The following is a 57,671-nucleotide window of genomic DNA, read 5'->3' as shown; positions in this document are numbered from 1 at the left end:
GTTCGCCGTGCTCGGCGACCGGTTCGGAATCCTCCAGGCCGCCGTGCTGGTCAAGGGGGGCCTGGTGGTCGCCCTCGTCGGCGGAGTGGAGTCCCCGCGCAGTGCGCTCGCGCTCGCCCTGGGCGCACGCGGCTGGCGCATGGTCTCCGGGCAGCGCCTGGTCGTCGACCGCGTGACCGGCGAGACCCTGCCCTACCAGGTCCCGCTGGAACTGCGCGGCGCCGCCCTGGAGGCCGCCCACGCCTGCGGCCTGCGCGAACAGGACCTGCGCCCCGCCACGTCGCCACTGACCGGCCCCTACTTCCAGGTCCGCCCCGAGAACCTGCTGGAGACCGTCCCGGTCGACGCCCGGCTCGGCCCGGCGACCCTCGTCCGGCTCTGCACCGCCGGTGGGCACCGGCCGAGCCTGGAGGACTGGGGCCGGGCCCCGTCGGTGTGGCCCGCCGACGCCGCGGGACTGCTCGACGGCAACCCCCTGATGCGGCTGCTGCTGCCCCCCGCCGGGGGCTGCGAAGAGGCCGCCGACCTGCTCGACGCACGCCTGTGCCCGCCGCTCCCGAAGGGAACCGCACCATGCCCCGCAGACTGGCGTACGCCGAAGGAGCGGCCTGCTGGGTCGATCACGTCGGCGTCGATCCGACGGGAGCCAAGGACTTCTACGGTCCTCTCCTCGGCTGGGAGTTCCACGGTGAGGGAGGTCGTGGCTACCACCTGATCCTGCGCGGCGGCGAGATCGTCGGCGGTCTCGGGCCGAGCCCGATGGGCCCCGGCTACGGGTCCGCGTGGACGGTCTACCTGGCCGCGAAGGACCTCGCGCACACCCAGCGCCGCGCCGAGGAGCACGGGGCCCGCTTCACCGTCAGCGCCGTACCGGTCGGCGGGAACGGCCGGTTGAGCCTGGGCGTCGATCCCTGCGGTGCGCCCTTCGGGCTCTGGGAGGGGCACCACGACGAAGGGGTGGTGCTCGTCGACGAGCCGGGCGCCCTCGTCGACGCCGTGCTGCACAGTGCGCGGCCGCATGCCCACGTGGGCTTCTACCAGGACGTGTTCGGTACGGCGGTCGCGCGTGAGGTGCCCCCGCCCGACGGTGAGGCGCACGCCACCACGCGCTGGGTGCCGTGCTTCGGCGTCGCCGACCGTGCCGCCTTCGAGACGCGGGCGCGGGCGGCGGGCGCCGCAGTCCTCGCGCCGGGGCTGCTCAGCGACCCGTGGGGCTCGGTCTTCGGCGTACGCACCACCGCCGGGGCCCGCTCTTCGAGTACGTAATCCGCAGCCTGCGTATCGGTGGCTGTTCTCTCGGCTTCCCTTTCCGTGGAAGTGTTTCGACCGGACGAAAAGCCCGGGTGAAATGCCCGGACGGGACACCCGGAAGAAGAGGGAATGCCATGGGGCCGAAGGTAGTGGTGGTGGGTGGCGGACCGGCGGGGTCCATAGCCGCGGCATTGCTCGCCCGGCAGGGGGCACGCGTCAAAGTGCTGGAGCGTGCGCATTTCCCGCGCTATCACATCGGTGAATCCGTGGCGACGTCCTGCCGGTCCATCATCGAACTCGCAGGCGCCCTGGACAAGATTTCCGGGCGCGGCTACCAGGTGAAGGAAGGGCTGCTGCTGCGCTGGGGCGCGGAGCAGGACTGGGTGGTCGACTGGCCGGAGATCTTCGGCACCGGCGCGCAGACCTCCTGGCAGGTGGACCGCGCTGACTTCGACGACGTACTGCTGAAGCACGCCGCGTCGCAGGGGGCGGACGTGGTCGAGGGCGCCCACGTGCGCGAAGTGCTCTTCGAGGACGGGCGTGCGGTCGGCGTCGAGTGGACCCGGCAGGGCACCCGCCTCACCGAGCACGCCGACTACGTCATCGACGCCTCGGGCCGGGCCGGGATGCTCTCCGCCAGGCACTTCCAGGACCGCGTACCGCACGACGTGTTCCGCAACGTCGCCGTCTGGGGCTATTACCAGGGCGGATCGCTTCTTCCCCGTACTCCGCGCGGCGGCATCAACGTCATTTCCGCGCCCGAGGGCTGGTACTGGGTCATTCCGCTGAAGGGCGACGAATTCAGCGTCGGCTTCGTCACCCACCAGGACCATTTCCTGCGCCGCAAGCAGAAATACGCGGGCGCGGACGGCATGGAACGGCTCTTCCTGGACGCGGTGCAGGAATCCGAGACGGTGCGCGACCTGGTCGCGCCCGGTGTGTACCGCCCCGGAGTCCGCGTCGAACAGGACTTCTCCTACGCGGCGAAGAGCTTCTGCGGACCGGGCTACTTCCTGACCGGCGACTCCGCCTGCTTCCTCGACCCGCTCCTGTCGACCGGCGTCCACCTCGCCATGTACAGCGGGATGCTCGCCGCCGCGTCGATCCTCGGCGTGCACGAAGGGGACGTGGCGGAGGAGGAGGCCCGCGCCTTCTTCGAGTCGCTGTACCGCAACGCGTACGGCCGGATGTTCTCGATGGTCGCCGGGTTCTACGAGCAGTACCGGGGCAAGGCCACCTACTTCTGGCTCGCCCAGCGCCTCGCACGCGGGCGCTACCCGGAGTTGGTCGCCCGCCACGACACGCAGGCCCCGGTCCGCTCGGCCCCCGACAGCGCGGCCTTCGCGGCGATCACGTCCGGCGCCGCCGACCTGGACGACGCGGCCCGGGCGGGCGGCAGCCGCCCGATCAGCGGACAGGTGCTCGCCGCGCAGGTCGCCCAGCAGACGACGGAGGGCGAGAAGTACGACAACGCCACGGGCCTGTACCTGGTCACCGAGCCCCGGCTCGGAGTGCGCCGCACTCCGCTGCCGGTCGAGAACGCGTCCGCCTGATCCCCCTGCTGAGGGCGTACGCGGCGGAGGGCGGGCCCTGTCGACAGGGGTCCGCCCTCCGGATGTCCGGGGCCGCGCCGCAGGTCCGGGGCTACGCCGTGAGTTCCGTGCCCAGCGCCGCGATCAGCTCGTGCCTGCTGCGGATCTTCAACTTGCGGTAGATGCGGCCCAGGTGGGTGTCGACCGTGCGCTTGCTGAGGAAGAGGTTTTCGGCCACTTCCAGACTGGAGTGCCCGCGCACCACCAGCTCGACCACCCTCAGCTCCGCCGGGGTGAGCAGGGTCCGCCCGGGGGCCGGGCCGCCCGCCGACGGCCTTCCGGCCTCCTGCTGACCGGTGCCGGGGCCGACGCCGCTCATGATGGTCACCGCCGCCGCGTGCTCGCCCAGTGCGGCATACGACTGCGCGGCGTGCGCCCGCCACAGCAGACAGGCCGGGTTGGTGATGCCGCGCAGCGCGAGCCGGTGCCCGCAGTCGAGGAAGAAGCCGACCGCTTCGGCGTGGTCACCGCGCGCCGCCGCCACCACGCCCTGCGCCTGAAGCACCAGCGCCCGGACGAACGGGTGGTCGCCCGCCGCCGTCGGCTCGCGGCCCAGCAGGACCGCCGCCTCCCCGGCGCGCCCGAGACCGACCAGCGCCCGGGCCGTACAGGCGACCGCCGCCGCCGTGAGCGCGGCGGAGTTCAGGTCCCGGGCGCGGCGCACGGCCGCCCCGGCGTCGGCCAGCGCGGCGGCGAACTCACCCTGCCGGTACGCCGTTTCGGACCGTACGAGGAGTGCCAGCGGGGCCAGCGCGAAGTCGTCCGACGCCCGTGCGGTGTCCACCACGCGGTGCGCCAGGGCGCTGGCCCTGCCGAGGTCGCCGGCGGTGCCGGTCCACGCCAGAGCCAGCGCGGCACCGATCAGCGCGGCCGTCGAGGTGGCCGCGCGCGGGTCCGCGTCCGGCCGGACGGCGGCCTCGGCCCGGGCCGCGAGACGGCGTGCGGCACCGAGCCGCCCGGTGGCCGCCGCCGCTGCGGCGAGCGCCCCGGCGAAGGCACCGGCCGCCGGGTCGCCCGGCCGCCGGGCCGCCGCCCGTACGGCCTGCCGCAGCCGGGGGCGGTGCCCGGCCAGCAGCACCTGAGCCGTCAGCCGCAGCAACTGGCCGGGGTCGGCGGCGGGCAGCGCCGCCAGCTCGCCGCAGGCCCGGACGAAGGGCTGGGCCCCCTCGACCGAGGCGACCAGCGCGGGCGAGGCCAGCGCCGCCAGGGCCCCGGCCCGCCGGGCGGCGTCCGGTGCGGTGGCGGCGACGGCGGCGACCTGGCGGGCCGCCCCGTCGAGGTCGCAGTGCAGTTCGACGGCCGCGAGCCGGACCGTCAGCTCATGGAACGTTTCCGCAAGATCGGTCTCTGCGTCGGCCCGCCGGTCGCCCGCCTCCCCGTCGCCCGGCTTCCTGCCCGCTTCCCCGTCCGCCCGCCCCCCGCCCGCCGCCGCGTCGACCAGCGCCAGCGCCCGCCGCAGATACCGCGCCGCGTCCCGGTGGTCCCCGGCCGAGGCCGCCTGAGCGCCCGCGCTGCGCAGGACGTCGAGCCCCCAGTCGCTGCCCGCCTTGAGCAGGTGCTCGGCGGTCTGCCGGGCCGGAGCCCCGGCCCGGCACAGCACGGCGGCCGCCCGCCCGTGCAATTCCCGCCGCGTCCGCGCCGGTACGCGGGCCAGCACGGCGGGCCGTACGGCCGGGTGCACGAACGCGTCGGCCCCCGGCTCGGCCCGCACCAGCCCCGCCCGTACGAGAGCGTCCCTGGCCTGGAGCACATGCGCCTCGCCCCGGTCGGACAGCGCGCCGCACAGGGCCGCGTCCGTGCCCGGCCCGAGCACCGCCAGCTGGGTCAGCAGCTCACCGGCCGCCGGATCGTCCTCGTCGAGCCAGGTCAGCGTCGTCGCCGCCAGGGCCTGCGCGGCGATCGACAGCACCTGCTCCGGGTCGGGCGCCTGCGGCTGTACGTGCGCCCGCCGGAGCCGGGACACCAACTCCTGGAGCACCAGCGGATTCCCGTACGACACGGCATGGCACAGCGCGGCCAGATCCCGGTCCGCCGGAGCGTCGAAGGCCAGGTCGACCACGTCCGCCGTACAGGTCGCGCAGAGCGGTTCGGGCCACAGCCTGCGCAGATACGGCAACGAACCCAGTTCCTCCACGATCCCGGGCGCGGCGGCGGGCAGCGAGGCCACCACCAGGACCGGAAGGTCGTCGAGACGGCGGGCGATGTACGCGAACCAGCGCAGCGAGGCCGCGTCGGCGTGCACGAGGTCGTCCACGAGGAGCGCCAGCGGCCGGTCGGCGGCCAGCGAACGGGTGGTGTGCAGCAGGTCCTGGAGCGCCTCCTGGGTGGGCAGGTCCGCCGCCCCGGGGGAGGGGACCGGCCGCCGGGCCCCGCCCCGGCCGTCCGCGGACCGGTCGCCCCGGCGCACGGCACCGCCCAGCACCGGATCGAAGAGCTGGCGGACCATGCCGTACTCGAAACCCCGCTCGCTGGGGTGGCACCGGGCGCGCAGCACCAGGGCGTCGCCGGGCAGCATGCCGGGCACGGCCCGCAGCAGGGTCGACCTGCCGGTGCCGCGGGCGCCGTGGACCAGGGCGACGGTGGGACGGCCTGCGGCGAGTTCGGTCATGGATTCACGCAACTGCGCGGTATCGCGTTCACGGTGGTGCAGTTCCCCGTTCGGTTCATGCATTGCGCCAATGTTGCAGCCGTGTGGGGGGAGATCAAGGCCGAAAATGATCCTGGTGGATTTTATGGGGCCCATCCTGGGCAGGGGTCAGCGGTGGAGCCGCTGCGAATGAAATGGGAATTCCATATTCCGCTTCATGTCGGTCCGTTCCGCCCCGGGGTCCGGTCCCGTCCGGTCCGCCCCGATCCTCCTCCGATACGTACGTGACCAGCGCGCGAGCCTACGTATCGGCCGCCGCCCGTACGTATCCGGTGAAGCATTTACCCCCCGACTTCCCCATGTTTGAGTTGCCGCCGAGATACCGCTGAGGTGCCGCTGACAACGCGGTACCGGCGAACCGCGGGCCGTAGAACTGGGGGAGTCGATGGAAAAGCCGCGTCTCAAGGCGCATTTCCACGTCGAGGTGACGGAAGGGGAGCGCGTCTTTCTTTATGCGGAGGGCCAGGATTTCCTGGTACCCGGAAAGGCGGCCGCGGCCGTCGTGCCGTATCTCGACGGCCGCCGTACGGTCCTGGAGATCGTCCAGGAACTCGCGGGCACGCTCCCCATTCCCTCGGTCTTCGCCGCGATCACCCGCTTCGGGGCCGCCGGTCACCTCGCGGACGGCCGCCCGGACCTCCCCGAGGAGACCCTCGCCTACTGGGACGCCCTCGGCATCGACCCGGCGCGCACCCTGGGCACCGCGCCCGTCACCGTCAGCGCGGCCGAGGGCGTCGACCCGGGACCGGTGCTCGACGCGCTGCGCGGGCTCGGCCTGACCGCCCGTACCGGAGACATCGACACCGTCCCGGACGAGGGGCTGTCCGTCGTCCTCGTCGACGACTATCTCGACCCGGTACTGGAGCAGCGCAACGCCGCCCAACTCGCGGCGGGTAAGAACTGGTTGCTGGCCCGGCTCAGCGGACTCGCCCCGTGGATCGGCCCTTTCCTCACCCCGGACCACACAGGATGCTGGTCCTGTCTGGCTCAACGCCTCACCGGGAACCGGCAGTTGGAGCGCTACCTCGCCGGGAAGCGCGGCGAGACCGTGCCCCGCCACCCGGCCCGCTCGCGCCTCTCGTCGGGCGTGCTGGCCGCCGCCGGAATCCTCGCCACCGAAGCCGCGATGATCGCCGCCACCGGCGAACCCGCCACGCTCTGCGGCCAGATGGTCACCCTGGAACTGCCCACCCTGCGCACCGAGACCCATGCGGTCGTGCGCCAGCCGCAGTGCCCTGCCTGCGGCGACCCGAGGCTGGTCAGCGAGCGCAGCCCGAAGATCGTGCTGTCGACGCAGGAGGCGCGGCACACCGGCGACGGCGGCTACCGGGTCGACCGCCCCGAGGACACCCTCGCCCGCCTCGACAAGCACATCAGCCCGCACTTCGGCGCCATCACCCGGCTCGTCTCGCACACCCCCGAGTCCAACACCCTGACCTACAGCTACTCGGCCGGGCACAACTTCGCCATGGTCAACGACAGCATGGACCTGCTGCGCCGCAACCTGCGCGGCCAGAGCGGCGGCAAGGGCCGCAGCGAGATCCAGGCCAAGGTCAGCGCCGTCTGCGAGGCCATCGAGCGCTACTCGGGCGTGTGGCGCGGCGACGAGGCCGTACGCCGGGCCGCGTACGCGGAACTGGACCCCGCCGTCGCCGTCCACCCGCGCAGCCTGCTGCACTTCTCCGAGGCCCAGCTCGCGGGCCGCGAGACCTGGAACCAGGACCCCGCCAACCGGCTGCACAAGGTGCCCGACCCCTTCGACGAGAGCGCCCCCGTCGACTGGGCGCGCGGCTGGTCCCTCACCCACGACGAGGAACGGCTCGTCCCGGCCGCGTACGCCTGGTACGGCCACCCCGACCTCGACGAGCACTTCTTCTGCATCTCCGACTCCAACGGCAGCGCGGCGGGCAACACCCTCGAAGAGGCGATCCTCCAGGGCCTGTGCGAGCTGACCGAGCGCGACGCCGTCGCCCTGTGGTGGTACAACCGGCTGCGCCGCCCGGCCTTCGACATGGACTCCCTCGACGACCCGTACGTCGATCAACTCCGGTCGTACTACGACGCGATGGACCGCGACCTCTGGATGATCGACATCAGCTTCGACCTGGGCATGCCGGTGTACGTCGCCGCTTCCCGGCGGCGGCACGACGTCGAGGACATCATGGTCGGCTTCGGGGCGCACCCCGACCCCCGGATCGCCGCCTTCCGGGCGCTCACCGAGCTGAACCAGTTCCTCCCGATGATCGAGGCGCGCGACGAGAACGGCGACACCGCCTACCTGGTCGACGACCTGGAGACCCTGACCTGGCTCAAGAACGCCACGGTGGACCAGGAGCCGTGGCTGCTGCCGGACCCGGAGCAGCCCGCGACCGAGGTCGGCCCGCAGGCTGGATTCGACCTCTCGGCGCGCATCCGCGACCAGGTGGACCGCATCCGGGAGGCGGGGTCCGAGGTGATCGTCCTCGACCAGACCCGGCCCGACCTGGAGCTGAACGTCGTCAAGGTCATCGCCCCCGGTCTGCGGCACTTCTGGCGGCGGCTGGGCGACGGGCGGCTGTACGAGGCTCCCGTACGGCTCGGGCTGCTCGAACAGGCCACCCCGGAAGCAGACTTGAACAGCTGGAACGTCTTCTTCTGATCGTCCGCGTACGTCCTCCGTACGTCGTCCGATCGTCCGCACGTCGTCCGATCGTCCGCGGATGTCGTCGCGTCGCACGGGCGGGTCACGGCACTGCCGTGACCCGCCTCCTCTCAGGGCGGGGAAGCCATGACCACCACAGCGCCAGCACCCACCACGTACACCGGCACCTACCGACTGATCCCCGGCACCACCCTCGACGGCCAGGTCCTCACCACCCGCCTCGGCGAACTGCGCCTCAAGGGGCTGACTCCCGGAGCCCTGGCCGCCCTGAGCGCCCTCGCCGACGGCGACCTCACCGAGGCGCGGACCAGCGCCCTCGTCGTCGCCCGGGACGGTGAAACGGGCCTGCTGCGCTGGCAGATGCTGCGCGCGAGGCTCGACTCGACGGGCCTGTTCGAGCACGCGGTGTACGGGGGCGTCCGCTACGGGGACGCCCTCCACGAGGATGCCCGCCACGGCGGTTCCGTCGAGGCTCCGTACGGCCCCCTCCTCGCCCGCCTCACCCTCGTCGGCCGGGGCGGTACGGCCCTCAAGCCCGCCCCCGCAGGGCCCGCCCGTCTCACCCGCCACGCGCTGATCCGCCCCGCCGAGGGCGGCCTCGTCCTCCAGGCCCCCGGCAGCCCCCTCTCCGTACAACTCACCGACGAGGCAGCGCCGTTCCTCGCCCGGCTCGGCACCTGGACCGACGGTGTTCCCGTCCCCGTGCTGCGCCTGCTGGCCACCGCCGGGGCCCTCGCGCCGGGCGGCCCCGACGACGACCCGGAGTCCGGGTCGCGCGGCAGCGTCCAGTGGGACCCCGTCGACCTCGCCTTCCACACCCGTACGCGCGTCCCGGCGTCGGCCCCCGGCTACGGCGGCACCTACCGGCACGCCGACTGCTTCGAGCCGCTGCCCGTCGCCGTGGAGCCGGGGGACAGACGGCGGGTGCCGCTCCCGGAGCCCGACCTCGAAGCGGTCTCCGCGAAGGACCCCTCCCTCACCCAGGTGCTGGAGGAGCGCTCCTCGATCCGCGAGCACGACGCCGACGCCCCGCTCACCCTCGCCCAGCTCGCCGAACTCCTCTACCGGACCGTACGCATCCGCTCCACCATCACCGGCAGCGACGGCCAGGAACTCGCCGACCGGCCGGTCCCCGCCGGGGGCTCGCTGCACGAGCTGGACGTCTACCCGCTCGTCTCGCACGTCGAAGGACTCGAACCCGGCCTCTACCGCTACGCGTCCGACCGCCACGAACTCGAACTCGTCACGCCCGCCGGCCCGTTGACCGCACCCCTGGTCAAGGAGGCAGGGGACGCCGCCATGATGGCCGCAGCCCCCCAGGTCGTGCTGCTCGTCGCGGCCCGCTTCGGCCGGGTGCTGTGGAAGTACGAGACGGTCGCCTATCCCCTGATCCTCAAGCACGTCGGCGTGCTGTACCAGACGTTCTATCTCGTGGGCACCGCGATGGGGCTGGCCGTATGCGGGCTGGGCGGCGGGGACACGTCCGCGTTCGCCGCCGCCACCGGACTCGACCCGCTCCTCGAAGGGACCGTCGGCGAACTCGTGCTGGGCAGCCGCCCGCAGAGCCTCGCCCACGACCAGAGCCCCGCCCACGACCAGAGCCCCACCGACGACCAGAGCCCCGCCGAAGAAGGGCACGCCGAGCACACCCCGGCCGCCGCAGGCGACTGACACCGTACGACTTGTGGGGGGAGAGACCACCGTGCAGTTCCGCTACCAGGCTTTGCAGCGCAAGCGGGAACCCGACGAGCTGGACGCACCGGTCCTGCTCGCCGCGCCCCGAGGCTGGATCGCCGTCTTCGTCGTCATGATCGTGATGGCAGGGGCCTGCGTCTGGGCCGCGTTCGCCCGCCTCGACGTCACCGTCGACGCCCCGGGCGTCCTCAGCCACCCCGCCGGAACCAGCCAAGTGCAGAGCCCCTACACGGGGATGGCCCGCGAACTGCTCGTGCGCCCCGCCCAGGAAGTGAGCGCGGGCCAGCCCGTCGCCCGCCTGACGGACGACGCGGGAAGGGTGCGCACCGTCACCAGCCCGTTCGCCGGAAAGGTCATCAGCGCCACCATGACCAGCGGCCAGCTCGTCCGGGTCGGCGCCACCCTCGCCACCGTCGAACGCACCGACCTGCCGGGCGACCGCCTCGTCGCCCTGGTCTTCGTCCCCGCCGACCAGGCCGCCCGGCTGGCCCCCGGCCGTCCCGTCTCACTGTCCGTGTCGACCGCGCCCCCGGCCGCGTACGGCCTGCTGCGCGGGAAGGTCGCCCGGATCGACCCGTACCCGCTCACTAAGGAGGCCCTCGCCTCGCTGGTCGGCGGCGACCTCGCGGCCGACGGCTACCACAGGGGCCAGGCCCCGAGGCTGGTCACCGTGGACCTGATCCGCGACCGGGAATCGGCGTCCGGCTACACCTGGTCGACCACCCACACCCCGCCCGTCGCGCTCGCTTCACAGACGTCGGTCACGGCCTCGATCGAGCTGCGCACCCAGTCGCCGTTCGACCTGGTCCTGGGCCGCTGAGCCGAGGAGGCCCCGATGACCGACACGAAGATCCCCCCGAAGCCGTCCCCCGTCCCGCAGCCGGAGGCCGTACGCCGCCCCCGCCGCGCCGCGTCCCGGGCCCGGAGGCGGGCCAGGCGCAGGGCCCACCGCGTGCCGACCGTCCTCCAGATGGAGTCCGTCGAGTGCGGCGCGGCCAGCCTCGCCATGGTGCTGGCCCACTACGGACGCCACGTACCCCTGGAGGAGCTGCGCGCCCTGTGCGGCGTCTCCCGGGACGGCGCCAAGGCCAGCTCGCTGATCGCCGCCGCCCGCTCCTTCGGCATGGTCGCCCGAGGCTTCCAGGCCGAGGTGGACCTGCTGCGCGCCCAGACGGGACCCGTGATCATCTTCTGGGCCTTCCAGCACTTCATGGTGGTCGAGGGCATCTCCACCCGCTTCGGCCGGACCCTGGTCGCCGTCAACGACCCGGCGGGCGGGCCGCGCCTGATGGAGTGGGCGGAGTTCGACTCGGGCTTCACCGGGATCATGCTCACCTTCGAGCCGGGCCCCGACTTCCGCCCCGGCGGACGCCGCACCTCCACCGCCGCCGCCCTGCTCGGCCGCCGTCTGCCGTCGGGCCGGGCGCTCCCGCTGGTCCTCCTGGCGAGCCTGCTCCTCGTCGTCCCCGGCATCATCGGGGCCGCCTACCAGCGCGTCTTCATCGACCGGATCATCGGAGCCGGCTCCACGGGCGGGGTGCTGCCCCTGCTCGGGGCCATGTCGGGCACCGCCCTGATGATCTTCGTCCTGACCTCCGTCCAGCAGCACTACCTGCTCCGGATGGAGATCCGTGCGGGCCTGATCGGCTCGGCCCGCTTCTTCCGGCATCTGCTGCGCCTGCCCATCGAGTTCTTCCTCCAGCGCAGGCCCGCCGAGGTCGCCAAGCGGGTCGCGGGCAACGACACCGTCGCGATGATCCTCTCCCGCGACCTCGCCGCCACCGTGATCAACCTGATCCTGGTCGTCTTCTACGGCGGCCTGATGCTCCGCTACGACGCCCTGCTCGGCGCGATCGGCCTGTCGTCCGTAGCCCTCAACGTGGTCGTCCTCCAACTGGTCGCCCGCTCCCGCAAGGACGCCGTCGGCGCGTTGCGCACGGACCGGGGCAACCTGGTCGGCACCACCTTCGCGACCCTCTCCACCATCGAGTCGGTCAAGGCGACCGGAGCCGAACCCGACGCCTTCACCCGCTGGGCGGGCTTCCTCGCCAAGGTCACCTCCGCGCAGCAACGCCTGGGCCAGGCCACGGCCGTCCTCATCGTCGTCCCGCCGCTGCTCGCCGTCGTCAACATCGGCGTGCTCCTCCTCGTCGGCGGTCTGCGCGTGGTCGACGGCGCGCTGAGCGTCGGCCTCCTCCTCACGTTCCAGACCCTGCTGGCGGCCCTCAGCCGCCCGGTCACCCAGCTCACCAACCTGGGCAGCCGCCTCCAGGACCTGGACGCCGACCTCAAGCGCATCCACGACGTCGAGAAGTACCCCCAGGCCCGCATCTTCGACCCTCCCGTCGCGGACTCACCCGCCGCACTCGTCAAGGGTTCGCCCGCCGCGCCCGCCAGGAACGCGCCCCCGGGCCCCGGCGACACCCCCGCCAACCGCCTCGACGGCGAACTCACCCTCCACGACGTCACCTTCGGCTACGGCCCCCTCGCCCCACCCGTCGTCACCGGCCTCAGCCTCACCGTCGCCCCCGGCTCCCGCACGGCGATCGTCGGCGGCTCCGGCAGCGGAAAGTCCACCGTCGGCCGCCTCCTGACCGGCCTGTACGAGCCCCGTTCCGGCCGGATCCTGCTCGGCGGCCGCCCCCGCGAGGAGATCGGCCGCACCGTCCTCGCCGCCTCCATGGCGTACGTCGACCAGGACATCGCCCTCTTCGCCGGTACGGTCCGCGACAACCTGACCCTCTGGGACGACACGGTCCCCGACGAGGTCGTCCTCGACGCGCTGCACGACGCCGCGGTCTTCGACGAGGTCATGGCCCGCCCCGGCGGCCTCAACGCCACCGTCTGGGAACACGGCGGCAACTTCAGCGGCGGCCAGCGCCAACGCCTCGAACTGGCCCGCGCCCTGGCCGCCCGCCCCACCCTCCTGGTCCTCGACGAAGCGACCAGCGCCCTGGACCCCGCCACCGAACGGACCGTCATGGACAACCTGCGCCGCCGGGGCTGCGCCTGCCTGATCATCGCCCACCGCCTGTCCACGGTCCGCGACGCCGACGAGATCGTCGTACTCGACCGGGGCAGGGTCGCCGAACGCGGCACCCACGACGAACTCGTCGCAGCGGGCGGCAACTACGCGTCGCTCTTCGAGTCGAGCACGGCGGGGGAGCGTGACGCCCTGTGAACACCCCCGCCCCGACCCCAGCACCAGCCCCCGTCCCAGCCTCAGCACCAGCCCCCGCCCCGACCCCAGCACCAGCCCCCCTCCCTGCCCCCACCCGCACCTTCTGCCTCGACGCCCCCGACCAGCTCCTCTACGTCGAGTCGGGGGCCGCCGACCTCTTCGCCGTCGACCGGGGCACCGACACCGACCGCGCCGGACGCCGCCACTTCCTGTGCCGCGCCGAGGCCGGGGCCCTGCTGCTCTGCGGGACCTCCGACACCCGGCGGCACACCGTCGTCGCCCGGCCCGTGCTCGACTCCCGGCTCACCCCACTGCCCCTGTCCGTACTGGACGACATCCGGGCGGGCCGCGCCACCCTCCCGCAGCCCCCCGGCACCCGCCCCGTCGAACTGGACCACGCCCGCCTCCTCGACGGGCTCACCGACGGCCTCACCGCCCTCGCCGGGGCCCTCCCCGGCTCGCTGCCGCCCCGCCAGTTCACCTCCCTCGGCCCGTCCGGGACCACCGAGCTCGCCGAGCGCGCCGTGACCCGGTCCGTCGACGGTCTGCGCTTCGTCCGCGTGGTGTCGGGGCAGCTCGACCTCGGCGACCCGGCCACCGAGAACGGCACCCCCGACAACCCGGGCACCGAGACCGACGCACTGCCCCTAGAGCCTGCGGGCCCCGGAGCCGTGGTCTGCCTCACCGAACGCGACTGGCTGCGCGCCCGCACCCCCGCCCGCCTCACCACCGCCTCCCTCCTCGACGTCTACCGCCAGGGCCGCCTCGTCGCCGTGCTCACCGAGCACGCCGCGCGGCTGCGCGCCACCGTCGACCACCGCATCGCCGTCCTGCGCACCCGCGAAAGCACCGAACTCGCGGTGCGCGCGGCCAAGGACGACGCCGTCCTGTCCAGCACCGTCCGCAGCTTCGACGCCGTCCTGCACGACACCGAGGCCCGCGTCCGGCTCGCCGACGTCGCCGCCGACCCGCCCCTCCTCGCCGCCGTCCGCCTGGTCGCGTCCCGACAGGGCTTCTCCGTACGGCCTCCCGTACGCGGCAGCGGACAGCGCAGGTCCGACGGCGACGACCTGCGCGCCATCGCCCTCGCCTCAGGGGTGCGCACCCGTACCGTCCGCGTCGACGGCCGCTGGTGGGCCACCGACCTCGGCCCCATGGTCGGCTACCGCACGGCGGGCCGCCCCGTCGCGCTCCTGCCGCTGGGCCACGGCTACGTCATGGTCGACGACGGCCGCATCACCCCCGTCACCGACGGCACCGCCCCCCTCCTGCGCAACCAGGCCGTCGTCCTCTACCGCCCCCTCCCTGAAACCGTCCGGGACGTCCCGAGCCTGCTGCGCTTCGGCCTCTCACCGTCTCTCGGGCACGGCCGTGACCTGGCCAGATTCGCCGTGACCGCCGTCCTGGTCGCCCTGATCGGGCTGGTCATCCCGGTGATGACCGGCAAGGTCCTGGGGACCTTCGTCACCGCCGCCGCCCGCGACCTCATCGTGCAGGGCGCGCTGGTCGTCATGGCCTCGGGCCTGGTGACCGCCGCCCTCTCCGTCGTCCAGAACCTCGCCGTACTCCGGATGGAGAGCCGGGCGGGCGCCGCCATGCAGGCCGGACTCTGGAACCGCCTCCTCTCCCTCCCCGCCGCCTTCTTCACCCGCTACTCCACCGGTGAACTCGGCACCACCGTCCTGGGTGTCACCGCCGCCCAGGAACTCCTCTCCGGCATGCTCACCACCGCCGTACTCGCCCTGACGACCGGCCTCGCCAACCTCACGCTGGTCTTCTTCTACGACGTACGCCTGGCCCTGCTCGCCGTCGCCCTCACCGGCTTCGGCGTCCTCGTCGCCGCCGTCACCGGACGCCTCCAACTGCGCTGGGCCCGTCGCGAGTACCGGCACGAACAGGCCATGTCCGCCATGGTCTTCCAGCTGCTCACCGCCATGCCCAAGCTGCGCGTCGCCGCCGCCGAGGAGCGGGCCTTCGCCGAGTGGACCCGGCTCGCCGCCCACGGCCACACCCTCTCCGCCCGGGTCCGCCGCATCCAGAACGCGGTCACCACCTTCAACGCGGGCTTCCCGCTGGTGTGTTCGGCGATCGTGTTCGCCGTGACGGCGGGACTGCTGCACGGGCAGATCCCGCTCGCGTCCTTCCTGCCGTTCTACGCCGCCTTCAACCTGCTGCTGTCGGCGGGACTCCAGTTCACCGCCGCCGCGGTCACGGCCGTGGGCACCGTACCGATGCTGGAGAAACTCGCGCCGATCCTGGAAGCGACCCCCGAGAACGACGGCAGCAAGGCCGACCCCGGCGACCTCTCCGGCCGCGTAGCGGTCTCCCACCTCTCCTTCCGGTACGGGCAGGACGGCCCGCTCGTCCTCGACGACGTCAGCCTCAGCGCCCGGCCGGGCGAGTTCATCGCCGTCGTCGGCGCGTCGGGCAGCGGCAAGTCCACCTTGCTGCGCCTGCTGCTCGGCTTCGAGACCCCGCTCTCCGGGAGTGTGCTGTACGACGGCCAGGACCTCGCCGAGCTGGACATCTCGGCGGTGCGCCGCCAGTGCGGGGTCGTCCTCCAGAACGGCGCGCTCCAGCCGGGCGGCATCCAGGCCAACATCGTCGGCTCCGCCGGACACACCCTCGACGACGCCTGGACGGCCGCGGAGATGGCGGGCCTCGCCGACGACATCCGGGCCATGCCGATGGGCATGGACACCGTCCTGTCCGAGGGCACCAACACCCTCTCCGGCGGCCAGCGCCAACGCCTCATGATCGCCAGGGCGTTGGTGGCCCGCCCCCGCCTCGTCTTCTTCGACGAGGCGACCAGCGCCCTCGACAACCCCACCCAGAGCCTCGTCGCCGAGAGCACCCGGCAGCTCAACGCCACCCGGCTCGTCATCGCCCACCGCCTGTCCACCGTCATCGATGCGGACCGCATCGTGGTCATGGAGGGCGGCCGGATCGTCCAGCAGGGCACCTACGAACAACTCCTCGCGGAGACGGACGGCCCCTTCGCCCGCCTGGCCAACCCCCAACTGGCATGACACCGGCCCCCGGTGTCCGCCCGCCGGGCGAGACGCGTGCACAGCGCAAGGAGATCGCAAAGTGTCCCGTGCCGGGCGGGCCCCGGTGTCACGATCACCCACGTTCCACCACCCCCACACGCCGCACCCGCCACACGCACGGCGTACCGACAAGTGAGCAGAGGACAACGCCATGAGCCAGCGACCGCAGACCGCAGCCACCAACCCGAACGTCATCCTTCCCGTCCTCTACGCGGTGATCCTGATCGTGGTCGGAGCGCTGGCCAGTGGCACGGTCACGGCGATCGTCGCCGTGGTGGGCGCCGTCCTCCTCGGCCTCTACTTCGCGTTCGGACGCAGAGGCCGCACCGGCAACTGACGGGAGGGCGGGGCCCGTTGCGGGCCCCGCCGCCCCTGTGTCGCTCCCGGCCTCAGCGGGCCGGCACGGCAATCCCGTCCACCGGCCCGCTCCTTCCCGCCGTACGGTTCACCAGCCCGAGCAGCGGCCCGGTCGCGGCCGTGGTCACCAACGCCATCACCACCAGCGCGAGCATCAGGGGAGCGGACAGGATGCCCGCCCGGTGACCGGCCTGGAGCACGATCAGCTCGGTCAGCCCCCGGGTGTTCATCAGTGCCCCCACGCGCAGCGCGTCCGCCGTCCCGAGACCGGCGGACCGCGCCCCCCAGTACCCCCCGGTCAGCTTGCCCGCCAGCCCCAGGACGAGGGTCGCGGCGATCAGCGTCCACGAGGTGGCGGCGAACGCCCCGGTCAGTACGGTCACCCCGGTCACCACGAAGAACACCGGTGTCAGCGCGAGCCCGGCCCGCGACACCCGCGCCACCGCCCCCTCCCAGGGCTCCGCCCCCTGCCCGCCCCGGGGGACACCCAGCCCGACCAGGGCCGCCCCGACCACCGCCGTCATGCCCAGCCGCTCCGTCTCCAGGGCCGTCGCCAGGGCCACCGAGGCGATCAACGGGGCGGCGAGCCCGGGCCGTTCGCCGAAGAACCGCCGTACGGCGGCCGCCCGCAGCACCGCCCGCAGGGCCAGCGCGACCACCCCGGCGAACAGCAGCGCCTGCGCCGCACCCACGGGCCCGCCCGCCTGCCCCGTACCCAGCCCGACGGCGACGGTGAGCAGCACCCACCCGACCCCGTCGATGACCAGCGCGGCCCCCAGCGCGAGGTTCCCGGCGGCCGTGTCCGTCATCCCCCGGTCGACGAGTATCCGGGACAGCACGGGCACCGCCGTGATCGACATGGCCACGGCCACCATCACGACGAACGCCGGAAGGGGAGCCGTCCCCCGCGCCGCCCCGTCCCCGCTGACCTCGATCACCGCGACCAGCAACAGCCCCGCCACCAGGGGCAGTACGAGCGCCCACCCGGCCAGCGCGGACAGCGCCCGCCGCGACGGCCGAGGCCCGCCAGGCCCGTCCTGACCGTCCGGCCCGTCCTGACCGTTCGACCGGAGCTTGTGCGTCAGCCCCACCAGGAAGAGCACGAGACCGGCCTGTCCGACCACCTTGAGGTTCTCCAGCACCGCCCCCGGCAGCATCACCCCGAACAGCTCCCGCCCGAACAGCGCCAGCACCAGGGGCCCCACCAGCAACCCCACCGTCACCTCCCCGATGACCGAGGGCAGCCGAAGCCACCGGGCCGCGCTCCGCCCGGCGACCGCCAGCAGGGTCACCGCCAGGAGCGCGGCCCCGGTGTGGGCGAGCTGTGCCGGGAGCAGTCCGTGAAGTTCCATGGGCAGGAAGGCTAGGGGCGGCGACGCGCCGGTCCGGTACGTCAACGCGGCTCACCGCTACGTAAATCGGGGTTACGCATCCACCCCTCACGCCTGGGCGAGCAGCCCGTCGATCACGGCCTCCAGGCCACGGTGGTGGTCGTCCGCCGCGGTCACTTCGTTCCACCGGCCCCCGAAGGCGGCGAGCCTCGGGAACTCCTCCGCGTCCAAGGACGCCATGGTGAGCTCCAGCCGCGTGGGCCTGTCCCGCTCCCGGGGCCGCTCCCGGTGGAGCAGGGTCAGTTCCCCGACGGTGTACGTCCAGATGACGCGGTAGGCGTACGCCGCGTCCTCCGGAGTGAGGCCGCACCCGATCAGTGCGTCGACCACGCCCTCCACCATCCACATCGCGGAGACGCTCGCGAAGGCGTCGGAGGACAGCACCTCCACGATCCAGGGGCGGTCCGCCAGGATGTCGTGGAACGTCCGCGCACAGACGGCCAGCTTCTCGCGGGGCTCATCGGGCAGCTCGGGTCGCGGAATGTCCTGGGCGTACGCGTCCAGGAGCAGCATCAGCAGATCGTCCTTGTCCTGTACGTGGTGGTACAGGGACATCGGCGTGCTGTTGAGCTCCCGCGCCAGGCGGCGCATGGACAGTGCCCCGGCCCCCTCCGTGTCGAGGATGCGCCCGGCGGTGGCGAGGATCGCGTCGAGGGAAAGCCGGGGCGGGCGGCCGACCTTGCCCGAACGGCCGGTGTCCGGACGCCCTGCCTTGCCGGAATCGGGTGTGGGCTGCACGGGTTTCGCTTCCTCATTCTTCTCCGGGGGCGTCCCCAGCGTACGCGCGGACGAGCGTGCCCCACCGTCGTGCCCCGTGCGTACCCCGTCCGCGTCCCGTGCCCAAGTCCCTGGAGGTTTAGTTTTCTTACGCGTACAGTAATTGCATCGACGTGCCCCTGCGAAGACGAACGGAAAGGAGAGCCCGATGGCCGTCACCGACTCTGCCGCAGCTCCCTCAGCGACGCGGCCCCCGCGCCCGACACCCGGGACGAAGCCGACCACGACTTCGCTCCTGCGCCCGTACGCAGGGAACTTCGCCGCCCTCGTGGCCTTCCAGGTGACCGGCGCCCTCGCGGGTCTCGCCCCGCTGCTTGCGGTCGTCGAGCTGGCGCGCACGATGCTGGCGCCGGGGCCGCCCGACTCCGGCCACGTCTGGAACCTCGTACTCCTGGGCGTCACGGGCCTGTTAGTACGGCTGCTCTGCACGTCGGCCTCCTCCGCGATCGGCCATGTCCTGGACGGGCGCGTGCAGTTGACGTTCCGCAGGCGGCTCGCCGAGCAGTTGGGCCGCGTCCCGATCGGCTGGTTCTCCCGGCGCAGGACCGGCGAACTCGCCAAGGTGGTGGGGGAGGACGTCTCGGCCGTGCACCCCTTCGTCGCCCACGCCCCCGGCGAACTGGTCTCCGCCTTCGTGGTCCCCCTCGCCTCGCTCGGCTACCTCCTCACCGTCGACTGGCGGCTCACCCTGATCACCCTGATTCCGGTGGTGCTCGCCGTCGCGTTCGTGCCGCTGATGATGACTCCGGCCCGACAGCGCGAGCAGGCCGACTTCGACGCGGGCACGGGGCGGATCGCGCACTCCGTCGTCGAGTTCGTCGAGGGCATCGCGGTGGTCAAGGCATTCGGCGGGTCAGGGCGCGCGCACGCCGCGTTCCGTACGGCCGCCGACGTCTTCGTCACCACCTTCACCCGGTGGGTGCGCGGTGTGGCCCGCCCCGCCGCGGCCATGCAGTTCGCCCTGTCGCCGCCCTTCGTGATGCTGACCGTCCTGACCGGCGGGGCCGTCCTGATCACGGGCGGCCGACTGGCCCCGGCCGACCTCGTGCCCTTCCTTCTCCTGGGCCTCGGACTGACGGCCCCGCTCGCCGCTCTCGGCCACGGCTTCGACGACCTCCAGACCGCCCGCCGCGCGGTCGGCCGCATCCGTGACGTCCTGGGGGTCGAACCGCTGTCCCAGCCACCACACCCGCGGACCCCCCAGGGCCACCGGGTGGAACTGCACGACGTCCACTTCGCCTACGAGGCCGACGCGCCCACCGGCCCCGACGCATCCGGCACCCCCGGCGGACCCGACGAGGCCGACGCGCCCACCGGCCCCGACGCATCCGGCACCCCCGGCGGACCCGACGAGGCCGACGCGCCCACCGGCCCCGACGCGCCCACCGGACCCCACGCGTCCGGCGCCCCCGGCGCGGACTCCCGCGAAGTCCCCCGCGAGGTCCTGCGCGGCATCGACCTCGTGCTCGAACCCGGCACGGTCACCGCCGTCGTGGGCCCCTCGGGCAGTGGCAAGTCCACCCTCGTCCAGCTCCTCCCGCGCTTCTTCGACCCCACCCGCGGCTCGGTGCGCCTCGGCGGCGTCGACCTGCGCGACATCGCCGCCCGCGACCTGTACCGCACGGTCTCCTTCGTCTTCCAGGACGTACGGCTGCTGCGTGCGTCCCTCGCCGACAACATCGCCCTCGCCGTCCCGCACGCCGACCGAGACGCCGTCGTCCGGGCCGCCGAGCTGGCGCACATCCACGACCGCATCCTCCAACTGCCGCGCGGTTACGACTCGGTGATCGGCGAGGACGCCGGGCTCTCCGGCGGCGAGGCCCAACGCGTCGCCCTCGCCCGCGCCCTCCTCGCCGACGCGCCCGTCCTGGTGCTCGACGAGGCCACCGCGTTCGCCGACCCCCAGACCGAACAAGCCGTGCGGCACGCCCTGGCGAGCCGGGGCGGCGACCGTACGGTCCTGGTCATCGCCCACCGCCTGGAGACGATCGCCGACGCCGACACGGTCGTCCTGCTGGACCACGGCCGCATCGTCGCATCCGGCCCACCGACCCAACTCCTCACCACCCCGGGCCCCTTCACCTCCTTCTGGAAATCCCACCTCCCACCGACCCCCGGCGGAGCCGACCCCCTCGCCCCCGCCCATCCCACCGACATCCCACCCACCGACACCCCACCCACCGACACCCCCCACCCCACCACCTCCCGCCCCACCCCCGACGGAGCCGAACCCCGCCCCACCCCCACCGGAGCCCCGCAAGGAGACGACCCCCGATGATCCGCACCCTCCTCAGCGTCCTGGGCCCCCGATACGCCCCACCCGTCCGCCGCACCATCGCCCTGATGACCGCCACCGCCATCGCCGAGGGCCTCTCCTACGCCCTCCTCGTCCCCGTCCTCCGCGAACTCTTCGGCAGCACCCCCACCGACGCCTGGCCCTGGCTGACCGCCTTCGGCGCGGCCGTCGCCGTCTACGCCGTACTGCGCTACGTCAGCGACCTGTCCGGCTTCCAGGTCGGCGCCACCCTGCTCAGCGGCATGTACCACCGCCTCGGCGACCACCTGGCCCGGCTGCCCCTGGGCTGGTACGCCTCCGGCCGCGTCGGCGAGGTGTCCGTGCTCGCGGGCCGGGGCGTCCTCCAGGCGATGTCCGTGATCGCCCACCTGCTCCAGCCGTTCGTCTCCGCGAGCGTCACCCCGCTGACCATCGTCGCCGTGATGCTCGCCTTCGACTGGCAGCTGGGCCTCGCCGCCCTCGCCGCCGTCCCCGTCGTCGCCGCGATCCAGCTCCGGACCTCACGCGCCTCCACCACCACCGACGAGGAACGCGAACGCCGCGACGCAGAAGCCACCGACCGGGTCGTCGAGTACCTCAAGGCCCAGCCCGTCCTGCGCGCGGGCGGTCGCACGGCCGAACGCTTCGCCCTGCTCGACGACGCACTCCAGGAGATGCAGCGCGCCACCCGCCGCTCCACCCTGGCCGCCCTGCCCGGCGTCGTCGGCCTCGGCCTGACCGTGCAGGCGGCCTTCACCGGCCTCCTCGCGCTGGGCGCCCACCTCGCACTCGGCGGCAGCATCGGCGTCGCCGAGACCCTGGCGATCCTGATCCTCGCCGCCCGCTGCGCCGACCCCCTCCTCTCCCTCACCGACATCGGCGGCCAACTCCGCGTCGCCCGAACCGTGTTGACCAAGCTCGACGCCGTCCTGCGCACCGAGCCGCTCCCCGTGCCCACCGACCCGGTCCGCCCTGACGGCCACGACCTGGAATTCGACTCCGTCACCTTCCGGCACGCCAACGCCAACGCCAACGCAGACGCCAACGCAGACGCCAACAACCGTGCCCACGAGCACGCCGACGACCGCTCACCCGTCCTCGACCACGTCTCCCTGACCGTCCCCGCAGGCCAGCGCCTCGCCGTCGTCGGCCCCTCCGGCGCGGGCAAGTCCACCCTGCTCCAACTCCTCGCCCGGTTCTACGACGTCGACGCGGGAGCGGTCCGCGTGGGCGGCGTCGACGTGCGCGCCGTCGACCCGGAGGTCCTGATGGCACGGTTCGCCATCGTGTTCCAGGACGTCTACCTCTTCGACGGCACCATCGAGGACAACGTCCGCCTCGGCCGCCCCACCGCGACCGACGCCGACGTACGCGAAGCGGCGGCAGCGGCCCGCCTCGACGAGGTGGTCGAACGACTCCCCGGCGGCTGGGCCGCTCACGTCGGCGAGGGCGGCGCCCGCCTGTCCGGCGGCGAACGCCAACGCGTCTCGATCGCCCGCGCCCTCCTCAAGGACGCGCCCGTCGTCCTCCTCGACGAGGTGACCTCCGCGCTGGACCCGGTCAACGAGACGGCCGTGCAGGAGGGCATCGAACGCCTGATGGCGGGTCGGACCGTGGTGATGGTCGCGCACCGGATGCACACCGTCCGCCGCGCGGACCGCGTCGTCTTCCTGGAGAACGGCGGCATCACCGAACAGGGCAGCCACGAGGACCTGCTCCTGCGCGGCGGCCGTTACGCCGACTTCTGGAGCGTGTCCCTGGCACCTGTGGGGGAGTGAACTGCCCGGGTTCCGGGAAGCGCCGCCCCGGAACCCGGCCCGTCCCGACTCGACGACGGCGACCGTACGACCCTACGACCGTACGACCGTACGACCGCCAGAACCTCAGCCTCGCGGCCGTACGACCGTGAAGACTGCCCCCTCCGGATCGGCGACCACGGCCGCCCGCCCGCTCACGGTCTCCCTCGGCTGCTGGACCACGTGCCCGCCCAGGTCCGTCACCAGCGCCGCCGCCGCGTCCGCGTCCTCGACCGCGAAGTACGTCATCCAGTGCGCGCCCCGGTCCCGGGGCAGCGCGTGCCCCACCCCGTGCAGCGACGCCACCGGCTTCTTCTCCAGGAGCAGCGTCGTGAAGTCGAAGTCGGCCGAGACGACCGGCTCCGCGTCGTACCCGAACACGGCCTGGTAGAACTTCACGATGCTGGAGGTCTCCCGCGTCACCAGCTCGTTCCACACGGGCGTCCCCGGGGCCCCGGCGATCGCCGTGCCCGCATGGCTTTCCGCCTGCCAGAGCCCGAACACCGCCCCCGCCGGATCGGACGCGATGGCCATCCGCCCCGCGTCCCCCGCGTCCAGCGGCCCGACCGCGACGGTGCCGCCACTGCTGCTGATCACCTGTGCGCTGGCCCCCGCGTCGTCGGTCGCCAGGTACGGCGTCCACGCGGTGGGCAGGTGCCGGTCGGGCGGCAGCTGCCCCAGACCGGCGACTTCCTTTCCGTCCAGCAGGGCCCGGACGTACGGGCCGAGCTGCTGGGGTCCCGGCCGGAACTCCCAGCCGAACAGTGCTCCGTAGAACTCCTGGGTGGTGGGCAGCTGGTGCACCATCAGACTCACCCAGCAGGGGGTGCCGGGCGTGAGCCGAGCGGCAGCCTCGGTCATGAACTTCTCCTCGGACCATTCGTGGTGGCCGTACGGGATCGGGGCGTGCACGCCGTTGTGCGGTACGGATTCGCGCCCGAGTGTGCTGCGGTACGGATTCGTGCCCCGTGCAGATGCTTGCACCACCCGGCGCGGAGCGCGCCCCGGCCGCGCCGCGCGTCTCGTTTCCACCTCGTTACGAGAGTGGCGGGCGGGCGGCGTGCTGCGGGTGGGGCCGGTGATGCTCCGGCGCACACGGTTCCGGCCGGGCCGGGCGCTGCGCGAGGATGGCCCCCATGAACGCCATCATCTCCGCAGCCGACCTCGCAGGCGAGTCGGCGGGACCCCGTCCGCCCGTCCTCCTCGACGTCCGCTGGCAGCTCGGCGGCCCGAACCAGCGTCCCGCGTACGAGGCCGGGCACCTGCCCGGCGCGGTCTTCGTCGACCTCGACGCGGAACTGGCGGGACCGCCCGGTTCCGGCGGCCGCCACCCGTTGCCCGACCCGGCGGCCTTCGGCGCGGTCATGCGCCGCGCGGGCGTCTCGGCAGGGACTCCCGTCGTCGTGTACGACGGCGGTCTCGGCTGGGCGGCGGCCCGCGCCTGGTGGCTGCTGCGCTGGACGGGGCACCGGGACGTACGGGTCCTGGACGGTGGCCTCGCCGCCTGGACGGGCGAGCTGTCCACGGAACTCCCGACCCCCGCCGAGGGCGATTTCCAGCCGTCCCCCGGCGGCATCGGCCTGCTCGACGCGGACGCCGCCGCCGTGCTGGGCACCTCGGACGAGGGCCTGCTCCTCGACGCCCGCGCGGCCGAGCGCTACCGGGGCGACGTCGAGCCCATCGACCGTGTCGGCGGCCACATCCCGGGCGCCGTCTCCGCCCCCACCAGCGAGAACGCCACCGCCGACGGCCGCTTCAAGCCCGCCGCCGAACTGGCGGAGCGCTTCGCGGCACTGGGCGCGCTGAAGGCCCCGACCGTCGGGGTCTACTGCGGCTCGGGCGTCTCCGGCGCACACCAGGTGCTGGCCCTGGAGCTCGCGGGCGTCGAGGCGGCGCTGTACGCGGGGTCCTGGTCCGAATGGTCGTCGGACGCGTCCCGCCCGGTCGCCACAGGACCCGACCCGCGCTAGTCACCCCGACGACGAAGGGCCCGTACGCGAACGTACGGGCCCTTCACCACGACGACGTACCGCCGTCTACTCCTGCTGCTCCCGTGTTACTCCTGCTTCTTCCTGCGCGTGCCGAAGACGATCTCGTCCCAGCTCGGCACCGCGGCCCGGCGGCCCGGACGTACGCCGTCCGCCTCCGCCTGCCGGTCCGTCGTGCCGACGAGCCGGTCCCGGTGGCCCGCCACGGCACGCGGCATCAGTACGTCCGCGTACGCCGCACCCGCCCCGGCGGCCGCGGGGGGCTCCTCCGGTACGGATTCGGGTTCGTCCGCCTCGATCGCCGTCGGCGGCTCCGGCGGAGGCGGCGGAACCTGACGCTCCGGCACCACCATGTCCCCTCGGAAGCTGGGCACGGCCTCCAGGAGGCTGGTCAGCGAATCGCGCTCGGACCCACCGTCGTCCGCGTCCATGGCAGGCATGACGGGCGGCGAGGGCCGCTCCAGCTGCCGGTCCAGGGCACGGTCCAGCGGCCGTTCCAGGGAACGGTCGAGGGCCCGGTCCAGCGGCCGGTCGCGCGGCAGCCGCGCGATGCGGGGCACGAACGGGAAGCTCGGCTCGGGAGCCGCGGGCAGGTCGTCGCTCTCGCCGATCAGCGAGCGCGCCTCGTCGTCCACGGCAGCGACCAGCCTGCGCGGCGGGTCGTACGTCCAGCTCGCCGAGTGCGGTTCGCCCGCCACCCGGTAGACGAGGAGGACCTCCCAGGTGCCGTCGTCACGACGCCAGGAGTCCCAGAGGACCGTCTCCTTGTCGGCGCCGCGCAGCAGCAGCCGCTCGTGCACCGCCTCGCCGAGCTGCGGTCCCGCGTTCTCACCGGGACGCCGCACCGGCGTCTTCCGTGCGCGCTCGGCCATGAAGGCGCGCTCGGCGAGCACGGGGCCCTCGAAGCGGCGCACCCGGTCGACCGGGATTCCGGCCATCTGGGCGACCTCTTCGGCAGAGGCTCCTGCTCGTATCCGCGCCTGGATGTCGCGAGGGCGGAGGTGACTCTCCACCTCGATCTCGATCTGGCCGAGTCGGGCGCGGTCGTTGCGGACGGCGGCACGCAGTCGCTCGTCGATCGGAAGCGTGTACTCCGTGCTGTCCGCAGCCTTCAAAACCAGCCGTGTGCCGTCGTTGCTGACGGCCACGACACGCAGTTCGGGCATGGGGACCTCCCGGGTGGTGCCTGCCGACGTCACGTGCGTCGCTGCTTCCGCTAGTCGAGTGTGGCCTGCCCGGGTGCAGCCTGCCACTACCTTGCCGTGTTGCCCGGCGTGTCGGGCGTTGCGCCCTGGTTCGCCGTTATGGCACGGTGACCTGTTGTCGACGCAAAGTAACCATTGGTCACCCTGTGTAGCAGGTACCCGTTCGATGCCGCGGCGCCGCCGGTACGAGTGCCGTTCGGCCCCCTCCCGAAGGGTCCGGACGCCCATGGGGGAGACCAGATCCAGGGCTCGCCACAGTACTCCATTCGGGCCACATGGGTGGACCGGCGCGCCACCGAAGTTCTCCCCAGCCACGGGAGTTGTCACACCCTCGGACGACCGGCCCCGCGAGCGCCCTCCTGCCCCGCGCGCGACCGTCTGACGCCGTCGGGTGTCCTGATTCACAGAAAGATCAGAAGCGGAACTTTTCACTTCGCCCAAATGTCCCTTCCTGTAGCAAGGTGTAACGGATGGGCAAACAGAGGTTGGAGATGGACAAGAAGCTGGATACCGGTGAAGAACCGGCGAAGCGCCGCATCGACCTGAGCGTGGCGCAGGTCGCGGGCAGTGCCGTGGCCGCGGTCGTCGCTGCCGTGCTGGCGTCCAAGCTGGGCGTGTACGGGACGGTCATCGGCGCGGGGGTGGTCAGCGTCGTCGCCACCAGTGGCGGAACGATTTTCCAGCACGTCTTCAAGCGCACCGGCGAGCAGATCCGCGAGGTCACGGTCCACGCGAAGCCGAAGAACAGGCCGCCGCACGGGGAGGGCACGACCGATGCCACCCGCGTCCTGCGGACCGTCGAGGTGCCGACAGGGCTCGGCGACGGGCAGGTCCCCAGTGACGGCGGGTTCAGCGAGGCGACCGTGCACGGCACGCGTGTGCGTGGCTGGAAACGGTCGGCGATCGGGGCGGCGGTGGTGTTCGCGATCGCGATGGGCGGGATCACGGCGTACGAGGTGATCGCGAAGCCCCTCGACGGTCGCAGCAAGCCCGCGATCGAGGGTGTCTTCACCGGCAACAACGAGAAGCGGACCCCGCCCGCCGAGCAGCCGCCCGCCAGCCGGACCCCCGAGAAGGACACTACGGGCGGCACCGGCCAGACCCCCGACAAGGGCACCGGCGAGAAGTCCCCCGACCCCACCACGGGCACCACGGGCGGCAAGGAGACCCCCGACCCAAGCGTCACCCCGACCCCGGACCCCACCACCGGCACCGGTGGCACCACGGGCGACGGCGGCACCACCGGGGGCGAGACGCCGAAGCCCCCGTCGCCCACCAAGGCCCCGGACGGCGGCGGCGCCCAGGACGGCAAGGGCCAGCAGGGCGGCGCGGAAGGCGTCCAGGGGCGCCAGCAGGCCCCCGTGCCGCCTGCTGGGGCGAACGAGGGCACCCCGGCGTCCTGAGCGCCTCCGGGTGCCCTGCGGACGCCTCTGGGGGTCCTGCGGGCACCCAGAGGCGCAGCCGGGCCGCTCCGCCGTCGTAACGCCCCGTCAGTCGCCCAGCACGCGCCGCAGGTAGTCGTTGCCGAACAGGCGGTCCGGGTCGAGCCGGTCGCGCAGCGCCGTGAACTCCCCGAAGCGCGGGTACGCCTCCGCCAGGTACGCGGCGTCGCGGGTGTGCATCTTGCCCCAGTGCGGCCGGCCCCCGTGAGCGGTCATGATGCGCTCGACGGCGGTGAAGTACCCCTGGTACGGGGTGCCCTTGTACATGTGGACCGCGATGTAGGCGGTGTCCCGGCCGGACGCGGTGGACAGCGCGATGTCGTCGGCGGGGGCGGTGCGCACCTCCACCGGGAAGCTGATCTTCAGCGGGGAGCGCTCGACCATCGACCGCACCTCGCGCAGCGCCTCCACCGCCGCCTCGCGCGGCAGGGCGTACTCCATCTCCACGAAGCGCACCCGGCGCGGGCTCGTGTAGACCTTGTACGGAATGTCCGTGTAGGTGCGTGCGGACAGGGCGCGGCTGGAGACCTTGGCGATGGCCGGGACGGTGCGCGGCACGGCCCTGCCGAGCGAACAGACCACCTGGAAGAGCCCGTTGGACATGAACTCGTCCTCGATCCACCCGGCGATCCTGCCGGGCGGGGCGACGGGGCCCAGGGTGCGGTTGTTGCGCTTGGTATTGCAGTTGCCGGTGTGCGGGAACCAGTAGAACTCGAAGTGCTCGTTCTCCGCGACGAGCGCGTCGAACTCCGAGGTGACCTGGCCGAAGCTCATCGGCTCCTCGCGCGCCGTCAGATGGAAGATCGGCTCCACGGCGAAGGTGATCGCGGTGATGATGCCGAGCGCGCCCAGACCGATCCGGGCGGCCGAGAAGACCTCCGGGTTCTCCTTCGCGGAGCAGGTCAGGACGCGGCCGTCCGCCGTGATCAGCTCAAGTGCCGTGATCTGGGCGGCCAGCGAGGCCGACTCGCGGCCGGTGCCGTGGGTTCCGGTGCTGGTGGCACCGGCCACCGTCTGCTCCATGATGTCGCCCATGTTCGTGAGCGACAGACCCTCACGGGCGAGCGCCACGTTGAGGCGCTTGAGCGGAGTGCCCGCCTCCACGGTGACCGTGCCCGCCTCGCGGTCGATGTGCCGGATGCCGGTGAGCAGGTCGGGGCGGACGTGCACGCCGTCGGTGGCCCCTATGGCGGTGAACGAGTGCCCCGTGCCGACCGGCTTGATCTTCAGGCCCTCGGCGGCGGCACTCCGTACCGCCTCTGCCAGTTCCTCGACCGACGAGGGGGTCACCGCCCGCGCGGGGCGGGCGGTGACGGTGCCCGCCCAGTTACGCCAGGCGGTGCTCGTCTTCGTGGTGTCGCTCATCGGCGCCGTACCCTCCCCGAGTCGTTGCCGGCCTGCCCAGCCGGCGGTACCCCAGGAACGCCACCGCGGCCGCGAGAGCCCCTGACACGACGGACACCACGTACGCCGCGTCCGCCCCCATCCCGTCGACGGCCCACCCTGCGGCGGACGAACCGAGCGAGACGCCGACGGCGAGACCGGTACTGGTCCAGGTCATGCCCTCGGTCAGTTTGGCGCGGGGTACGTGCTGTTCGACGAGGGCCATCGTGGTCACCATCGTCGGTGCGACGGCAAGGCCCGCGACAAAGAGCGCCACGGCCAGAAACGGAAGGTTCCCGGCCAGTTGGAGGGGGATCATACTCACGGCCATCGCACACACACCCAGCAGCCACCTCTTCGTGGGCGACCCCTTCAGATGCAGCAACCCGAACACCGCGCCCGCCAGGCACGATCCGAGCGCGTACGCGGCCAGCACCAGGCTCGCCGCCGCCTTGTGGCCCCGCTCCTCCGCGAACGCCACCGTCACCACGTCGACCGACCCGAAGACGGCGCCCGTCGCGACGAAGGTGGCCACCAGCACCTGGAGCCCGGACGACCTGAGCGCGGAGCCGCCCTTCCGGTGGGGATCACGCGGATGCGGCACCGGCTCCGTGGCGCGCTGAGCGGTCAGCCAGAAGACGCCGATCAGCAGGAAGACGCCCGCGATTAGCGGGCCCGCCTCCGGGAACCAGGCCGTGGACAGGCCGATCGAGACGATCGGCCCGAAGATGAAGCAGATCTCGTCGGCTATGGACTCCCATGCGTACGCGGTGTGCAGCTCGCGCGGCGAGCCCCGGTAGATCGCCGCCCAGCGGGCCCGGACCATCGAGCCGACGCTGGGCACCGTGCCCGCGCCCGCCGCGAAGACGAACAACGCCCAGTCGGGGGCGCTCTGCTGGGCGCAGACCAGCAGTCCGGCGACGGCGACGGCGGCCACCAGCGTCGCCGGGCGCAGCACCCGGCCCTGGCCGTGCCGGTCGACCAGCCGGGAGATCTGCGGCCCGAACACCGCCGCCGACATGGCGAGCGTGGCCGCGAGGGCGCCTGCCAGGCCGTAACGGCCGGTGAGCTGGGAAATCATGGTGACGATGCCGATGCCCATCATGGACAGGGGCATCCGGCCGAGAAGGCCCGCCGCCGAGAAGCTCCTGCTGCCGGGGGCGGCGAATATGGTGCGGTAGGGACTGGGCAACGTAACGCTCCGCCGATCGGGCGCGCTCTGGGGGCCGGCGCCGTTAACACGTGTAAATGGTTCGTACAGGTTACGTAGCGAAAAGGCGTGCCGCTCGTGTGATCTGTGTCGGGTGCGGGGCTGTCGGAGGCGGGTGGCAGGATCGGGGCATGCCTGATCAGCCCGATGCGGTCCTCGGCGACTCGCTCCTCGAAGCGTCCGACGCGACCCCTTACGACGCCCTGCTGCTGCTCTCCTTCGGCGGTCCCGAGGGCCCCGACGACGTGGTCCCGTTCCTCCAGAACGTGACGCGGGGCCGCGGCATCCCCGAGGAGCGCCTCAAGGAGGTGGGGCAGCACTACTTCCTCTTCGACGGCATCAGCCCGATCAACGAGCAGAACCGCCGCCTCCTGGACGCCCTCCGCGAGGACTTCGCCGGGCACGGCCTCGACGGCCTCCCGCTCTACTGGGGCAACCGCAACTGGGACCCGTACCTGACGGACACCCTGCGCGAGATCACCCGCGACGGCCACCGGCGCATCGCCGTCCTGGCCACCAGCGCCTACGCCTCCTACTCGGGCTGCCGCCAGTACCGGGAGAACCTCGCCGAGTCGATCGAGACGCTGCGCGCGGAGGGGCTGACCCCGCCCCGAGTCGACAAACTCCGCCACTACTTCAACCACCCCGGCTTCGTACGCCCGATGGCCGACGGCGTCCTCGCCTCCCTGGCCGAACTCCCCTCAGCCGTCCGCGACGGCGCGCACCTCGCCTTCACCACGCACTCCATCCCGACGGCGGCGGCGGACGCCTCGGGCCCCGTCGAGGCACACGGGGACGGCGGCGCCTACGTCGCTGCGCACCTCGACGTCGCCCGCCTGATCGCCGACGCCGTCCAGGACGCCACGGGCGTCGCCGACCGCCCCTGGCAGCTCGTCTACCAGTCCCGCTCCGGCGCACCGCACATCCCGTGGCTGGAGCCCGACATCTGCGACCACCTCGCAGCGCTGCACGGCGCGGGTGCTCCCGCCGTCGTCATGGTCCCGATCGGCTTCGTCTCCGACCACATGGAGGTCCTGTACGACCTGGACACGGAGGCCACCGCCAAGGCCGCCGAACTGGGCCTGCCCGTCGCCCGCTCCGCCACCGTCGGCGCGGACCCGCGCTTCGCCGCCGCGGTCCGCGAACTCCTCCTCGAACGTGCCGCCACCGAACGGGGCCTCGCCGTCCGCCCCTGCGCGCTGGGCTCCCTCGGCCCCAGCCACGACCTCTGCCCGGTCGGCTGCTGCCCCTCCCGCTCCCCGAAACCGGCGGCGGCGGGCGCGGACTCTCCGTACGCGTAGGGAGGGTGCCACGGCGGGGGGCATTCAGGGGCGCGGGGAACTGCGCGCCCAGCCACGACGCACCCGCACGTACCCGGGATCAGCCGCGCGGCCAGCGCTTTCGGGAAGGGGCGGGGAGGGGAGAAATGCCCCGCGCAGCGGCCTGAACCCCAGCCCCCACCCACCCGCACGCACTCAGAGCCCCCGGGAGAACCGTGACCGACGAAGAACCCCTCAAGGCGGAGCTCCTCCGCATCGCCCTCGAAGCCGCCCACCTCGCCGGCGACCTCCTCCGCGACAACCGCCCCCACACCCTCACCGTCGCCGCCACCAAATCCAGCCCCGTCGACGTCGTCACCGAAATGGACCTCGCCGCCGAGAAGCTGATCACCGGCCTCCTCGCCGAACGCCGCCCCCACGACGGCATCCTCGGCGAGGAGGGCTCCGCCACCGAGGGCACCAGCGGTGTCCGCTGGGTCGTCGACCCCCTCGACGGCACCGTCAACTACCTCTACTCCCTGCCCACCTGGGCCGTCTCGATCGCCGCCGAGTACCGGGGCACGACGGTGGTCGGCGTCGTCGCGGCCCCCATGCGCCGCGAGACCTACCGCGCGGTCCTCGGCGGCGGCGCCTACTGCGACGGTCCCTCCGGCACAGACCAGAAGCTGACGGTCCGCCCCTCCCCACCCCTCGCCCAGGCTCTCGTCGGCACCGGCTTCGGCTACCTCGCCGCCCGCCGCAAGCGCCAGGCCGAGATCGCCGGGCAGCTGATCCCGGGCTTCCGCGACATCCGGCGCGGCGGCTCCGCGGCCGTCGACCTGTGCGACGTCGCGGCCGGGCGGCTCGACGGCTACTACGAGCGCGGCCTCAACCCCTGGGACTACGCGGCAGGTGACCTGATCGCCCGCGAGGCAGGCGCCCTGACCGGCGGCAGGCCCGGCGACCCGGCCTCCGCCGAGTTGACGGTCGCCGCCTCCCCGGGCGTCTTCGCCCCGCTCCAGACCCTGCTGGAGGACCTGGGCGCCTGGCACGACTGACCAGGCCCGAGGGCAGGCACGACGGAGGGCCCCGATCCGGCGCGCAGCCGGACGGGGGCCCTCCGCCCGTGGACGTACCGCTTACGCGGCCATGTCGATCTCCACGCCGTGTTCGGCCGCGAGCTGGTGCAGGTCGTCGAGCTCTTCCTGCTCGACGTCCACGAGGAAGTCGTCGCCTGCCTCCCGGGCCCGGGACAGGTCCGACTCGGTGTCCTTTATGCGCTTCAGGAGACTGGTGGTGAAAGCGTCCATGGGTGCGCCCCCTCGTCATGGGTCGGTGGCACGGGGGTGTGCCGAGGGTTGTTCGATCACACGCACCCCCGTCGGCGCATTCCCTCTGGACACTCCCTGGGGGGACAGAGCGGGCTGTGGCGCGCCGCATACGGGGCGTGATCGCGGGTGTTTAGACGTCCTCCCCAGGCCGTGCGGCCAAGAAACCTCAACTCCCCCGAGAATCATGGAAGTCGCGGCTCCGCCCGGCCGCCCGCCGTCGGCCCGGAGCGCCCCGCAAGCCGCCTTACAGCCGGTTTACGACTGAAACGGGCAGGATGGAGGTCCACACACCCCTGCCCGGAGGCGTTCTCCCAGGACGTTCCGCCGGGCACCACAGGAAGGACCCGACGTGCGCGTACTCGTCGTCGAGGACGAGCAGCTGCTCGCCGATGCGGTGGCCACCGGACTGCGCCGGGAGGCCATGGCCGTCGACGTCGTGTACGACGGCGCCGCCGCCCTGGAGCGGATCGGGGTCAACGACTACGACGTCGTGGTCCTGGACCGCGACCTCCCGCTCGTGCACGGCGACGACGTCTGCCGCAAGATCGTCGAGCTGGGCATGCCCACCCGCGTCCTGATGCTCACCGCCTCCGGCGACGTCAGCGACCGCGTGGAGGGCCTGGAGATCGGGGCGGACGACTACCTCCCCAAGCCCTTCGCCTTCACCGAGCTGACCGCCCGCGTGCGCGCCCTGGGGCGTCGCACCACCGTCGCGCTGCCGCCCGTACTGGAGCGCTCCGGCATCAAGCTCGACCCCAACCGGCGCGAGGTCTTCCGCGACGGCCGGGAGATCCAGCTCGCGCCGAAGGAGTTCGCGGTGCTGGAGGTGCTGATGCGCAGCGAGGGCGCCGTGGTGTCGGCGGAGCAGCTGCTGGAGAAGGCGTGGGACGAGAACACCGACCCGTTCACCAACGTCGTGCGGGTGACCGTCATGACCCTGCGCCGCAAGCTGGGCGAGCCTCCCGTCATCGTCACGGTGCCCGGCTCGGGCTACCGGATCTGAGGCGGCGGTGAAGACCACACCCGCCCCACCAGCCGCGCCGCCCAAACCCTCCTGGGACCCCCGCCAGCCGGAACCGGCCTTCCCGTGGATCCGCTCGACGATCCGCATACGGCTCACGCTGCTCTACGGCGGCATGTTCCTGATCGCGGGCATCCTGCTGCTGTCGATCATCTACCTGCTGACCGCACAGGCCCTGCGGGACGGCACCCAGTGGCCCGACCTCCAGGTGAAGGGCCAGGGGGTCCACCTTTCCAGCGGGCAGTGTCCCGCGCTCGACGTGGCCCGGAACAACGACGAGCTGAACACGGTGCTGCGCTCCTGCCTCGGCGGTGCGCGCCAGGAGGCCCTCAACGACCTCCTGAACCGCTCTCTCCTCGCCCTGGTCGGTCTCAGCGTCATCGCCTTCGCCTTCGGGTACGCGATGGCGGGACGCGTCCTGTCGCCGCTGGGCCGCATCACCCGTACCGCCCGCCGGGTGGCCGGTACGGACCTGACCCGGCGCATCGAGATGGACGGCCCGGACGACGAGCTGAAGGAGCTAGCGGACACCTTCGACGAGATGCTGGACCGGCTGGAGCGCGCCTTCACCGCCCAGCAGCGCTTCGTCGCGAACGCCTCCCACGAGCTCCGTACGCCGCTCGCCATCAACCGGACCCTCCTGGAGGTCCACCTGTCGGACCCCGGGGCACCGGTGGAGCTCCAGCAGCTCGGCAAGACCCTGCTGGCCACCAACGAGCGCAGCGAGCAGCTGGTGGAGGGCCTGCTGCTGCTGGCCCGCAGCGACAACCAGATCGTCGAGCGCAAGCCCGTCGACCTGGCCGAGGTCGCCACCCGCGCCCTCGACCAGGCCCGCTCGGAGGCCCAGGGCAAGGGCGTGGAGCTGCGCGGGGAGCAGAAGCCCGCAGTGGTCCAGGGCAACGGCGTCCTGCTGGAGCGGATCGCGCTGAACCTGGTTCAGAACGCGGTTCGGTACAACGTGGCCGACAATGGCTGGGTCGAGGTCACCACCGAGATCCAGCACGGGCAGGCCGTGCTGGTGGTTTCGAACACGGGTCCAGTGGTTCCCGCGTACGAGATCGACAACCTCTTCGAGCCGTTCAGAAGGCTGCGCACGGAGAGAACGGGCAGTGACAAGGGCGTCGGCCTGGGGCTGTCCATCGCGCGCAGCGTCGCGAGGGCTCACGGAGGCCGTATCATCGCGGAGCCTCGCGAGGGCGGCGGTCTCGTCATGCGCGTCACGCTTCCGGTCTGAGTCCCCTGGGGACACCGGATCGCGGCGACTGGTGAAGCCGCCAATGTGTTCGCTTTAAGCGGAATTTTCGGGACGGAAACCCGACAGTTCCGTGTGTGATCGATCACAGGTCGCATTTTCCGGTCACCTACTCTCCGTGATCACCAACCCTTCCGAAACCTGGTAAAAGTCCGGGTTTCCCGGGGGTGAGATCACGGGAAGTACACGGGTTGGTGCCCGGGCGGTGCGACATTCGGACCGTGTACGGTCCCGATCGCCATCCCAGACGATCACTCCACGGAGTGCGGCTGAGGTGTCGATTGAGTAACAGACCTTGATGTGAGGCAAAATCTCCGCCTCAGGTCGGGCACAAGTCCGGCCTCTCACGCGTTACTGCGCTGGAGACACCGCAACCACCCAGAGGGGGAGAGCGACATGGCAACGGATTACGACACCCCACGTAAGACCGATGACGACCTCAACGAGGACAGCATCGAAGAACTCAAGGCACGGCGGAACGACAAGTCGAACACGACCGTCGACGTCGATGAGTTCGAGCAGGCTGAAGGGCTGGAGCTGCCCGGAGCGGACCTTTCCAATGAGGAACTGTCCGTTCGCGTGCTGCCCCGTCAGGCCGACGAGTTCACCTGCATGAGCTGCTTCCTGGTCCACCACCGCAGCCAGCTGGCCCGCGAGAAGAACGGCCAGCCGATCTGCCGCGACTGCGACTAGGACGGGGTCGGCCGTGACTGGCGCGACACCGTTCAGGAAGCGGCCTTTCCGGCGCAAGAAGGCGTCGGAGGCACAAGAGGTACAACCGGGCGGGAACGGCCCGACGGACGCCACTGAGGCGTCCGCCGAGTCCTCCGCCCTCGTGCCGTCCACCCACGGGGACTCTTCCGAGGCGGACGGCACACCCGGAGAAGCCGCCGGCGTACAGAGCGGCGAGCAGGGCCTCGCGGTCCCGCCCGCCGGTTCGAAGGGGTCCGTGACCGGGACCCGGCGCTTGGCGGCTCTCACCAAGGGCGTCCCCGCCCTCAAGAAGGGCGTCCCCGCGCTGAAGAACGGCGTGCCCGCCCTCAGACAAGGCGTCCGCAAGGGCGGCGAAGGCGCGAAGGCGGCCCTCGCCCACCTCACGGACCGCGTCATCGAGAACGCCCCGCGCGTGCCCGTACGCGACCTCGCGACCCTGCGCAGGCAGTTCCCCGGGCTCACCCCCGAGCAGCTCGCCGACAAGCTCGTCGCGGGCGCCGCCAACGGCACCTCCACCGTGGGCGCGGGCATCGGCGCGGCCGCCATGATGCCCGTACCGCCCGCCATGCCCGCCGAACTGGCCGCCGAGATCACCGGCGTCGCCGCGATCGAGCTCAAGCTCATCGCGGAACTCCACGAGGTCTACGGCATGCGTCCGCCCGGCAACCTCAAGCAGCGCACCTTCGCCTACCTGGGCTCCTGGGCCGAGGAGCGCGGCGTCGACCTCACCAAGCCCACCACGCTGAACGCGGCGCTCGGCGGGCAGATGAAGCGCGAGCTGCGCCAGCAGATCATGAAGCGCATGATGCGCAGCCTGCCGAACCTGATGCCGTTCATGGTCGGGGCGGCCGTCGGCGCCGTCATGAACCGCCGCGACACCAAGAAGCTCGCCGAGCACATCCGCAGGGACCTGCGCACGCGACAGGTCCCGTGGGACGCGCTGCCGGAGCTGCCCCCGCTGGACCACGCGCGCGAGCTCAAGGAGCTCGAAGCGGGCCGCAAGGAGCGCGACGAACCGGAGGGCTAGGAAGGGGTCGGGCCCGGAGGGGCTAGGGGAGGGGCTGGTCCGTCGCCCGTGCCGCCGCCAGGACGTCCGCGAGGGCCTGCGGGTGGCGGGTGGAGAGGTAGGCGTACGGGGTCGGGTCGTCCGGGTCCGTCACCGGGATCCGCACCGCCGTCGGGATGTAGCTGCGCAGCAGCATGAAGGCGCGCAGGTCCGCCTTGTGGGTGCGCCAGGCGCGCGCCTCCTCGGCGTCCAGCACCTCGACGTCGCCCAGTGCGGACACCGGGATCCGGGCGTCGCCCGCCACCAGCGAGCCCGCCACCACCCTGATCCGCACCGACCCGTAACTGCTGACCAGCGCACCCGACAGCAGGATGCCGACGATCACCGCACCCAGCATCGGCAGCGGGCCGACCGGCAGCAGCATCAAGCCGCACGCGATGCCCACCCCCACGGTGATGAACCACCAGGAGCGGGGCGCGGTCAGGCGTTCTTCGTAGGACTGCATACCGCTTAGCTTGGCACGGCGCGACCTGCCCATCCGTACGCGGGTAAGGTCTGCGGCTGTGAGTACTCTGACGCCCCCCGCCGACGCCATAGCCCCGGTGCGGCACCCCGAAGCCCCCGCCCCGGGCGAGCTGCTCGGCGCGCACTACGAGCACTGTTTCGGGTGCGGCGACGGGCAGCCGCACGGGCTGCACCTCCAGGCGCGGGCGGGCGATGGGCCCGGCGTGCGGGTGACGGCGGAGTTCACCGTCAAGCCCGCCCACCAGGGAGCCCCCGGCCTCGCGCACGGCGGCGTACTGGCGACGGCGCTCGACGAGACGCTCGGATCGTTGAACTGGCTGCTGCGGGTCATCGCGGTGACGGGGCGGCTGGAGACCGATTTCGCCCGTCCGGTACCCGTCGGCACCGTGCTGCACCTCGACGCCGAGGTGACCGCCGTGCACGGCCGCAAGATCTACTCCACGGCGACCGGACGGATCGGCGGCCCGGACGGGCCCGTCGCGGTCCGCGCGGACGCCCTCTTCATTGAAGTCAAGGTCGACCACTTCATCGACAACGGCCGCCCGGAGGAGATCCAGGCGGCCATGGCCGACCCCGATCAGGTCAGGCGCACCCGCGCCTTCGAGGTGAACCCATGAGCCGTAACCCCGTCGACGTACTGATTCGCCGGGTGGACCCGGACGTACCGCTTCCGTCGTACGGACACCCCGGCGACGCCGGGGCCGACCTGGTGACCACCGAAGCCTGCGAGCTGGCCCCCGGCGAGCGGGCCGTGCTGCCCACCGGCGTCTCCATCGCGCTGCCCGACGGGTACGCCGCGTTCGTGCACCCCCGGTCCGGCCTGGCGGCCCGCTGCGGTCTGGCGCTCGTGAATGCCCCGGGGACGGTGGACGCCGGGTACCGTGGGGAGATCAAGGTGATCGTGGTCAATCTGGACCCGCGCGAGAGCGTGCGGTTCGAGCGTTTCGACCGGATTGCCCAACTGGTCGTCCAGCAGGTCGAGAAGGTGCGCTTCCACGAGGTCGCGGAACTTCCCGGTTCGGCGCGGGCCGAGGGGGGCTTCGGTTCCACCGGCGGTCACGCCGCGGTGGGCGGCCCGGCGGGCGGTCCTGTGGATGACGTTGACGCGCGTGACGCGAGTACTTCAAGGGGCAGGAACTCCTACGCTTCGGTCGTTGCCGACCGGGAAGGACAGTGACGTGTTCGGACGTCGCAAGAAGAGCGAATCCGCCGAGGACGAGGCGGGCGTGACCGAGCAGGTCGCCGAAGAGGCCGGGGACGGCGCGTCGCAGCGGGTCAACCTGCCGCCTGCGCCCCGCCCCGACGGTCCCTGGGACGTCTCCGAGGTCTCCGCTCCGGCCGAGGGCCGCGTCGACCTGGGCGGCATCTTCGTGCCCGGGGTCGAGGGCATGGAGCTGCGCGTGGAGGTCGCGGGCGACGCGATCGTGGCCGCGACGGTCGTACTGCGCGACAGCGCGGTGCAGTTGCAGGCTTTCGCGGCGCCCAAGAAGGAGGGCATCTGGGGCGAGGTCCGCGAGGAGATCGCCACCGGCATCACCTCCCAGGGCGGCGTCATCGACGAGGTCGAGGGCCCGCTCGGCTGGGAGCTGCGCGCCCAGGTCCCCGTACAGCTGCCGGACGGCAACAGCGGGGTGCAGCTGGTGCGTTTCGTCGGCGTCGACGGCCCCCGCTGGTTCCTGCGCGGAGTGATCTCCGGGCAGGGCGCGGTGCAGCCCGAGGCCGCGGGCGTGCTGGAGCAGATCTTCCTGGACACCGTGGTCGTCCGGGGCGAGGGGCCGATGGCGCCGCGCGACCCGATCGTCCTGAAGCTTCCCGAGGACGCGCAGATGGTCGCCGAGGGCGTCCAGCAGGAGGAGCAGGCCGAGTCCCGCTTCTCCGGCGGCATGGGGCAGTTGCAGCGCGGCCCGGAGATCACCGAGGTCCGCTGAGGCGGCGTTTCTTTCGTACGGCCTGCTCGTACGGACCGGTGGCCCGCATTCCCGCGAGGGGTGCGGGCCACCGGCCTTTTCGCGGCGAACTCCCTTGCGGACGGCGACTGTTGGGGCCCGCAGGGTCATTGTGGTGCGCGTCGGGCCTTCCTTACTGTGCCGTGCATACGGGGGAGGAACGTATCTGTGTGCGCATGGTGGTGCCCCTGGTGCCCCTGGTGCCCCTGGTGCGGGTGGGGCGGAGGCCCGAGTGACTGAGTCCGTCGTCGGCCGGGCCGCCGAAGACGGCCGTGGGAGCGCTCCCGGGGCTTCGGGCGAAGGACCCTTCCGGGGGCGGCGCACGAGGACGCCCGTCCTGGTGCGCTGGGGGAGGCACCACGCGCTGGTGCTCTGCGCGGCGGCGCTCGCGGTGCTGCTCGCCGCGACCGTGCTCGCGGCGCTGGCCGCCCTCGCCGAACGCGCCGTCGAGAGCGGCATCCAGCGCCGCCTCGCCGCCGACCAGGCGGCGGCGCTCGGCGTCCTGGGGGAGCACACCACGGCGCGCGGGGCCGCCGCCGACGCGGACTACGCGCGCAGGGACACAGCGGTACGGGCCGCCGTCGGGCGGACCTTCGACGGCGTCGCGCACCGGACCTGGGCCGTGCTGCGGTCCCCCTCCGCGTTCGCCACGGAGTTCGGGGTGGTCGACAGGAGCGGCCGGGAACGGGACGACCTCACGGTCGCGGTGGCCTCGGTGGAGGGGGTCGGCCCGGACGGCGGGCAGACGGGCGGGGGCGCCGCCAGTGGCGAGGAGGTCTTCGCCGCGCTGCGCCGCGCCAACGAGGAACTCGGCATGACCGTCCTGGTGGTCACGCACGACCCCCTCGTCTCCGACCAGGTCCGGCGCACCGTACGGATCAGGGACGGCAGGACCGCCACCGAGACGCTGCGGGCCGAAGGGGCCTCGGACGGCGAGGAGTTCGCCGTACTGGACCGGGTCGGGCGGCTCCAGCTGCCGCGCGAGCACATCGAGCGGTACGGGCTGCGGGGCCGGGTACGGCTGACGCCCGAGGCGGACCACGTCGGGGTGTGGGCGGACGGGGCGCGCCCCTCGGGTGGCAGTTCCCGTTGCGGCAATCCCCCTGGTGAGCGCGGGAATTGAGCGGTGCCGACGGGATTGTCGGACCCATGGGCAACAATGGGCGCACGGACAGCAGTACGAACCGGGGGAGTGGGTCATGACCGACAGCACAGAGACGACGACCGGCACGGGCACGGGTGCGGCGGGCGCGGGTACGGCGCTGAAGGACAGCCCCATGGTCCGCGTCGAGGACCTGCACCGGTCCTTCGGCACCGGAGCCGCCGCCGTGCACGCCCTGCGCGGCGTCTCCTTCGACATACCGCGCGGTGAACTGGTCGCCCTCAAGGGCCGGTCGGGCTCCGGCAAGACCACCCTGCTCAACCTCGTCGGCGGCCTCGACACGGCGGACGGCGGCAGCATCGTCGTCGACGGCACCGACATGGGCTCCCTCGGCGAGAGCGGCCTGCTGGAGATGCGCCGCGACCGCATCGGCTTCGTCTTCCAGTCCTTCGGCCTGATCCCCATCCTCAGCGCCGCCGAGAACGTCGGGGTGCCGCTGCGGCTGCGCAAGACCGACCCCAAGGAGCGCGAGGAGCGGGTCGCCCTGCTGCTCTCCCTGGTCGGGCTCGCCGACCACGCCACCCAGCGCCCCGGCGAGCTCTCCGGCGGCCAGCAGCAGCGCGTCGCCATCGCCCGCGCGCTCGCCAACCGGCCCGCCCTGCTGATCGCCGACGAGCCCACCGGGCAGCTCGACGCGGAGACGGGGCTCGCGGTCATGGAACTGCTGCGCGCGGTGGTCCGCAGCGAGAACGTGACGGCGCTGGTCGCCACGCACGACCCCCAGCTGCTGGGGTTGGCGGATCGGGTGCTGGAGCTTCGCGACGGGCGGATAGTGGAGTCCGGAACATCCAGCCCCTCCGGCGTTTGAGGAGCGGGGGTCCGGAGGCGGCGCCCCCGGCAGTGACCTCAGCCGAAGTCATCAGAATCGCGTCAAGGCACCCCCTCCTGCCTGCGCTCTGTCCGAAACGCCCCCTTCGCTGGCCGTAAGGTCGTCAGCAGCGCACGAAGCTGCTGCCAGCAGCGCCACCGCTGCTTTCGAAAGACAATGGGGCCATGGGACGCGGGACACTCCGGATCTACCTCGGCGCGGCACCGGGCGTCGGCAAGACGTACGCCATGCTGTCCGAGGCCCACCGCAGGGTGGAGCGCGGAACCGACTGCGTGGTCGCCTTCGTCGAGCACCACGGCCGCCCGCGCACCGAGGTGATGCTGCACGGCCTCGAAGAGGTGCCCCGGCGCACCCTCGAATACCGGGGCACCACCTTCACCGAGATGGACGTCGACGCCGTCCTGGAGCGCCGCCCCGCCGTCGCGCTCGTCGACGAACTGCCCCACACCAACGTTCCCGGCTCCCGCCACGCCAAGCGCTGGCAGGACGTCGAAGCCCTCCTCCAGGCGGGCATCGACGTCATATCCACGGTCAACATCCAGCACCTGGAGTCGCTGGGCGACGTCGTCGAGTCGATAACCGGCGTGCGCCAGCGCGAGACCGTCCCCGACGAGGTGGTCCGCCGCGCCGACCAGATCGAACTGGTCGACATGTCGCCCCAGGCGCTCCGCCGCCGCATGGCGCACGGCAACATCTACCAGCCCGACAAGATCGACGCCTCGCTCTCCAACTACTTCCGCCCCGGCAACCTCACCGCCCTGCGCGAGCTGGCCCTCCTCTGGGTCGCCGACCGGGTCGACGAGTACCTCCAGCAGTACCGGGGCGAGCACAACATCCGCTCCACCTGGCAGGCCCGCGAGCGCATCGTCGTCGGCCTCACCGGCGGCCCCGAGGGCCGCACCCTCATACGCCGCGCCTCCCGGATGGCCGCCAAGGGCTCCGGCAGCGAGATCCTCGCCGTGTACGTCGCCCGCAGCGACGGCCTCACCGCCGCCTCCCCGAAGGAACTGGCCGTCCAGCGCACCCTCGTCGAGGACCTGGGCGGCAGCTTCCACCACGTCATAGGCGACGACGCACCCAGTTCGCTGCTGGAGTTCTCCCGGGGCGTCAACGCCACCCAGATCGTGCTGGGCTCCAGCCGCCGCAAGACCTGGCAGTACATCCTGGGCCCCGGCGTCGGCCAGACCGTCGCCCGCGACTCGGGCCCCGACCTCGACGTCCACATCGTCACCCACGAGGAGGTCGCCAAGGGGCGCGGCCTGCCCGTGGCCCGGGGCGCCCGGCTCGGCGGCACCCGCATCCTCGCGGGCTGGCTGGTCGGCGTCATGGGCCCGATCCTGATGACGTTCCTGCTCACCAGCATCAGCAACGCCCCCGGCCTCGCCAACGACGTCCTGCTCTACCTCTTCCTCACCGTCGTCGCCGCCCTCCTCGGCGGCCTGCTGCCCGCCCTCGCCGCAGCCGCCGCCGGGTCCCTCCTCCTGAACTACTTCTTCACCCCGCCCACCCGCACCCTCACCATCGACGACCCCAAGAACATCGTCGCCATCGTCATCTTCTTCGCGGTCGGCGTCTCGGTGGCCTCCGTCGTCGACCTGGCCGCCCGCCGCACCCACCAGGCCGCCCGGCTGCGCGCCGAGTCGGAGATACTCTCCTTCCTCGCGGGCAGTGTCCTGCGCGGCGAGACCACCCTCGACGCCCTCCTCGAACGGGTCCGCGAGACCTTCGCCATGGAGTCCGTCGCCCTGCTGGAGCGCGAGAGCGACGTCGAACCGTGGACCTGCGCGGGCAGCGTCGGCCCCAGGCCCGCCGAACGCCCCGAGGACGCCGACGTCGACATGCCCGTCGGCGACCACATGGCGCTCGCCCTCTCCGGCCGCGTCCTGCCCGCCGAGGACCGCCGGGTGCTCGCCGCGTTCGCCGCCCAGGCCGCCGTCGTCCTGGACCGCCAGCGCCTGGTCGGCGAGGCCGAGGACGCCCGCCGCCTCGCCGAGGGCAACCGCATACGCACCGCCCTCCTCGCCGCCGTCAGCCACGACCTCCGTACGCCGCTGGCCTCCATCAAGGCCGCCGTCACCTCCCTGCGCAGCGACGACGTGTCCTGGTCCGAGGCGGACGAGGCGGAACTCCTCGAAGGCATCGAGGAGGGCGCCGACCGCCTCGACCACCTCGTCGGCAACCTCCTCGACATGTCCCGCCTCCAGACCGGCACCGTCACCCCGCTGATCCGCGTCACCGACCTCGACGAGGTCATCCCCATGGCGCTCGTCGGCGTCCCCGACGACAGCGTCCAGCTCGACATCCCCGAAACCCTGCCGATGGTCGCCGTCGACCGCGGCCTCCTGGAGCGGGCCGCCGCGAACATCGTCGAGAACGCCGTCAAGTACAGCCCGCCCGGCATCCCCGTCCTCGTCGCGGCCAGCGCCCTCGACGACCGCGTCGAGGTCCGCGTCACCGACCGGGGCCCCGGCGTCCCCGACGACAGCAAGGGCCGCATCTTCGAACCCTTCCAGCGGTACGGAGACGCCCCGCGCGGCGCCGGAGTGGGCCTGGGCCTCGCGGTCGCCCGGGGCTTCGTCGAGGCCATGGGCGGCACGCTCACCGCCGAGGACACCCCCGGCGGCGGCATGACCATGGTGCTCACCCTCAAGGTGGCGCCCGGCCAGGCCCCGGTCCTGCCCGACTTCCCGGCGCAGGCCCTCTCATGACCGTACGCACGACCCCTTCGAACGTCCCGACAGCAGTGAGGAAGACCCCCATGACCCGGGTGCTCGTGGTCGACGACGAGCCGCAGATCGTCCGTGCGCTCGTGATCAACCTGAAGGCGCGCAAGTACGAGGTCGACGCGGCCCCCGACGGGGCCACCGCGCTCCAGCTCGCCGCCGCCCGCCACCCCGACGTGGTGGTGCTCGACCTCGGTCTGCCCGACATGGACGGCGTGGACGTCATCAAGGGCCTGCGCGGCTGGACCCGCGTACCGATCCTCGTCCTCTCCGCCCGGCACACCTCCGACGAGAAGGTCGAGGCCCTCGACGCGGGCGCCGACGACTACGTCACCAAGCCCTTCGGCATGGACGAACTCCTGGCCCGCCTGCGCGCGGCCGTCCGCAGGGCGGAGCCCGTCGGCACCGCCGAGGAGGGCGACGTACTCATCGAGACCGAGGGCTTCGCCGTCGACCTCGCCGCGAAGAAGGTGCACCGCGAGGGCCGCGACGTACGCCTCACGCCGACCGAGTGGCACCTCCTGGAGGTGCTCGTGCGCAACACCGGCCGCCTGGTCAGCCAGAAGCAGCTCCTCCAGGAGGTCTGGGGCCCCTCCTACGGCACCGAGACGAACTACCTGCGGGTCTACATGGCCCAGCTCCGCCGCAAGCTGGAGACGGACCCGGCACATCCGCGCCACTTCATCACCGAGCCGGGGATGGGGTACCGCTTCGAGCGGTAGTGCGGTTCGAGCGGTAGTCCGGACCCGGCCGCGCGGGGCCGGGTCACGTACGCCGGGTCCGGGTGCAGAGAAAGATCGTGACTACGGCGAGGGAAAGATCGTGACTACGGCGGGTGACCCCACCCGCCCCGTCCCCGGTACGCTTCCGGTATGAGTGCCGTACCTCGTCCCGAGAAGCCGACCGGGCGGTTCCGCCGGATGCTCGACCGACTGTCCAGCTCCCAGGAGGACCTGCACTGTACGGAGCTCCAGGAGGACACCCACGCCGTCGGCTGCACCCCCATATCGGCCTGCGACGACCGCCAGATCGTCAAGGTGACCGGTACGTTGCGCACGGTCACCCTGCGCCCGCGCGCGGGAGTCCCGGCCCTGGAGGCCGAGCTGTTCGACGGCACGGCACCCCTGGACGTCGTCTGGCTGGGCCGCCGCTCCATCGTCGGCATAGAACCGGGCCGCAAGCTCATCGCCTCCGGCCGGATCTCCATGAGCCACGGCCGCAGGGTGCTCTTCAACCCCAAATACGAACTCCGACCGCTCGGACAGGAGTAGCCGGTGACGTCTTTCGACAAGCCGACCACACCCGCACCCCATCACCCCGACGCCGCCGCACAGCCGTACGTCGTCCCCGAGGGCGCGCCCCCGCAGGACCCCGCGGACAAGGCCGTCACCGAGGCAGCCCTCTTCGACGCCTTCGGCGGCGTGCGCGGCATGGTGGAGACGGTGCTGCCGGGCCTGCTGTTCGTGACGCTGTTCACGATCAACAAGAACCTGCACGTCGCGGCCATCGCGGCAGCCGCGGTGTCGCTGCTGCTGGTCGCCGTCCGGCTGGTCCGCAAGGACACCGTGAAGCACGCCTTCAGCGGCGTCTTCGGGGTCGCCTTCGGCATCGCCTTCGCACTGATCACGGGCAACGCCAAGGACTTCATGCTCCCCGGCATGCTCTACACGCTGGGCCTCTCGCTGGCGTACCTGATCTCGGCCGCCGTGGGCTTCCCGCTGATCGGCGTGATGCTGGGCCCGGTCTTCAAGGAGAACCTCTCCTGGCGCACCCGTAACCCCGGCCGCAAGAAGGCGTACACGAAGTCGAGTTACGCCTGGGGCCTGATCCTGCTCACCAAGTGCGCGATCCTCTTCCCGCTGTACTGGTGGGCCGACGTCACCAAGTTCGGCTGGGTGGCCATCGCGCTGAAGATCCCGCCGTTCCTGCTGGCGGTCTGGCTGACCTGGGTCTTCCTGGCGAAGGCTCCCGCGCCCATCGACGTGTTCGCGGAGATGGAAGCTGAGGAGAAGGTCGAGGAGGCCCGCAAGGCCGCCGTCCGCGAGCTGTAGCCGGTGGTACGGACGTGAGAGGGGCCCCGCACCACCACGGTGCGGGGCCCCTCTCACGTACCGGTCACCTACGGGTTCACGTACGGGAAGTGCCCTTCGGCTCTTCCCCCTGCCGCACCGACAGCAGGTCCTCCAACTGCTCCTCGCGCGCCTGAGCGGCCACGAAGAGCAGCTCGTCGCCGGGCTCCAGGGTCTCCTCCGGCGTCGGCGTCAGCACCCGCGTGCCGCGGATGATGGTCACCAGCGAGGTGTCGACCGGCCACTCCACCTCGGAGATCTGCGTGCCCGCGAGCGCCGACTCCGGCGGCAGCGTCAGCTCCACCAGGTTGGCGTCGCCGTGGCTGAAGCGCATCAGCCGTACGAGATCGCCGACGCTCACCGCCTCTTCGACCAGCGCCGACATCAGGCGCGGCGTGGACACGGCCACGTCCACGCCCCAGGACTCGTTGAAGAGCCACTCGTTCTTCGGGTTGTTCACCCGGGCCACCACGCGCGGCACCCCGTACTCGGTCTTCGCGAGCAGGGAGACGACCAGGTTGACCTTGTCGTCGCCGGTCGCCGCGATCACGACGTTGCAGCGCTGGAGCGCCGCCTCGTCCAGCGAGGTGATCTCACAGGCGTCGGCCAGCAGCCACTCCGCCATCGGCACCCGCTCCACCGAGATGGCGGTCGGCGCCTTGTCGATCAGGAGCACCTCGTGCCCGTTCTCCAGCAGCTCGCCCGCGATGGAACGCCCCACCGCACCGGCCCCGGCAATCGCGACCCTCATCAGTGACCTTCCTCGGGGCCCAGCGAACAGGCCGCCTCGACCTTCTCGACCTCGTCCGTGCGCATCATCACGTGCACGAGGTCGCCCTCCTGCAACACCGTCTGGGAAGTCGGCAGAACCGCTTCGCCCAGCCGGGTGAGGAACGCGACACGCACGCCGGTCTCCTCCTGCAACTTGCTGATCTTGTGCCCGATCCAGGACGGCGAGATGTGCACCTCAGCGAGCTGCACGCCCCCGCTCGGATCCCGCCACAGCGGCTCCGCGCCCGAAGGCAGCAGCCGCCGCAGCATCTGGTCGGCGGTCCACCGGACCGTGGCGACCGTCGGGATGCCGAGGCGCTGGTACACCTCCGCCCGGCGCGGGTCGTAGATGCGCGCCGCGACGTTCTCGATGCCGAACATCTCGCGGGCCACCCGGGCCGCGATGATGTTCGAGTTGTCGCCGCTGCTGACGGCGGCGAACGCACCGGCGTCCTCGATGCCCGCCTCGCGGAGGGTGTCCTGGTCGAACCCGACCCCGGTGACCCTGCGGCCACCGAACCCGGAACCCAGACGGCGGAAGGCCGTGGGGTCCTGGTCGATCACTGCGACCGTGTGCCCCTGCTGCTCCAGAGTCTGCGCGAGAGCGGCTCCCACTCGCCCGCAGCCCATGATGACGACGTGCACGTCCGTCCTTCCGGCCGTTAAGAGTCCATCAATTGTTTCGTGTGTTTTTCGTCGGACTCACAAGAGTCGCAGACAGCCGCCCAAGCTACACACGCGCGGTGTGCCACGGGCACCCCCGGTCCATGACTGGTCAGAGACAGGTGGGCCGCGTCACGGCGATGTTCAAGGTTGCGTAAAGCCCCTTTTGAAGATTCCCGGGAGCCCGGCGGGGGCGGTGGGCCACGCCCGTTCGACCGCTTACGATCCTGGACGTGTCCAAACTGACCGACGTGCCCAAACGGATCCTGATCGGCCGGGCCCTGCGCAGCGACAAGCTGGGAGAAACGCTCCTCCCCAAGCGCATCGCACTTCCCGTCTTCGCCTCAGACCCCCTCTCCTCCGTGGCCTACGCGCCCGGAGAAGTCCTGCTCGTGCTCTCCATCGCGGGTGTCTCGGCGTACCACTTCAGCCCGTGGATCGCCGTCGCGGTCGTCGTTCTGATGTTCACCGTCGTCGCGTCCTACCGGCAGAACGTCCACGCGTACCCGAGCGGTGGCGGCGACTACGAGGTCGCCAACACCAACCTCGGCCCGAAGGCGGGACTCACCGTCGCCAGCGCCCTGCTGGTCGACTACGTCCTGACCGTCGCCGTGTCGATCTCCTCCGGCATCGAGAACCTGGGCTCGGCCGTCCCGTTCGTCGTCGAGAACAAGGTGCTCTGCGCGGTCGCGGTCATCGTGCTCCTCACGCTGCTCAACCTGCGCGGCATGAAGGAATCCGGCAAGCTCTTCGCGATTCCCACCTACGTCTTCGTCGTGGGCGTCTTCGTCATGCTGGCCTGGGGGGCCTATCGCGCCTTCACCGGCGACGACCTGGCCTCTCCCACCGCCGACCTTGAGATCAAGCCCGAACACCCGGGCCTGGCGGGCTTCGCCCTGGTCTTCCTGCTCCTGCGCGCCTTCTCCTCCGGCTGCGCCGCCCTCACGGGCGTCGAGGCGATCTCCAACGGAGTCCCCGCCTTCCGCAAGCCGAAGTCGAAGAACGCCGCCACGACCCTCGCCCTGATGGGCGGCCTGGCCGTCGTCATGTTCTGCGGCATCATCGCGCTCGCCATGGCGTCGGACGTCCGCATGGCCGAGAACCCCGCCGTCGACCTGATCCGCAACGGCGTCCCCGTCGGCGACTCGTACGTCCAGAACCCGGTGATCTCCCAGGTCGCCGCAGCCGTCTTCGGCGAAGGCACCTTCTTCTTCATCCTCCTGGCCGCCGCCACCGCGCTGGTCCTCTTCCTCGCGGCCAACACGGCGTACAACGGCTTCCCGCTCCTCGGCTCGATCCTCGCCCAGGACCGCTACCTGCCCCGCCAGCTGCACACCCGAGGCGACCGCCTCGCGTTCTCCAACGGCATCGTGCTCCTCGCGGGCGCGGCGATCCTGCTGGTCGTCCTCTACGGCGCGGACTCCACCAAGCTCATCCAGCTCTACATCGTCGGAGTCTTCGTCTCCTTCACCCTGAGCCAGATCGGCATGGTCCGGCACTGGAACCGGCACCTGCGCGCGGAGCGCAGGCCCGCCGAGCGCCGCCGCATGATCCGCTCCCGCGCGATCAACGCCTTCGGCGCGTCCTTCACGGGCCTCGTCCTCGTCGTCGTCCTCGCCACGAAGTTCACCCACGGCGCGTGGGTGGCTCTCCTGGGCATGGTGATCTTCTACGGAACGATGACCGCGATCCGCAAGCACTACGACCGGGTCGCCGAGGAGATCGCCGCCGCCGAAGGCCCCTCCGACGACAGCGTGCGCCCCTCCCGCGTCCACTCCATCGTCCTGGTCTCCAAGGTCCACAAGCCCACGCTCCGCGCCCTCGCCTACGCCAAGCTCATGCGCAGCGACCGCCTCGAAGCCCTGTCCATCAGCGTGGATCCGGCCGAGACGAAGGCCCTGCGCGACGAGTGGGAACGCCGGGGCATCAACGTCCCCCTCAAGATTCTCGACTCCCCGTACCGGGAGATCACCCGCCCGATCATCGAGTACGTGAAGGGCCTGCGCCGCGAGAGCCCGCGCGACGTCGTCTCCGTCTACATCCCGGAGTACGTGGTCGGCCACTGGTACGAACACCTCCTGCACAACCAGTCCGCCCTCCGCCTGAAGGGCCGCCTGCTCTTCACCCCGGGCGTCATGGTCACCTCGGTTCCCTACCAGCTCGAATCGTCCGAAGCGGCCAAGAAGCGCGCCAAGCGCCGCGCGAACTGGAACGCGCCGGGCGCGGTGCGCCGGGGCCCGGTGGACCGCCGCCCCCGGGAGTCCGCCAAGGAATCCACCAAGCGCTGACCGCCTCCTTCTCCTGAGGTTTCCACTGAGGCTTGCCTTGGTCGTGCGGCCGGACGACACCCACGTAGACTGGTGGGCTGTTGTCCGGCCGTTTCTCGTGTCGGCCCCGTCCCACCCCTTTGATCCTCTGGAGCCACCCCACCATGCAGTCCGAATCCAAGGCATCAGAGGGCACCGACGCACCGGCGGCCCCCAAGGTCTCCCTCGTCGGTACGGAGTACGAGGTCGAGGTCGGCCCCGTCGCCCACGGCGGCCACTGCATCGCCCGCACGTCCGAGGGCCAGGTCCTCTTCGTGCGCCACACCCTCCCCGGCGAGCGGATCATCGCCCGCGTCACCGACGGCGACGAGGGCGCCCGCTTCCTCCGCGCCGACGCGGTCACGATCCTGGACCCCTCCAAGGACCGGGTCGAGGCCCCGTGCCCCTTCTCCGGCCCCGGCAAGTGCGGCGGCTGCGACTGGCAGCACGCCAAGCCGGGCGCCCAGCGCCGCCTCAAGGGCGACGTCGTCGCCGAACAGCTCCTGCGCCTCGCGGGCCTCACCCCCGAGGACGCGGGCTGGGACGGTACGGTCATGCCCGCCGAGGGCGACAAGCTCCCGGCCGGCCAGGTCCCGCAGTGGCGCACCCGCGTCCAGTACGCCATCGACTCCGAGGGTGTCGTCGGGCTTCGCAAGCACCGCTCCCACGACGTCCAGCCGGTCGACCACTGCATGATCGCCTCGCCCGGCGTCTCCGAACTCGGCATCGAGAAGCGCACCTGGCCCGACATGGCCTCCGTCGAAGCCATCGCCGCCACCGGCTCCCACGACCGCCAGGTCATCCTCACCCCCACCCCCGGCGGCCGCCTCCCCCTCGTCGAACTCGACAAGCCGGTCTCGGTCCTCCGCGTCCACGAGAAGGACGGCGGAGTCCACAAGGTCCACGGCCGCGCCTTCGTCCGCGAGCGCGCCGACGGCCGCACCTACCGCGTCGGCATGGGCGGCTTCTGGCAGATCCACCCCCAGGCCGCCGACACCCTGATGCGCGCCGTCATGCAGGGCCTCATGCCCCGCAAGGGCGAGACCGCCCTCGACCTCTACTGCGGCGTCGGCCTCTTCGCGGGCTCGATCGCCGAACGCGTCGGCGACCAGGGCGCGGTCCTGGGCATCGAGTCCGGCAAGCGCTCCGTCGAGGACGCCCGCCACAACCTCTCCTCCATGCCCAACGTCCGCATCGAACAGGGCAAGGTCGAAGCGGTCCTCCCGCGTACGGGCATCACCGAAACCGACCTGATCGTCCTGGACCCGCCCCGCGCGGGCGCGGGCAAGCAGACGGTCAAGCACCTCTCCACCCTGGGCGCCCGCCGCATCGCCTACGTCGCCTGCGACCCGGCGGCCCTGGCCCGCGACCTGGCGTACTTCAAGGACGGCGGCTACAAGGTCCGCACCCTGCGCGTCTTCGACCTGTTCCCGATGACGCACCACGTGGAGTGCGTGGCGATCCTGGAGCCGGTGAAGAAGGACGACTGACCTGGGGTTTCGCGAGTGCGTATGGCATAGCAGGTGCTCAGTAGGTGGGGCCGTGGGAGCGTGGGGGCTCCAGTGGCCGAGGGAGAGTTTCAGGTCGTCTGCGCGTCCACGGTGGCCCAGGCCCACGGGAACTGTGACGAGCGACCTCAAGGCAGTACGCCGATCACAGCCGTCGTGATCACCGTGCATCCACCGGCTGCCCCACCGCACTCACCCGCGGGTCACCGCTGGCCGCTGGAGGCAGGTCTGCCCGCGACATCGCAGTCGACGATCGACTCTCCGCGCTGGACAACTGGCCGCACGCGGGCTTCGCAGGCTGTGTGATCCGTGCTCAGGGCGTCCAGTGCCGGTATGCCTCCACCCAGGCCCCCTCGGGGGCTGGTTCGGGCGGCGGCGGGTCGAATATGCCGATCGCTGGACGGGGTCGGCCGTGGCGGCACAGGGCGACGATGTCGCTGTCGGGCCGGTCCCGGACGGCGACCGCCGCCGCCGTGGCACCGAGTGCGGTCGTGCCGAACGGCAGGGTGAGACGGTCCTCGACGGTCGCGTGCAAGGCGGCGAGCCTCATCGCGTGCGCCGCCTTTGGCTGCGCAGGAGTTCGGCGAGGCGGGTGCCGACCGGGGTGATGCCCGGCAGGGGCTCGTGGTCGTAGTGGCTCTTCTTGCGGCGGCGCAGCAGTTCCTCGCCGTCCTGCTCCCAGGTGAACGCCGGCTTGCGCAGGAGGGCGCGGAAGACGGCGTCGGCGTTGTCGGGGTGCCGTTGGACGAGGCGGCGGATGACCATGGGGGAGACGGAGTCGTCGTTCAGATACTCCCTGAGCTGCGTCAGGGACGCGCGGTCACGGGCCAGGGCCGGATCGGCGAACAGTGCGTCGAGGCGGCCGAAGTCGGCGTAGTAGCAGAAACCTTCGGTCTCGTCGCAGATCACGCCGACGGTGTCCGCGTCGCGGAGATCTTCGGGCAGGGCACTCAGCTCGTCGAGGGACGGGCCTTCGCGGCGGGCCTTCGCGGCGGCCTTGTCGTCGAGGTCGGCGAGGATCTTTTCCTGCCGGTGACGGTGGTACTCCCGCATTCGGTCCTGCGCCTCACCGGGGGTGAGGATCAGCAGGTCCGTGCCGAACAGTTCGATGAAGTCGGCGCGCGTTTCGGCCTGCATCTCCCAGCCCTTGCGCAGCAGTTCGGGGTTGCGGCGCAGCAGTTGTGGATGAGCCGTGAGGGTCTGGACGGCGGCCTGTGCCAACTCCGCGCCGTAGCCGCGCGGGTAGGTGGCGAGGTTGCCGGTGATCAGCCAGGCGTCGGTGTCGGGGTGGAGGGGCACGATCCGGACGGCGGTGAACATCCCCTTGCGGAGTTTCTTCAGGGCGCGCCAGCCCATGTTGGAGTGGACCCGGTAGACGAGGTCGTCAAGCAGGTTGTGCAGGGTCGCGGCGCTGCGGTCGACGTGCTGGACCTCGAAGATCCCCTCGACCACGTCGCGCCAGCCGAGCAGCATCGCCCGTTCGTCGTCCGGCAGCGGAGGCCGACGCTGGGCCACGAATTGCTCTACCACCGTGGAGCCGCCCGCCAGCCGGTACTGCAGGGCGAAGTGGTCGATCGTCTCGACGGCGGTCGCCTCGTCGAGATGGCCGAGGCGGTCCGCGGCGTCGTCGAGCCGGGCCTCCAGGCGCCTCGCGTAGCGCGGCCCCTGCGCGAACGCCACCAGTTCGCCCTTGAGGTCTCCGCTCCGTGCCACCAGCCTGTCGATCTGGGGAGGAGCCATGGGGGAGTCGTTGTGTTCCACTGCTACATCCTGCCTGTGCGTTCGGGGCCCGCGGGGTGGGGGGTCAGAGGCCGGAGGACCGCGGGTGGTCCGTGAATTCCTGGGCGAGCTGTTCGGCGTTGAGGGTACGTACGGCGGAATCGACGGCAGCGCGGCCGGTGAGGTCGATGCCCCGCGCGGTGAGGGCGGCGGAGACCTGCTTGGCGAGCCCCCGCGCTGCCTCGTCGTCGAAGGCGGCACGGAAGACGGGTGCGTGCACGTCGACCGCGGCGACGACGGGAGCGGTCCACGACTTGCCGACACCGCGCTCGGCGAGCGCGAACGTCAGCCACTGCCGCAGGAACGCGGGCAGCAGCGCGCGCTGATCCTGGTCCAGTACGGCCTTGCGGGGCAGACAGTCCTCGCCGATCTCTTCTGCCGCATCGGTACGGGAAGCGGTGAACGCGTCCAGCAGACGGGCCTGTTCGGTCTCCTGGAGCGGCCGGTGCTCGGGCCGGCCCGGCAGGTGGTCCCGGCAGCGGGCCCGGTCCAGCGCCCTGAGTCCGACGATGTCCATGTCGTCGCGCCGGGGCCAGGTCACGTCCCTCACACGCACGGCGGCGGCGAGATCCGCGAGCACCTCGCCGGGGTCGTGCTCGGCCGTCGGCATCGGCACCTCGTCGGGCTCCCGCACCACCTCCCAGGCCGCGACGGCCCCTGGCGTCAGCAACGCCAACGTGTCGACCAGCGGGCCGCCCACCTCGGTGACCCGCGCCATCAGCGCGTGCGGGACCGGGCCGTCGTACTCGACGAACAGCCCCCGCTCGCTGTCCCACACATCCGCCGCGCACCAGGCCCGTCCCGGACGGTGCGGCTCGGCCGCGTGCCAGAGCCGCGTGCCAGAGGGGAAGCGGCTGGTAGTCGGCCAGGGTCTCCACCGCACCTCACGGCACAACCGGTGCTCCGGTTCGCACTCCGTCGTACTGGCAGCCGACCGGGCCTCCCGCAGCACACGGTCCGACAGCCGCAGAGGAAGCGGCGAGCGGCGTACGGGCCTCCTGCTACCGCCGGGGTTACGGCGGCCACGGCACTTCGGCATGGCGACGAGTCTGGCAGAGCGGGATCGGGCGCGGACCAGATGGTCTGGAAAGTCCCCCACGGGGCGAAAGGAGCCAACGGAGCGTACGGAGCGGGGGACGACTGACGGTGTTCGCCGCTGCCCCGGGAGTGGTCTCAGGTCCGGCTCGCCGGGAGACGCCATCAACTGCGCTGGCACCAGTTGTGCGGCCGTTTCCACGCCTCAGGACCTAGGCCCGTAACCGTCCCCCGAAAACGCCTGGAGGACGCCGTGACCGCCGAACTTCCCGACTGGCTGATCCCGCCCAGAAGGCTCTGTCCCCGTCCCCTTCCCGCTCGACATCGATCTCGACGCGCTCGTGCCGTGCCGCCGCCCCGTTGGCAGCGGGGCGTCACGGGCCGCTTGTCGGGTGCCTCGGGCGAGGAGGCAAGTCGCGTGTCGTAGAGGTGACATGTCGCGATCGCGACAGCCGCTGGGGTGGCGTTCGTGCCGAACCTGCGAGAGGTCGAGCGGGTGGGCGCGCGGGTGCTAGGACACGGTGATTCCGCCGGTACGCGCGGAGGAGTACGCCGTGTCGTCTTGGCGACATGTCGTAAGCGCGGCACGGAAAAGGCTGGTGCGGCGATCACCGGGGCCCGAGTCTGTAGCCGCACCGCGTGTCCGTTTCCTTGCCCCCTGGAAAGGTTCCGATGCACAGACGGCTTCGCCCCGCCGCCGCTCTGGCGGCAGGCGTCCTCATCGCCACCATGGCCCCCACCTCCTTCGCCGCGAGCGCCGCCCCAGCGCCCGCCGCCCCCGACGTGAACCCCACCGGGCGCCCCCAGGTCACCTCCGTCACGCTCGTGACCGGTGACCGGGTGCGGCTGGAGACCTTCCCCGGCGGCCGGAAGGCCGTCTCCGTCGAGCCCGCCCCGGGCGCTACGGAGGCCGACTTCACCCAGCTGGAAATCGACAAGCAGTTGTACGTGCTGCCCCGCGCCGCGCTCCCGTACCTCTCCTCCGGCAAGCTGGACCGGCAGCTGTTCAACATCACCTCCCTGGTCAAGCAGGGGTACGACGACGCCCACACCTCCGCCATCCCGCTGATCGCCCGCTACACCGGCGGCACGGACCCCACGTCCAAGGGGGCGCCTGCCGGTTCGCGCAAGGGCCTGGTCATCAAGAGCCTGCGGGCCTCCGCACTGAAGGCGGACAAGAAGCAGGCCGGGCGCTTCTGGAAGGCCATCGACGACGACGCGCTCGCCAAGAGCGGCACCGAGGGCGGCGCGAAGCCCCCTCCCTCGTCCAAGAAGGCGGCCTTCGAAGGCGGCGTCGAGAAGCTGTGGCTGGACGCGAAGGTGTACGCCTCCCTCGACCGCAGCACCGCGCAGATCGGTGCGCCCGAGGCGTGGAAGGCCGGTTACGAAGGACAGGGCGCGACCGTCGCCGTCCTGGACACCGGCATCGACGCCACCCACCCCGACCTGGCCGGGAAACTCGGCGAAGTACGCAACTTCACCAGCGACCCCACCGCGAAAGACGGACACGGCCACGGCACCCACGTCGCCTCCACCATCGCCGGCAGCGGCGCCGCCTCGGGCGGCTCGCGCAAAGGCGTGGCACCGGGGGCGAAGCTCCTGATCGGGAAGGTGCTCGACGACAAGGGCTCCGGCCCGACCTCCGCCATCATCGGCGGCATGGACTGGGCCGCCCGCTCGGGCGCCGACATCGTCAGCATGAGCCTGGGCGGCAGTCCCACCGACGGCACGGACGTACTCAGCCTCACCCTCGACGAACTCAGCGCGGAGACCGGCACCCTGTTCGTCGTCGCGGCGGGCAACACGGGCTCCGACTACTCGGTGGGCACCCCGGGCACCGCGGAGCGAGCGCTGACCGTGGGCGCCGTCGACCGGGACGACAAGCTGGCCCCCTTCTCCAGCCGAGGCCCGCGCGTCGGGGACAACGGCGCCAAACCCGACCTCACCGCTCCCGGCGTCGACATCGCCGCCGCCCGCGCCGCCGGCACGTCCATGGGCCGCCCGGTGGACGCGGCCTACACCGCCGCGTCGGGCACGTCCATGGCGACCCCGCACGTGGCGGGCGCGGCGGCGATCCTGGCCGGGCGCCACCCCGACTGGAGCGCCCAGCAGCTCAAGGACGCGTTGATGAGCACGACGCGTACCGCCCCCGACCAGACGGCCTACGAGCAGGGCGCCGGCCGGGTGGACGTGGCCCGCTCGGTGCGCCAGCAGGTGCGCGCCACCGGCACCACCACCTTCGGCACCCTGGCGTCGGACACGGGCGCGCGGCAGGTGAAGGTCACCTACACCAACGACGGTGACGCGCCCGCGTCGCTCACCCTGAACACCACCTTCGACAAGCTCTACGGCTCCCCGGCCCCGGCAGGTGCCGTGGGCGTCCCCCAGCAGGTCACCGTGCCCGCCCACGGCACTGCCGACGTCGCCGTGACCCTCGACACGCCCGCGCTGCCGGAGGGCGTGTACGGCGGACGCCTCACCGCCACCTCGGCCGACGGACAGGCCGTCGCGCACACCGTTCTCGCCGCGACGAAGGACCCGGTCAAGCACAAGGTCACCGTGCGCGGCGTCGACCGCGCCGGGAAGCCGGGCGAGATCTCCCCGCTGATCCTGCTGGGCCCCACGGGCCGCTTCGACGTCTTTCAGGAGGTGCCCGCGGGGCAGAGCGTGACGGTGGACCTGCCCCAGGGCAGCTACTACCTGCACGGCGTGATCACGCAGCACTCGGAGGACAACGTCATCAACAGCCTGGTGGTCGACCCCCAGTTGCGGGTGAGCGGTGCCACGGACCTGGTGCTCGACGCACGCAAGGCGGTACCCGTGGAGATCCGGACCCCCCAGCGGGCCGAGCAGCGGGGTCCGCTGGTCTTCTCCACCCGCTGGAAGAGGAAGGACCGGGAGTTCGTCAGCTACTTCACCAGCTCGCACAGCGGCGGACAGCTCCTCTACGTCACGCCCACCAAGGAGTTCACCGAGGGAACCTTCGAGTTCTCCTCGCGCTGGCAGCTGGCCGCACCGATGCTCGGCGCACGTGCGGTCTCCGCCACCGCCGCGGCCGGTGTCCCCGTCCGCCTGCTCCACAACTCTCCCGCCGTGGAAGGGGTACGACGCCTGCGGGTCGTCGACGCCGGTCGCGGACGCACCGAGGACTACGACGCGCTGCGCGCACGGGGCGTGGACGTCCGAGGAGCGGCGGTGCTCGTGGAACTGGAAGGGTCGGAGTACGACGAGGCGGTGACCTCGGCCGCCCGCGCCGGAGCCGCGGCCGCCGTCACCACCGCCGGGGGCAACAGGTACGCGGCCACGCCCTGGCAGCCGGTGAGCCAGCGGCTGCCGGCGATCGGGCTGTACGCCTCCCACGCCACCGCGCAGCGGCTGCGCGTGCCGGGCACCGGGCTGGAGTTGAAGGGGACCCCGGAGAGCCCCTACCTCTACGACGTCGTACAGCTCTCCGAGCAGCGCGTTCCCGAGCGCGTGGTCCACCAGGTCGGGCCGAGGAACACGGCCACCGTGACCTCGCGCTACCCGGCCACGAGCGGGGCACGGTACGTCGCGGAGAACCTGGAGTCCTGGCGTCCGTGGGAGGAAACGGCCCTCGCCCTGCGGTCCCGGTACGTCCGCACCGGGCAGGCGCGGACGGAGTACCTGAGCGGTCCCGCCGACACCCGGTGGCTGCACTGGGTCAACCCCCGCAACACCTGGGCGTTTCAGGCACTGGGGACGGGCATGCTCGGCCCCCTGCGCACCTACCGGCCCGGTGAGCACGTCACGGAGAGCTGGTACGCCCCCGTGGTACGCCCGGCGATCCCCCGAGGCGTCGAAGGACTCGCCCTCCGCAAGGGCGGCCAACTGACCATCGGCATACCCGAGTTCGCCGACACCGCCTCCGGC

The 57,671-nt window shown here is 72.2% G+C and carries 44 protein-coding genes (2 of these 44 only partly in view); 30 read left to right on the top strand and 14 right to left on the bottom strand.

Going from position 1 to position 57,671, the window contains the following annotated elements; genetic code table 11:
• Positions 1-715, top strand: the 3' portion of a protein-coding gene (locus OG897_RS19670; RefSeq protein ID WP_266658503.1) for a hypothetical protein. It extends 254 nt beyond the left edge of the window; only the last 715 of its 969 coding nucleotides appear in the window; the start codon falls outside the window, past its left edge; its stop codon occupies positions 713-715.
• A 670-nt stretch (positions 716-1,385) separates the two neighbouring features.
• Positions 1,386-2,804 (top strand): NAD(P)/FAD-dependent oxidoreductase, encoded by a 1,419-nt coding sequence (locus OG897_RS19665; protein ID WP_266658502.1) that lies wholly within the window; start codon positions 1,386-1,388, stop codon positions 2,802-2,804.
• A 91-nt stretch (positions 2,805-2,895) separates the two neighbouring features.
• Here OG897_RS19665 and OG897_RS19660 read toward each other — a convergent pair whose 3' ends face one another.
• On the bottom strand, positions 2,896-5,514 hold the full coding sequence (locus OG897_RS19660) for an AAA family ATPase (protein WP_266658501.1): 2,619 nt from the start codon (positions 5,512-5,514) through the stop codon (positions 2,896-2,898).
• Between the two features lie 361 nt (positions 5,515-5,875).
• Here OG897_RS19660 and OG897_RS19655 point away from each other — a divergent pair, with 361 nt between their 5' ends.
• The 6 genes from OG897_RS19655 to OG897_RS19630 all read left to right on the top strand — a co-directional run bounded on the left by OG897_RS19655 (position 5,876) and on the right by OG897_RS19630 (position 16,394).
• A complete protein-coding gene (locus OG897_RS19655) occupies positions 5,876-8,128 on the top strand; it encodes a TOMM precursor leader peptide-binding protein (protein WP_266658500.1) in 2,253 nt (750 codons plus the stop codon).
• Positions 8,129-8,257: 129 nt separating this feature from the next.
• Positions 8,258-9,802 carry a SagB family peptide dehydrogenase gene (locus tag OG897_RS19650; protein ID WP_266658499.1) on the top strand — a complete coding sequence of 515 codons (1,545 nt, stop codon included), beginning with the start codon at positions 8,258-8,260 and terminating at the stop codon, positions 9,800-9,802.
• A gap of 13 nt (positions 9,803-9,815) precedes the next feature.
• Positions 9,816-10,646, top strand: a complete 831-nt coding sequence (locus tag OG897_RS19645; protein WP_266658498.1) for an HlyD family efflux transporter periplasmic adaptor subunit — start codon at positions 9,816-9,818, stop codon at positions 10,644-10,646.
• Positions 10,647-10,661: 15 nt separating this feature from the next.
• Positions 10,662-13,007 carry an NHLP family bacteriocin export ABC transporter peptidase/permease/ATPase subunit gene (locus OG897_RS19640; protein WP_266658497.1) on the top strand — a complete coding sequence of 782 codons (2,346 nt, stop codon included), beginning with the start codon at positions 10,662-10,664 and terminating at the stop codon, positions 13,005-13,007.
• Entirely contained in the window at positions 13,004-16,036 is a 3,033-nt protein-coding gene (locus OG897_RS19635) for an NHLP bacteriocin export ABC transporter permease/ATPase subunit (protein ID WP_266658496.1), read from the top strand. Before OG897_RS19640 ends, OG897_RS19635 begins: the two co-directional genes overlap by 4 nt.
• Positions 16,037-16,208: 172 nt before the next feature.
• Positions 16,209-16,394: a hypothetical protein gene (locus OG897_RS19630; RefSeq protein WP_266658495.1), complete on the top strand. Its 186-nt coding sequence runs from the start codon at positions 16,209-16,211 to the stop codon at positions 16,392-16,394.
• Between the two features lie 52 nt (positions 16,395-16,446).
• Here OG897_RS19630 and OG897_RS19625 read toward each other — a convergent pair whose 3' ends face one another.
• Positions 16,447-17,766 (bottom strand): cation:proton antiporter, encoded by a 1,320-nt coding sequence (locus tag OG897_RS19625; protein WP_266658494.1) that lies wholly within the window; start codon positions 17,764-17,766, stop codon positions 16,447-16,449.
• An 87-nt stretch (positions 17,767-17,853) separates the two neighbouring features.
• Positions 17,854-18,543, bottom strand: a complete 690-nt coding sequence (locus tag OG897_RS19620) for a TetR/AcrR family transcriptional regulator C-terminal domain-containing protein (RefSeq protein ID WP_266658493.1) — start codon at positions 18,541-18,543, stop codon at positions 17,854-17,856.
• Positions 18,544-18,730: 187 nt separating this feature from the next.
• Here OG897_RS19620 and OG897_RS19615 point away from each other — a divergent pair, with 187 nt between their 5' ends.
• Together OG897_RS19615 and OG897_RS19610 are read left to right on the top strand one after the other, a co-directional pair.
• Complete coding sequence (locus tag OG897_RS19615; RefSeq protein WP_266658492.1) at positions 18,731-20,860, top strand: ABC transporter ATP-binding protein; 2,130 nt, start codon at positions 18,731-18,733, stop codon at positions 20,858-20,860.
• Positions 20,857-22,635: an ABC transporter ATP-binding protein gene (locus OG897_RS19610; RefSeq protein WP_266658491.1), complete on the top strand. Its 1,779-nt coding sequence runs from the start codon at positions 20,857-20,859 to the stop codon at positions 22,633-22,635. Before OG897_RS19615 ends, OG897_RS19610 begins: the two co-directional genes overlap by 4 nt.
• A 105-nt stretch (positions 22,636-22,740) precedes the next feature.
• Here the strand turns inward: OG897_RS19610 and OG897_RS19605 are convergent, their stop codons facing one another.
• Positions 22,741-23,514 (bottom strand): VOC family protein, encoded by a 774-nt coding sequence (locus tag OG897_RS19605; protein ID WP_266658490.1) that lies wholly within the window; start codon positions 23,512-23,514, stop codon positions 22,741-22,743.
• A 275-nt stretch (positions 23,515-23,789) separates the two neighbouring features.
• On the opposite strand from OG897_RS19605, the gene OG897_RS19600 reads away from it, so the two are divergent.
• Positions 23,790-24,623: a sulfurtransferase gene (locus OG897_RS19600; protein WP_266658489.1), complete on the top strand. Its 834-nt coding sequence runs from the start codon at positions 23,790-23,792 to the stop codon at positions 24,621-24,623.
• Positions 24,624-24,709: 86 nt separating this feature from the next.
• Here the strand turns inward: OG897_RS19600 and sepH are convergent, their stop codons facing one another.
• Positions 24,710-25,807, bottom strand: a complete 1,098-nt coding sequence (gene sepH, locus OG897_RS19595) for a septation protein SepH (RefSeq protein WP_266658488.1) — start codon at positions 25,805-25,807, stop codon at positions 24,710-24,712.
• A gap of 509 nt (positions 25,808-26,316) precedes the next feature.
• On the opposite strand from sepH, the gene OG897_RS19590 reads away from it, so the two are divergent.
• Positions 26,317-27,249, top strand: coding sequence for a hypothetical protein (locus tag OG897_RS19590; protein WP_266658487.1), 933 nt, complete (start codon positions 26,317-26,319; stop codon positions 27,247-27,249).
• Between the two features lie 87 nt (positions 27,250-27,336).
• On the opposite strand, the gene OG897_RS19585 is transcribed toward OG897_RS19590, so the two are convergent.
• Both OG897_RS19585 and OG897_RS19580 read right to left on the bottom strand, forming a co-directional pair.
• Positions 27,337-28,653 (bottom strand): D-arabinono-1,4-lactone oxidase, encoded by a 1,317-nt coding sequence (locus OG897_RS19585; protein WP_266658486.1) that lies wholly within the window; start codon positions 28,651-28,653, stop codon positions 27,337-27,339.
• Positions 28,616-29,863 carry an MFS transporter gene (locus OG897_RS19580; protein ID WP_266658485.1) on the bottom strand — a complete coding sequence of 416 codons (1,248 nt, stop codon included), beginning with the start codon at positions 29,861-29,863 and terminating at the stop codon, positions 28,616-28,618. The genes OG897_RS19585 and OG897_RS19580 overlap by 38 nt, the downstream gene beginning before the upstream one ends.
• A gap of 149 nt (positions 29,864-30,012) precedes the next feature.
• On the opposite strand from OG897_RS19580, the gene OG897_RS19575 reads away from it, so the two are divergent.
• Positions 30,013-31,182 carry a ferrochelatase gene (locus OG897_RS19575; protein WP_266658484.1) on the top strand — a complete coding sequence of 390 codons (1,170 nt, stop codon included), beginning with the start codon at positions 30,013-30,015 and terminating at the stop codon, positions 31,180-31,182.
• 194 nt (positions 31,183-31,376) lie between these two features.
• Positions 31,377-32,198: an inositol monophosphatase family protein gene (locus tag OG897_RS19570; RefSeq protein ID WP_266658483.1), complete on the top strand. Its 822-nt coding sequence runs from the start codon at positions 31,377-31,379 to the stop codon at positions 32,196-32,198.
• Positions 32,199-32,279: 81 nt separating this feature from the next.
• Here the strand turns inward: OG897_RS19570 and OG897_RS19565 are convergent, their stop codons facing one another.
• Positions 32,280-32,450, bottom strand: coding sequence for a hypothetical protein (locus OG897_RS19565; RefSeq protein ID WP_266658482.1), 171 nt, complete (start codon positions 32,448-32,450; stop codon positions 32,280-32,282).
• 370 nt (positions 32,451-32,820) lie between these two features.
• Between OG897_RS19565 and OG897_RS19560 the strand changes: the two genes are divergently transcribed.
• The 4 genes from OG897_RS19560 to OG897_RS19545 all read left to right on the top strand — a co-directional run bounded on the left by OG897_RS19560 (position 32,821) and on the right by OG897_RS19545 (position 36,485).
• The gene (locus tag OG897_RS19560; RefSeq protein WP_185026810.1) at positions 32,821-33,474 is read left to right on the top strand and encodes a response regulator transcription factor; all 654 of its coding nucleotides are present in this window, start codon (positions 32,821-32,823) and stop codon (positions 33,472-33,474) included.
• Between the two features lie 7 nt (positions 33,475-33,481).
• On the top strand, positions 33,482-34,726 hold the full coding sequence (locus OG897_RS19555) for a HAMP domain-containing sensor histidine kinase (RefSeq protein ID WP_266658481.1): 1,245 nt from the start codon (positions 33,482-33,484) through the stop codon (positions 34,724-34,726).
• Between the two features lie 414 nt (positions 34,727-35,140).
• Positions 35,141-35,437 carry a DUF4193 domain-containing protein gene (locus tag OG897_RS19550; RefSeq protein WP_185026814.1) on the top strand — a complete coding sequence of 99 codons (297 nt, stop codon included), beginning with the start codon at positions 35,141-35,143 and terminating at the stop codon, positions 35,435-35,437.
• Between the two features lie 13 nt (positions 35,438-35,450).
• Positions 35,451-36,485: a hypothetical protein gene (locus tag OG897_RS19545; protein WP_266658480.1), complete on the top strand. Its 1,035-nt coding sequence runs from the start codon at positions 35,451-35,453 to the stop codon at positions 36,483-36,485.
• Between the two features lie 22 nt (positions 36,486-36,507).
• On the opposite strand, the gene OG897_RS19540 is transcribed toward OG897_RS19545, so the two are convergent.
• On the bottom strand, positions 36,508-36,969 hold the full coding sequence (locus OG897_RS19540; RefSeq protein ID WP_266658479.1) for a DUF3093 domain-containing protein: 462 nt from the start codon (positions 36,967-36,969) through the stop codon (positions 36,508-36,510).
• A 58-nt stretch (positions 36,970-37,027) separates the two neighbouring features.
• Between OG897_RS19540 and OG897_RS19535 the strand changes: the two genes are divergently transcribed.
• The 9 genes from OG897_RS19535 to OG897_RS19495 all read left to right on the top strand — a co-directional run bounded on the left by OG897_RS19535 (position 37,028) and on the right by OG897_RS19495 (position 45,700).
• A complete protein-coding gene (locus tag OG897_RS19535; protein ID WP_266658478.1) occupies positions 37,028-37,606 on the top strand; it encodes a PaaI family thioesterase in 579 nt (192 codons plus the stop codon).
• Positions 37,603-38,166 (top strand): dUTP diphosphatase, encoded by a 564-nt coding sequence (gene dut, locus OG897_RS19530; RefSeq protein WP_266658477.1) that lies wholly within the window; start codon positions 37,603-37,605, stop codon positions 38,164-38,166. The genes OG897_RS19535 and dut overlap by 4 nt, the downstream gene beginning before the upstream one ends.
• Before the next feature lies 1 nt (position 38,167).
• Positions 38,168-38,917, top strand: coding sequence for a DUF3710 domain-containing protein (locus OG897_RS19525; protein WP_266658476.1), 750 nt, complete (start codon positions 38,168-38,170; stop codon positions 38,915-38,917).
• A 250-nt stretch (positions 38,918-39,167) separates the two neighbouring features.
• A complete protein-coding gene (locus OG897_RS19520; RefSeq protein ID WP_266658475.1) occupies positions 39,168-40,058 on the top strand; it encodes a hypothetical protein in 891 nt (296 codons plus the stop codon).
• 76 nt (positions 40,059-40,134) lie between these two features.
• Positions 40,135-40,905: an ABC transporter ATP-binding protein gene (locus OG897_RS19515; protein ID WP_266658474.1), complete on the top strand. Its 771-nt coding sequence runs from the start codon at positions 40,135-40,137 to the stop codon at positions 40,903-40,905.
• 185 nt (positions 40,906-41,090) lie between these two features.
• Positions 41,091-43,634 carry a DUF4118 domain-containing protein gene (locus OG897_RS19510; protein WP_266658473.1) on the top strand — a complete coding sequence of 848 codons (2,544 nt, stop codon included), beginning with the start codon at positions 41,091-41,093 and terminating at the stop codon, positions 43,632-43,634.
• Between the two features lie 50 nt (positions 43,635-43,684).
• The gene (locus OG897_RS19505; protein ID WP_266658472.1) at positions 43,685-44,371 is read left to right on the top strand and encodes a response regulator; all 687 of its coding nucleotides are present in this window, start codon (positions 43,685-43,687) and stop codon (positions 44,369-44,371) included.
• A 150-nt stretch (positions 44,372-44,521) separates the two neighbouring features.
• Positions 44,522-44,920, top strand: coding sequence for an OB-fold nucleic acid binding domain-containing protein (locus OG897_RS19500; protein WP_189823158.1), 399 nt, complete (start codon positions 44,522-44,524; stop codon positions 44,918-44,920).
• 3 nt (positions 44,921-44,923) lie between these two features.
• Complete coding sequence (locus OG897_RS19495; RefSeq protein ID WP_266658471.1) at positions 44,924-45,700, top strand: DUF3159 domain-containing protein; 777 nt, start codon at positions 44,924-44,926, stop codon at positions 45,698-45,700.
• 76 nt (positions 45,701-45,776) lie between these two features.
• Here OG897_RS19495 and OG897_RS19490 read toward each other — a convergent pair whose 3' ends face one another.
• The gene (locus OG897_RS19490; RefSeq protein WP_266658470.1) at positions 45,777-46,469 is read right to left on the bottom strand and encodes a TrkA family potassium uptake protein; all 693 of its coding nucleotides are present in this window, start codon (positions 46,467-46,469) and stop codon (positions 45,777-45,779) included.
• Entirely contained in the window at positions 46,469-47,134 is a 666-nt protein-coding gene (locus tag OG897_RS19485; RefSeq protein WP_266658469.1) for a TrkA family potassium uptake protein, read from the bottom strand. The genes OG897_RS19490 and OG897_RS19485 overlap by 1 nt, the downstream gene beginning before the upstream one ends.
• Before the next feature lie 251 nt (positions 47,135-47,385).
• On the opposite strand from OG897_RS19485, the gene OG897_RS19480 reads away from it, so the two are divergent.
• Positions 47,386-49,440, top strand: a complete 2,055-nt coding sequence (locus tag OG897_RS19480; RefSeq protein ID WP_266658468.1) for an APC family permease — start codon at positions 47,386-47,388, stop codon at positions 49,438-49,440.
• 143 nt (positions 49,441-49,583) lie between these two features.
• A complete protein-coding gene (locus tag OG897_RS19475) occupies positions 49,584-50,948 on the top strand; it encodes a class I SAM-dependent RNA methyltransferase (RefSeq protein ID WP_266658467.1) in 1,365 nt (454 codons plus the stop codon).
• 331 nt (positions 50,949-51,279) lie between these two features.
• Here OG897_RS19475 and OG897_RS19470 read toward each other — a convergent pair whose 3' ends face one another.
• The 3 genes from OG897_RS19470 to OG897_RS19460 are packed head-to-tail and all read right to left on the bottom strand — an operon-like array spanning position 51,280 to position 53,523.
• Entirely contained in the window at positions 51,280-51,516 is a 237-nt protein-coding gene (locus OG897_RS19470; protein WP_266658466.1) for a hypothetical protein, read from the bottom strand.
• Entirely contained in the window at positions 51,513-52,727 is a 1,215-nt protein-coding gene (locus OG897_RS19465) for a hypothetical protein (RefSeq protein ID WP_266658465.1), read from the bottom strand. The genes OG897_RS19470 and OG897_RS19465 overlap by 4 nt, the downstream gene beginning before the upstream one ends.
• A gap of 43 nt (positions 52,728-52,770) precedes the next feature.
• Positions 52,771-53,523: a hypothetical protein gene (locus OG897_RS19460; protein WP_266658464.1), complete on the bottom strand. Its 753-nt coding sequence runs from the start codon at positions 53,521-53,523 to the stop codon at positions 52,771-52,773.
• Between the two features lie 929 nt (positions 53,524-54,452).
• Between OG897_RS19460 and OG897_RS19455 the strand changes: the two genes are divergently transcribed.
• Positions 54,453-57,671: the 5' portion of a S8 family serine peptidase gene (locus OG897_RS19455; RefSeq protein WP_266658463.1), read on the top strand. It continues 591 nt past the right edge of the window; the window shows 3,219 of its 3,810 coding nt (coding positions 1-3,219); it begins with the start codon at positions 54,453-54,455; the stop codon falls past the right edge of the window.

This window comes from Streptomyces sp. NBC_00237 (assembly GCF_026342435.1).
In the GTDB taxonomy this organism is placed as follows: domain Bacteria; phylum Actinomycetota; class Actinomycetes; order Streptomycetales; family Streptomycetaceae; genus Streptomyces.
The sequence above is the reverse complement of the archived record's forward strand: the minus strand, read 5'-3'. Positions and strand labels throughout refer to the sequence as shown.

Excerpts from the sequence above, each read along its gene's own strand:
- OG897_RS19665 (WP_266658502.1), top strand. The coding sequence starts at position 1,386 with ATGGGGCCGAAGGTAGTGGTGGTGGGTGGCGGACCGGCGGGGTCCATA.
- OG897_RS19660 (WP_266658501.1), bottom strand. The coding sequence starts at position 5,514 with ATGCATGAACCGAACGGGGAACTGCACCACCGTGAACGCGATACCGCG.
- OG897_RS19655 (WP_266658500.1), top strand. The coding sequence starts at position 5,876 with ATGGAAAAGCCGCGTCTCAAGGCGCATTTCCACGTCGAGGTGACGGAA.
- OG897_RS19650 (WP_266658499.1), top strand. The coding sequence starts at position 8,258 with ATGACCACCACAGCGCCAGCACCCACCACGTACACCGGCACCTACCGA.
- OG897_RS19640 (WP_266658497.1), top strand. The coding sequence starts at position 10,662 with ATGACCGACACGAAGATCCCCCCGAAGCCGTCCCCCGTCCCGCAGCCG.
- OG897_RS19630 (WP_266658495.1), top strand. The coding sequence starts at position 16,209 with ATGAGCCAGCGACCGCAGACCGCAGCCACCAACCCGAACGTCATCCTT.
- OG897_RS19625 (WP_266658494.1), bottom strand. The coding sequence starts at position 17,766 with ATGGAACTTCACGGACTGCTCCCGGCACAGCTCGCCCACACCGGGGCC.
- OG897_RS19615 (WP_266658492.1), top strand. The coding sequence starts at position 18,731 with ATGGCCGTCACCGACTCTGCCGCAGCTCCCTCAGCGACGCGGCCCCCG.
- OG897_RS19610 (WP_266658491.1), top strand. The coding sequence starts at position 20,857 with ATGATCCGCACCCTCCTCAGCGTCCTGGGCCCCCGATACGCCCCACCC.
- OG897_RS19605 (WP_266658490.1), bottom strand. The coding sequence starts at position 23,514 with ATGACCGAGGCTGCCGCTCGGCTCACGCCCGGCACCCCCTGCTGGGTG.
- OG897_RS19600 (WP_266658489.1), top strand. The coding sequence starts at position 23,790 with ATGAACGCCATCATCTCCGCAGCCGACCTCGCAGGCGAGTCGGCGGGA.
- sepH (WP_266658488.1), bottom strand. The coding sequence starts at position 25,807 with ATGCCCGAACTGCGTGTCGTGGCCGTCAGCAACGACGGCACACGGCTG.
- OG897_RS19590 (WP_266658487.1), top strand. The coding sequence starts at position 26,317 with ATGGGCAAACAGAGGTTGGAGATGGACAAGAAGCTGGATACCGGTGAA.
- OG897_RS19585 (WP_266658486.1), bottom strand. The coding sequence starts at position 28,653 with ATGAGCGACACCACGAAGACGAGCACCGCCTGGCGTAACTGGGCGGGC.
- OG897_RS19575 (WP_266658484.1), top strand. The coding sequence starts at position 30,013 with ATGCCTGATCAGCCCGATGCGGTCCTCGGCGACTCGCTCCTCGAAGCG.
- OG897_RS19565 (WP_266658482.1), bottom strand. The coding sequence starts at position 32,450 with ATGGACGCTTTCACCACCAGTCTCCTGAAGCGCATAAAGGACACCGAG.
- OG897_RS19550 (WP_185026814.1), top strand. The coding sequence starts at position 35,141 with ATGGCAACGGATTACGACACCCCACGTAAGACCGATGACGACCTCAAC.
- OG897_RS19540 (WP_266658479.1), bottom strand. The coding sequence starts at position 36,969 with ATGCAGTCCTACGAAGAACGCCTGACCGCGCCCCGCTCCTGGTGGTTC.
- dut (WP_266658477.1), top strand. The coding sequence starts at position 37,603 with ATGAGCCGTAACCCCGTCGACGTACTGATTCGCCGGGTGGACCCGGAC.
- OG897_RS19515 (WP_266658474.1), top strand. The coding sequence starts at position 40,135 with ATGACCGACAGCACAGAGACGACGACCGGCACGGGCACGGGTGCGGCG.
- OG897_RS19510 (WP_266658473.1), top strand. The coding sequence starts at position 41,091 with ATGGGACGCGGGACACTCCGGATCTACCTCGGCGCGGCACCGGGCGTC.
- OG897_RS19505 (WP_266658472.1), top strand. The coding sequence starts at position 43,685 with ATGACCCGGGTGCTCGTGGTCGACGACGAGCCGCAGATCGTCCGTGCG.
- OG897_RS19500 (WP_189823158.1), top strand. The coding sequence starts at position 44,522 with ATGAGTGCCGTACCTCGTCCCGAGAAGCCGACCGGGCGGTTCCGCCGG.
- OG897_RS19490 (WP_266658470.1), bottom strand. The coding sequence starts at position 46,469 with ATGAGGGTCGCGATTGCCGGGGCCGGTGCGGTGGGGCGTTCCATCGCG.
- OG897_RS19475 (WP_266658467.1), top strand. The coding sequence starts at position 49,584 with ATGCAGTCCGAATCCAAGGCATCAGAGGGCACCGACGCACCGGCGGCC.
- OG897_RS19470 (WP_266658466.1), bottom strand. The coding sequence starts at position 51,516 with ATGAGGCTCGCCGCCTTGCACGCGACCGTCGAGGACCGTCTCACCCTG.